The organism is Blastococcus sp. SYSU DS0828, from assembly GCF_054050975.1.
This window is the reverse complement of sequence record NZ_JBJHAK010000018.1, coordinates 1-54,974: the sequence shown is the minus strand read 5'-3', so window position 1 is coordinate 54,974 and position 54,974 is coordinate 1. Positions and strand designations below refer to the sequence as shown.

Below are 54,974 nucleotides of genomic sequence, written 5' to 3'. Positions count from 1 at the left end.
CCTGGTCGACGACGACGGCGTCGCGCGCCATCCGCTGGACGACGGTCAGGTTCTGCTCGACGAGCAGGATCGTCACCTCCTCGGCCGCGCGGGCCAGCACGTCGGCGACCTCGGCCACCAGCAACGGCGCCAGTCCCTTGGTCGGCTCGTCGATGAGCAGCAGCTGGTTGTCGTTGAGCAGCAGACGCGCGATGGCGACCATCTGCTGCTGACCGCCGGAGAGCGTCCCGGCGAGCTGCCGGCTGCGCTTCCGGAGCTCGGGGAAGAGCTCGTAGACCCGGTCGTGGTGGTGGTCGGAGTCGCGTCGCTCGGCCAGCGTCAGGTTCTCCGCCACCGTCAGGCCGGCGAAGACCTCCCGGTCCTCGGGGGCGTAACCGATCCCGCGGCGGACGATCTCGTGCGTCCGTCGCCCGTCGATCCGCTCGGTCCGGCCGTTCCCGCCGGTGAACTCGATGGTCCCCGAGGACGGGACCAGCCCGAGCACCGCTTTCACCGTCGTTGTCTTGCCCGCACCGTTGCGCCCGAGCAGGGCCGTCACCCCGCCGCGGCGGACGGTGAGGTCCACACCCTGCAGGATGTGGCTGCCCGACAGCCGGACGTGGACGCCGGACATACGGAGCAGCGGCGGCGCCTGCCCGCTCACAGCGACTCGCCCAGGTAGGCCTGCTGCACGGCCGGGTCGCTGGTCACGCGCTCCGGGGTGTCCAGCGCCAGGAGCTTGCCGTGGTGCATGACCGCGACCCTGTCGGCCAGGCCCAGCAGCACGTCCATGTGGTGCTCGACCATCAGCACCGTCTTGCCCTCCTCCCGGTGCACCGAGGCGATCACCTCGGTCAGCCCGGCGACGTCCTCGATGCTCACCCCGGCCATCGGCTCGTCGAGCAGGACGACAGCGGGGTCGGTGGCCAGCAGGATGGCCAGCTCGAGCTTGCGCTTGTCCCCGTGGGAGAGGGCTCCGGCGAGGTCCTCGCCGCGGCCGCCCAGCCCGACCCGCGCCAGCGAGCGCGTGGCGATCTCCTGCGCCGCATCGCCCGGCCGCACCAGCTGCCAGGGGCGCATGCTCCCGCCCAACCGGGCCTGCGCGGCCAGCCGGACGTTCTCGCGCACGCTCAGCCCGGCGAAGACCGATGACGCCTGGAACGTCCGCCCCAGACCCCGCCGGGCCCGGGCCGAGGGCGAGGCGCCGGTGATGTCCGCCCCCGAGAGGGTCACGGTGCCGCCGGTCACGGGGAGCAGCCCGGAGAGCAAGTTGAAGAGCGACGTCTTGCCCGCGCCGTTCGGGCCGATGACGGCGACGAACTCACCGGGGGCGACGTCGAAGGTGACGTCGTCGACGATCACCGCCCCGCCGATGGCGCAGCTGAGCCCGCGCACCTGCAGCACCGGCGCGCCCCCGGCGGGGTGGGCGGCCGGTGCCGCCGTGGCACTGGTGGACACCGGGTCCCCTCGCCGCGTCAGGAGGTGGCGACCGGAGGAGCGGTGTCCTCCGGAGCCAGCGTGTCGACCAGCACCGGGACGAACTCGCCGCCCTGCTGCTCGAGACGGGCCTGGAACATCGGCTGCAGGAGGGCGTGGTCCTCCGCGCGGATGGTCGTCTCACCCTTGACCCCGTCGAAGCTCCAGCCCTCGAGGGCGGAGATCATCCCGGCGACGTCGTCGGGGCTCTCCTCCACCGCGCGCACGATCATCTGGGCGGCGTTGCAGCCGTCGGGGGTGAAGATGTCCACTTCCCCACCGGCCGCCTCGACGCGCTCGGCCACGGCCTGGCTCATCTCGTTGTCGACCGCCTCGGCGAAGAAGTGCGACAGGAAGTTGAGGTCCGCGGCCTGCTCGCCGTAGGTGGGGTAGGAGGCGCGCAGGTCCAAGCCGGTGACGACGTTCGTCGCGTCGAACACGCCCTGCTGGCCCATGGCCTGCCACATCGCGGGCGCGGATTCCCCGGCCCAGGCGACGAAGGTCAGGTCGGCGCCGGCATCCCGGGCCTGCGCGGCGAAGGGGGTGAGGTCGGTCGCGCTGGCCGGGACGAGCAGCGGCGTCACGGTGGCGCCGGCCTCGTCGCCCAGGACGGCGGTCACCGCGGCGACGTTCGCCTGGCCGAAGGCGCTGTCCTGGGCGAAGACGAGCACCTCCTTGCCGGCCGCCTCGCCGATGAAGGACTGCGCCGTGCGCACGTCCTGGTAGGTCTGCCGGCCGGACCGGAAGGTGTTGTCGTTGACCCCGGTCACGGCGTCGGTCGCCGCCGGGCCGGAGATGAACAGGACGTCGTTCTGCTCCGCCAGCGGCGCGACCTGGACCGCGACGCCGGAGGACGCCGAGCCGGCCAGGATCTGCACCCCCTGGCCGATCAGGTCGGTGGCCTCGGCGACGGCCTTGGCCGGGTCTCCGGCATCGTCGCGCTGGATCACCTCCACCGGCCGGCCGCCCACCTCACCGGTGCCGTCGGTCAGGTGGTCCAGGCACGCCTCGAAGCCCTGGAGGTACTGCGCGCCGTACGAGGCGAGCGGCCCGGACGTCGACGTGATCACGCCCACCTGGACCGGGGCCCCGTCCTCGCCGGCGCCGCCTCCGCTGCCCGCCCCGCCACCAGGGGCACCGGGGCTGCCGCACGCGGCCGTGAGCGCGAGGACACCTGCGGCCGCCGCGGTGCAAGCGGTCCGGGAACGGGTGCGGGACATGGCGATCTCCTCGGTGTGCGGGTGCACGAGTGGTCTGCACCACACCGTAGGGACGAGCTGATCACGTGCCCATGTGGACCGGACCCATACCGTCGGGTTGCATTGTGGGGCAGCGCACCACCCTTGCGGGGTCCGGTGCCCAGAGGCCACCGGCCGGGCTCAGGCCGTACCGTCCCAGGAGTGACCTCTCCGCACACCGGCCGCTGGATCCGGCTCGACGGCACCACCAACATGCGGGACCTCGGGGGCCTGCCCACCGCCGACGGCGGGCGGACGGCGGCCGGGCGGATCCTGCGCAGCGACAACCTGCAGACCCTCAGCGACGCCGACGTCCGGCGGTTGGTGCACGAGATCGGCCTGCGCCAGGTGATCGACCTGCGGACCACCGCGGAGATCGTGCTCGAGGGGCGCGGCCCGCTGCGCGGCGTCCCCGAGGTCACCCACCGGCACTTCACCCTGCTGCCGGAGCGCGGGCACTACACCGACGTCTTCGCGGTGGAGGAGGAGGAGCCGCAGCTGGAGCTCGGGGCCGGGTGGGCCGAGTCGCTGCTGCCCCGGCAGGTCGCGGCCCACGACGAGGTGGAGCCGCCGGCGGTGCGGTCCTACCTGGGCTACCTCGGCCAGCGGTCGGAGAACGTCGTCGGGGCGCTGCGCGCGCTCACCTCCGCCCCGGACGGCGCGTCGGTGGTGCACTGCGCAGCCGGCAAGGACCGCACCGGCGTGGTCTGCGCCCTCGCGCTGGCGGTCGCCGGGGTGCCGCACGAGGAGATCGTGGCCGACTACGCGCTGACCGCGGAGGTCATCGACGCGCTGGTGGCGAAGCTGGCCACCTCGCCCACGTACGCCGAGGACATGGTCACGCGCGACGTGGCCAGCCACACGCCGCGGGCCGAGACGATGGACCGGCTGCTGACCCTGCTCGACGAACGGTTCGACGGTCCGGCGGGATGGCTGGACGCCCACGGGTTCGGTGCCGACGAGCAGGCGGCGCTGCGCGCCCGGCTGCGCGACTGACGGTCAGCGGACGGCGCGGGCCGACCGGCCCCGCCGCTCCTTCTCCCGGTACATCGCCGCGTCCGCCTCGCGGAGCAGGGCGTCGGCGGTGCGCGCCCGCTCCGCGCCGAGCACGGCGACCCCGACGCTGGTCCCCACCCGCACCGGGGTGCCGTCGAGGCGGAACGGTTCCTCGAAGCAGGCCGTGATGCGGTCGGCGAGGGTCCGCGCCTGGTCGGCGTGAGCCAGGGCCGGCAGCACGATGGCGAACTCGTCGCCGCTGAGCCGACCCACCGTGTCGCCGGGCCGGACGGCGGCGCGCAGCCGTGCCGACACCTGCCGCAAGAGCTCGTCCCCGGCCGCGTGACCGAGCGAGTCGTTGACGTCCTTGAACCGGTCGAGGTCGCAGAAGAGCACCCCGAGCTGGCCGTCGGGGCCCGTCCCGGCGAGCGTCGCCTCCAGCCGCTCCAGGAAGAGCACGCGGTTGGGCAGCCCGGTCAGCGCGTCGTGCGTGGCCTGGTGGCGCACGGTCTCCAGCAGCCGGGCCTTCTGCAGCGCGGTGGCCGCCTGGTCACCGACACCCCGCAGCCGGGCGAGCACGTCGCCACCGAGCTCCTCGGGCGCCGTCCCGGACTCCCAGCTCGCCGTCGCGACGCCGAGGAAGGTGGCGCCGGCCAGGAGCGGCACCGCGACGACGTCGGAGACGCCGATGTCGGTCATGAACCGGCGCAGCACCGGGCTGCTGGTGGCGAGGCTGAGGATCCGGGGTTCGCGGTCGGTGAGCATGCCGACCAGCTCCGGGGTGTCCTCCGGCCGCAGCGGCGTCCTCAGGAAGTGCTCCCGCCGGAGCGGCTGGCTCCGGGCGGAGCTGCGGCCCTGCAGCTGCCCCGTCGCCGGGTCCCAGAGCATCACCGAGGCACTGCTGCAGCCGATGACGCGCGGCAGGGCCTCCGCGACGACCTGGCTGACCGCCGTCGCGTCGCCGGCGCCGGCCAGCTCGTGGGCCAGCGCCAGCAGGGCGCCCGCCCGGTCGGCCTCCCGGCGCGCGTCCTCCAGGGCGATGAGCAGGTCCAGCGCCGCCGCCGCGTGCCCGGCGTAGGCGGCGAGCATCGCGTGCTCGTCGGCCATCTCGCCGTCACCGGAGGGGTAGATCGCGGCGAGCCGGCCGTGCCGGCGGCGGGCGGAGGCGACGTCGACGACCACGGCGGTGCGGCCCAGGTCGTCCCCGGACAGGATCCGCGCGGCCAGCTCCGGCAACTGGTCGTCGGGGATGCCGGCGCCGTGGACCAGGGGCGGACCGCCGTCCGGGTTGCCGACGACCAGCAGGTGCGCCGGGGCCAGCACGGCCTCACCGGCCCGCGCCACGATGCGGTGGAGGACGGTGTCGAGGTCGTCGCTGGCGACGAGGTCACCGGCCGCGGACTGCAGCGTGCGCAACTGCCCCCGCAGCGCCGTCAGCTCGGGGTCGGCCGCGGCCCCGTCGGGCCGCCGGCGGCGGAATCGCGACCGCCGCTCCCAGGTGAGGCGGTAGACGCAGGTGCCGGTGCCGTCGACGCAGCACTCGGTGTGCGTGAGGACGCCGGGAGGCAGACCGAAGATGGCCGGGATCATCACCGCCAGCCCGCGGGCGTACGCGCAGTCCAGCGCCGAGTGGGTGTAGCCGTCGGCCAGGTGCAGGGCGACCGTCGCCGACGTCGCGGTGGTCTCGCGGACCTCCATGCGGGAGACGGTGGTGAACTTGGCCGCCGCCCGCGGCAGCTGGCGGAACACCTGGCGGGGCGTGCCCAGGGCGCGCAGGACCAGGAGCAGGGAGTGTCCCAGGCCGCTGCGCATCGCGGCCGTGCCCACGTGGAACATCGTGTCGGGGTCGCCCAGCACATCCGTCGCCGCGGCGAACAGCCGGATCCGGGTGGCGTAGCTCCACCAGCGGGCCTGGTCGGCGACCTGGTCGGCGACCTCGCCGAGCCCGGCCCGGTCGAGCACCGCGGCGACGGCGTCGTCCCCACCCGCGCGGCGGACGTAGGCGAGCACCCCGGCCATCGTGATGCCCGGGGTCTCCCGCGCCTCGGCCGGCGGCACGGCGGTCGCGCCGCCGCTGCCAGGTGATCCTGTGCCCACGGTCCGGTGATCGGCGCGCCACCACCCCCGCTTGAGCGGAACCGACCGGATCGGGTGAGGAACCCGCAGGTCGGACCGCGCCCTGCGGGACGAGCCCCCGGACGCACGCGACCCCGGTCTCGAGAGAGACCGGGGTCGGGGTGTTCCGGGGCCGCGCGCGGCGCGCGGCCAGGGCTCAGCGGCCGAGGAAGTGGCTGCCGTTCGCCATCGTCAGGAGCTCGTCGCGCATCGCCGGGCTGCTGCTGCGGGCCAGCGCCTTGTTCAGCGCCCGCCGGGTACGCGCCACCTGCCGACGCTGCCGCCAGCTGGTCGTCACGCTGCTCATCGTTACTGCCTCTTTCGTCGGAGTGATCTGCCTGCAGCCGTAGTAACGCAGGCGTGCACCACTTTAGTCCGACGAAACGTCGGCGAACGTGAGACATGGCCGAAGGTTCCTCATCCTTTCGGGTGAGTCGCGCCACGTCGGAGCCCGAACGCACGACGGCGCCCACCCCGAGTGGGGTGGGCGCCGTCGTCGTAGCGGGGCGGGGGCTCAGCTCGGGCGCTGCACGTCACCCCGCCAGGCACCGGTCTCGGTGCCGCGGCTCTCGATGAACTCCTTGAACTTCTTCGCGTCGGCCTTGATCTGCCGGTCGTCGAAGCCGAGGACGGCACCGGCCTTCTCGACCAGCCCCTCGGGCTCCCAGTCGATCTGGATCATCACCCGGGTCTTGGCGTCGTCCAACCGGTGGAAGGTCACCACACCGGCGTGCTTGGCCTCACCGCTGGTGCTGGTCCAGGCCACGCGCTCCTCGGGGTGCTGCTCGGTGATCTCCGCGTCGAACTCGCGCTTCACGCCGTCGATGTTGGTGACCCAGTGGGTGTGGGTGTCGTCGATCTGCGTGATCTTCTCGACGCCGCCCATGAACTGCGGAAACGTCTCGAACTGCGTCCACTGGTCGTAGGCGATGCGGATCGGGACGTCGACGTCGACGGACTCCTGCACGCTGGCCACGTTCTCAGCTCCTCGTGTCGCTTGTTCGGTCGTGCGCCACCTACCCCGGGGGCGCCGGACCGACACGTGGAAGGAGCAGGTCAGCGCAGCGCGGCCGCGATGCTGCCGCGCACCGGCCGGTCCGTCACCAGCAGCATCTGCGCCAGGTGGTAGGCGTCGGGCTGCCCGGCCCAGGTGCCCTCGGCGACCTCCCCCGACGGCGTGAGCTCGTGGTGCCAGCTGCCGGTGGTGGGGTCGGCGAACCGCTCCTCACCGTGCGCACGCCAGCGGTCGGCCAGCGCCCGGTAGGCCGGCTCCCCGGTCACGCGGGCGAGCACCGCCGCCGCCGCCACCGCCTCGCACAGCACCCAGTGCATACGCGCACCGACCACGGGCCGGTCGTCCCAGTCGAGGGTGTACGGGAAGCCGTCCGCGCCGTCGGCCGCCCACCCGCGGGTCGCCGCGGCGTCGAACAGCGCGACGGCGTCGTCGAGCAGCCAGCGCGGCGGGTCGGGGAGGGCGGCGCGCAGGTGCACCGCGAGCCGCGCCCACTCGAACTGGTGCCCGATCGTGACCCCGTAGGGGCGGAACGGGTCGGCCGGGTGCGCCGCGTTGTGCTCGGGCAGCGGCTCCCAGTGGGACGTGAAGTGCTCGGGCAGCCGCCAGCCGCGCTCGCGGGCGAAACCGTGCACCACGCGCTCGACACTGCGCAGCGCCTGCCCGCGCAGCCGGGCGGCCAGGGCCGCGTCGTCGACCGCGTCGGCGGCGGCGAGCACCGCCTCGACGCCGTGCATGTTGGCGTTGGCACCGCGGTAGTCGTCCAGCCGCGACCAGGTGCGGTCCCACTCCTCCACCGCCAGGCCCGCGTCCTCGTCCCAGAACCGGTCCTGCCACACGTCGAGGGCGTCGTCGAGCAGCGCGCGCCCGCCCTCGATCCCGGCCGCGGTCGCCGTGGCACCGGCCAGGAGGACGAAGGCGTGCACGTAGGCGGCCTTCGTGCCGTCGGCGGCCGTCGCGCACCAGCCCCCGTGCACCGGGTCGTGGAGGGGCCCGCTGCGCAGCGCCTCGACGCCGTGCCCGGCCAGCTCGTCCGCCCCTGGCCGCCCCAGCAGGGTGGCCAGCCCGAAGACGTGGGTCATCCGCGCGACGATCCAGCCCTCCTGCGGCCGGTCCGCGAGCAGGTCACCGTCCGGGCCCAGGTACCCGAAGCCGTCCGGCAGCCGGGATCGGGCGGCGAAGTCCAGCAGCCGGTCGAGATCGATCACCCGGTCACGCTAGTGCGCGGCCCGCCGGTCGCCCACCACGGCGACGGCCAACCGGGCCGTCGCCACCCCGAGGACCGCGAGGCAGAGCACCCGGACGAACCCCGCGCCGATGTTCGCCCCGGCGTCACCCGTGGTCATCGCGTCGACGAGCACCATGACCACCGTCGCGGCGAGCACGACGAACCCGAGCCGCCGGCCGGCCGGGACTCCGGCCGCCAGGAGGACCCCGCCGGCGATCGCGCACACGTACCCGAGCACCTGGAGCAGCCACGGGGCCGTGCCCTGGTCCAGGTGCGGCCGCGAGCCGCCGATCCCGATCGAGACGCCGGTGAGCGCGACGAACAGCAGCAGGGCGACCAGCGCCTGGGCACGGCGGTCCACGACGGGCTCCCTCTCGAGCGACGAACCGGGCGGCTCGCCGTCAGTAGGCCAGCGCGCTCCCCGGATCATGCAGCAACGCGCCGACGTCGGCCAAGAACCGTGACCCGAGTTCGCCGTCGATGATCCGGTGGTCGAAGGAGAGCGCCAGCTGGGTGACCAGGCGGGGCTTCACCTTCCCCTTGTGCACCCACGGCATCTCCCGGACGGCGCCGAAGGCCAGGATCGCCGACTCCCCCGGGTTGAGGATCGGGGTACCGGTGTCCACGCCGAACACGCCGACGTTGGTGATCGTCATCGTCCCGCCGGTCATGTCCGCCGGTGCCGTGCGCCCGGCCCGGGCGGTCTCGGTGAGCTCGCCGAGGGCCGCGGCCAGCGCGGGCAGGGACAGCCGCCCGGCGTCCTTGATGTTGGGCACGATCAGCCCGCGCGGGGTCGCCGCGGCGATGCCGAGGTTCACCTGCCCGTGGACGACGATCTCCTGCGCCGCCTCGTCCCACGAGCTGTTGACCATCGGGTGCCGCCGGGCCGCGAGCAGCAGCGCCTTGGCCACGAACAGCAGCGGGCTCACCTTGACCTCGGCGAACTCCGGCCGTGCGGCCAGCCTGCTGCGCAGCTTCATCATCCGGGTGACGTCGACGGTGAGGAACTCGGTGACGTGCGGCGCGGTGAAGGCGCTGGCCACCATCGCGGCCGCGGTGGCCTTGCGGACCCCCTTGACCGGGATGCGCTGCTCCCCGCCGGTGGTCGCCACGGACGCCGGGGCCCCGGCGCCGTCGGAGCGCGCGGCGACGGCGGCGTCGACGTCGGCCCGGGTGATGCAGCCCCCCGCGCCGGAGCCGGAGATGGTCGCGAGGTCCACGCCGAGGTCCTTGGCGTACTTGCGCACCGGCGGCTTGGCCAGCGGGCGGGGCCCCCGCCGGCCGGGCGCGGAGCCCTGGGCCGGGGCGGCGTCCTCGCGTCGCGCCGCGGCCTCGGCCTGCCGGCCGACCTCCAGCCCGCCGTGGCGCACCGGCTTGCTGCGCATGTCGGGGGCGGTGGCCAGCAGCGGCGGGCCGTCGTCGGAGGGCAGCGGGGGACGGTCGGCCCCGCCGGAGCCGTAGTCCGCGCCGGGCAGCCCGGTCGCCCGGGCGGCGGCCGGGGCGCCTGACCGGCGCGGGCGGCGGCGCGCCTCGGTGGTGCGGGGCCCGTAGCCGACCAGGACGGCGGTCCGCCCACCGGGGGCCGCCCCGCCGATCAGCCCGGCGGCCGGCTCCTCGCCGGCCGCCGATCCCTCGTCGGCGGGCGCCGCCGCCGGGGCGCTCCCGGCGGCGTCTCCCCCACCCACCCCGCCGACGTCGATGGTGATGATCGGCGCACCGACGTCGACCATCGTGCCGGCCTCGTGGAGCAGCTCGACGACGGTGCCGGCCCACGGCGAGGGCAGCTCGACGGCGGCCTTCGCCGTCTCCACCTCGCACAACGGCTGGTTGACCGTGATGGTGTCGCCGACCTGCACCAGCCACTGCAGGATCTCGCCCTCGGTGAGCCCCTCACCGACGTCGGGGAGCTTGAACTGACGCTGCGCCATCTCAGAACTCCATCGCGCGGTCGACGGCGTCCAGCACCCGGTCGAGGTCGGGGAGGTACTCCTCCTCGAGCTTCGACGGCGGGTAGGGGGTGTCGAAGCCCCCGACCCGCAGCACCGGCGCCTCCAGGGAGTGGAAGCAGGCCTCGGTCACCCGCGCGGCGATCTCCGCGCCGAGACCGAGGGTGACCGGCGCCTCGTGCACGACGACGCAGCGACCGGTCCGCCGCACGCTCTCGAACACCGGCTCCAGGTCCAGCGGCGACACCGTGCGCAGGTCGACGACCTCCAGCGACCGCCCCTCCTCCTCGACGGCCTTCGCCGCCTGCAGCGCCGTCTTCACCATCGGGCCGTAGGCCAGCACGGTGACGTCGTCGCCGCCACGGACGACGCGGGAGGCGAACAGCGGGTCCGGGGTGGCGTCGGTGTCGACCTCCGCCTTCTCCCAGTACCGCCGCTTGGGCTCGAGGAAGACGATCGGGTCGGGATGGGCGATCGCCTGCTGGATGCCCCAGTAGGCGTCGACCGGGTTGCTGACCGCGACCACCTTGAGCCCCGCGGTGTGCGCGAAGTAGGCCTCGGGGCTCTCGCTGTGGTGCTCGACCGCCCCGATGCCGCCACCGAAGGGGATGCGGATGACGATCGGCATCGGCAGCCGGCCCTTCGAGCGGGCGTGCATCTTGGCGACCTGGGTGACGATCTGGTTGTAGGCGGGGAAGACGAAGCCGTCGAACTGGATCTCGCAGACCGGCCGGTAGCCGCGCATGGCCAGGCCGACCGCGGTGCCGAGGATCCCGGCCTCGGCGAGCGGCGTGTCGACGACGCGGGCCTCGCCGAAGTCCTTCTGCAGGCCGTCGGTGATGCGGAAGACCCCGCCGAGCTTGCCGATGTCCTCGCCCATGAGCACGACCTTGGCGTCGTCCTCCATGGCGCGGCGCAGGCCGAGGTTGAGCGCCTTGCCGATCGTGAGCGTCTCGGTGGCCATCAGTGCTCGCTCCCCTCGAAGCTCGCCTGGTACGCGATGAACTCCTCGCGCTGGGTGGCCAGCCACGGGGTCTGCTCGGCGTAGACGGAGTCGAACATCGCCGTCGGCTCGGGATCGGGCATGTCGACGGTGCCGCTGCGGATCCGCTCGGCCAGCTCGTCGGCCTCGCGCTCGACGGAGTCGAAGAACGCCGCGTCGGCCTTCTCCGAGCGGGACAGGTGCGCCTTCAGCCGCGCGATCGGGTCGCGCAGCTTCCACTCCTCCAGCTCGCTGGCCAGCCGGTAGCGGGTGGGGTCGTCGGAGGTGGTGTGCGCGCCCATGCGGTAGGTGAACGCCTCGATGAAGGTCGGGCCCTGCCCTTCGCGGGCGGCCTGCAGCGCCTGCCGGGTCACGGCCAGGACGGCGAGGACGTCGTTGCCGTCGACCCGGACGCCGGGGAAGCCGAAGCCGGCCGCGCGCTGGTACAGCGGCACCCGCGACTGCCGCTCCAGCGGGACGCTGATGGCGTACTGGTTGTTCTGGCAGAAGAAGACGACGGGGGCGGAGAAACTGGCCGCCCAGATCATCGCCTCGTTGACCTCCCCCTGGCTGGTGGCGCCGTCACCGAGGAAGGCCAGCGCCGCGCTCTCGGCACCGTCGCGCTGCAGGCCCATGGCGTAGCCGGTGGCGTGCAGGGTCTGCGCGCCGATGACCACGGTGTAGAGGTTGAAGCCGGTGGCCACGGGGTCCCAGCCGCCGTTGTCGACGCCCCGGAACAGGCTGATGACGTGCAGCGGGTCGACACCGCGGGTCCAGGCGACGCCGTGCTCGCGGTAGGTCGGGAACGCCATGTCGGTGGCGGCCAGCGCGCGGCCGGCGCCGATCTGCGCGGCCTCCTGACCGAGCAGCGAGGCCCAGATGCCGAGCTCGCCCTGCCGCTGCAGCGCGGTGGCCTCGACGTCCCACCGGCGCACCAGGGCGAGATCGCGGTAGAGGTCCCGCAGCTCCTCGTCGGTGATCTCCAGGGAGTAGCCGGGGTGCTCGACCCGGTCGCCCTCCGGTGTGAGCAGCTGGACCAGCTCGGACCGCTGCGGCAGGTGGGGCGCGGCGGCCCCCGGGACGGGGTCGACCATCTCCGTGGTCTCTGGCAACGCTGTCACCGGTCGCACTCCTCGCCGTCGGCCACCGCCGCCGGGGTCACCGGCGACGCGGTGGTGCTGGACGTTCCGGCCGCCGGATGTGGCGGCCCTCACACATCCTGGCACGACCTGCCCGCCGATGACCAGCCCTGATGCGCATCGATCTGCGCAGGCGCATTGAAGTAGATTGCGCAGAAAGCTCGCCCAGGGTGGCGTCCAGCTGTCAGACTGCGCAGCGTGCCCGAGATCGATGCCACCGATGCTCGGCTGCTGCTCGCGCTCACCGAGGACCCGCGGGCGAGCGTCATGGCGTTGTCGCAACGGCTGGGCCTGGCCCGGAACACGGTGCAGGCCCGGCTGGCCCGGCTGGAGAGCAACGGGGTACTCGGCCCGCTGGACCAGCGGGTCCGCCCGGAGGCGCTGGGCCACCGGCTGGCCGCCTACATGTCGGTGCAGGTGGCGCAGCGCGGGCTGGCCGAGGTCAGCGACGCACTGGCCGCCCTGCCGGAGGTCCTCGAGGTGACCGGCCTGTCGGGCGCCACGGACCTGCTGGTGCACGTGGTGGCGACCGACGCCGACCACTTGTGGCGGATCACCGAGGCGGTCCTGGCCATCCCCGGCGTCCAGCGGGTGGACACCGCGCTCGCCATGCGTCGGTTCCTGGAGCGGCGCGTGGGCCCGCTGCTGCGCCGCGCCGCCGGCCCCCCGCCCGGCTGATCCGCCCGTACCGGCGGCCCGCCGGTGTGCCGCCGGGACGTGCGGGTACCGGGCGGCACATGACGAAGAAGACCCCGTTCGGCGTGGCGGGCAAGGGCAAGCGCGGCATCAGCACGCTGGGCTGGGCGCTGCGGGGAGCGGCCGCCGGCGCGGCGGGCACCACCGCGCTGAACGCCGTCACGTACCTGGACATGGTGGTGCGCGGCCGCGGCAGCAGCTCCACCCCCGAGCAGACCGTCGAGAAGCTCGCGGAGACGGCGCACGTGCCCATCCCCGGCGACGACCAGACCCGGCAGAACCGCCTCCAGGGACTCGGCCCGATGACGGGCATCGTGGCCGGCGTCGGGGTGGGCGTGGTCGGCGGGCTGGCGCGGGCGTCGGGCCTGCTGTCGTCGAAGCCGGTCGGCACGCTGCTGACCGGGCTGGGCGCGATGGTCGCGGGGAACGGGCCGATGACGGTGCTCGGCGTCACCGATCCCCGCACGTGGTCGACGACGGACTGGCTCAGCGACCTGGTGCCGCACCTGGCGTACGGCCTCGTCGTCAAGAACACCATCGACGCCTTCGACCGCCCGTGACAGGGTCCGGTCGTGGAGGAGATCACGACCGAGGCAGAGCTGCGCGCCCTCCTCGGGGAGCCGGCCCCCGCCGCCGTGGCCAAGGAACGCACGGCGCTGCACGAGTTCGACCGGCAGTGGCTGGCCGCCTCCCCCTTCTGCCTGGTCGCGACCAGCGCGGCGGACGGCACGTGCGACGTCTCGCCGAAGGGTGACCCGCCCGGCTTCACGCTCGTCCTCGACGACCGGACCATCGCGATCCCCGAGCGGGCCGGCAACCGCCGCGCGGACGGCTTCCGCAACATCCTGGCCAACCCGCACGTCGGCCTGGTCTACCTGCTGCCGGGGCGGGGCGACACCCTCCGGATCAACGGACGGGCCCGCCTCGTCCGCGACGACGTGCTGCTCGGGCGCATGGTGGTGCAGGGGCACCGCCCGGTGCTGGCCATGGTCGTCGAGGTCGAGCAGGTGTTCCACCACTGCGCCAAGGCGTTCCTCCGCTCCGGGCTCTGGGAACCGGACACCTGGGGAGCCCACGACGTGCCGTCCCGGCCCCGAATCGCGCAGGCCCTCGAGCGCCGCGGCGAGCGGCTGGAGGACATCGAGCGCTACTACGGGGAGCAGTACACGGCGGGCCTCTACCCGACCGGCTGATCCCCCCGGGCATAGGAAGCTCTACCTACGAAATCTGGACCAGAACCGGAGGCATGGCTTCCTATGCCCGGTCAGCGCCAGCCGCGCTCGTCGACGCCCCCCGGCACCGGGGCGGCCGGGTCGTAGGGCGTGCGGGTGAAGACGAACGTGTCCAGGTCCAGGTGGTCGGCGGCGATGCGCAGCGTCTCCCCGGCGAAGTAGCCGTCCAGCCCGCGCCAGGTGCCGTCGGCCGCCGGGGCGAACCGGCTCGCCCGGCCGGACCGCCCGGGCAGCGGGCCCAGGTGCAGCAGGCCTCCGGCGACCGACCGGAGGACGTAGGGGGCAGGGCCCCAGAACCAGACGCCGAGGTCCTCCAGCGGCACCGGCGACGGCGCGGGTGCCCACGGCTCGACGATGCGCGGCTCGGCGGCACGCAGGTCGGCCAGGAGCCCGAACACCAGCGGATCGAGGCCGCTGGTGGTGTTGGCCAGCGACACCGCGCCCGCCTGCTCCTCCCGGTCGACGAACACCCCGGCGAGAAAGCCGGGCATCGAGCCGCCGTGCCCGACCAGCGTCCGCCCGTCCACGCGCAGCACCTGCACGCCCAGCCCGTAGGCCGACCAGCCCGGCGCGGAGGAGTCCACGCCGGCGGGCACCGTCATCTCCTCCAGCGTCGCCGGGTCGAGCACGTCGCCGGTGTCGCCGAGCAGGAACGCGGCGAACCGGCCCAGATCGGTCAGCGTCGCCCACAGCTGCCCCGCGGCGGCCATCACGCCCGCGTGGTGCTCCGGCTCGGGCAGGACGACGTCGGCCCACGGGTGCACCGCCCAGCCCTCGGCCGCCGGGGCGACCGGGCGCGGCGTGGTGCGGGTCATGCCCAGCGGGGCCAGCACCTCCCCGGCCACGGCGTCCTCCCAGGAGGTGCCGCGCAGCCGGGCGACGAGCTCCCCGAGCAGACCGAACCCCAGGTTGGAGTAGTGGAACCGCCGGGCCGCGCCGAGCACGACGTCGGTCCCGCCGAGGCCGAGCTCGTCGAGGGTGCCGCCGGGGGTGCGCTCCCACCAGCCGCCGGGGCTCTCGGCCGAGGCGCCGGCGAGGTGGGAGAGCAGCTGGCCGACCGTACGGTCGCCGAGCGGCGTCCCGGGCAGGTGCCGCTCCAGCGGGTCGTCCAGCCCCAGCCGGCCCTCGTCGCGCAGCCGCATGACCACGACCGCCGTCACCGTCTTGCTGATCGACCCGAGCCGGTACTGGACGTCGGTGTGCGGGCCGGGCACCTCGCCGCGGCCGGCCGACCAGGCCAGGCCGCCGTCGCGGACGACGCCCGCGACCAGGCCGGGGGCCCGGCCGTCGCGCTGGACCCGGGCGGTGCGGGCGAGCAGGAGTCGGGCGGTGCCGGGGAGGACGGGCTCGGGCATGCCGGCGACCGTATCGACCGGCACCCGGCGCGGGATCAGGCGGTCAGCGCGTCCCGCGTGGGCAGCGCACCGGAGCGGGTGGCCCACCGCTCGAACCAGACCGTGGCCAGCGGCGGCACCGACGCGGCGAGGGCGAGGACCGTGGTGGGCAGCGACCAGCGCAGCACCCGGGCCGTGACGAGCGCGACGAGGACGTAGACGACGAAGACCCCGCCGTGGATGGGCCCGAACACCTGCACGCCGACCTCGGAGGTCTGCAGCACCCACTTGACGAACATCCCGGCCAGCAGGCCGACCCAGGTGATCGCCTCGGCGATGGCGACGAGGCGGAAGGCGGTGGTGACGGTGCGCGGGTTCAACGGACGTCCTCGGGTCGGCGGGCTCTGCGGTCGTCAACGACCGGGCGGGGCGCGGGGTCCCCGCGCCGGGTGTGACGTACGCGGCACCGGCCGCGGTGGCAGGGTCGGCGTCGTGCGCGGACTGGCCCGGCGGGAGTTCTGCCTGGTGCTGCTGCGCCGGATGGCCGATCTCCGCCCCGATCTCACCGCCGCGGCGCTGCCGCGGCTGGGCGCGACCCGGGCGGAGGCGCACGCGGCGCACACCCGCTGGCAGGCGCTGCAGCACTCGCGCCGGGCACCCCGCGGGCTGGCACTGCGCTCCGCGGTCCTCGGCCCGCCCGAGGAGCTGGAGGACCGCCGCGTCGGCGACCTCGACATCCAGGTGCGGCGCTGGCCGCTGCCGCTGTGGCCGCACCTGTGGTGGGAGGTGGTCAGCGGGCCCGGTGGCGCGGTGCTCCACGAGCAGCTCGCCCGCGCGCCGGGCTCACCGGTGCCGGCGGCCCGCCCGCACCGGCTGCTGGTGTGGGAGCACGTGCTCGACGACGTCGTCGGACTGCCGGGTGCGCGCGGCCTCGACCCGGGGGTGCCGACCCGCGCGGAGGTGCGCCTCCCCGGCGGGGTGCGCGCGGTCTTCGTGTGGGGCCTGCTGCAGCAGGTCACCCGGCACGATCAGCCGGCGATGCGCCGGGCCCCGCTGTAGCCGCCCATCGAGTCGATGCTCGCCACCTTGACGACGTCGCCCGACGTGGGCGCATGCACCATCTGGCCGTCGCCGATGTAGATGCCCACGTGGCTGACCGGGCTGTAGAAGAACACGAGGTCACCCGGGCGCAGCTGGTCGCGGGAGACCGACTGGCCGGTGGCTGCCTGGTTCCGGCTGGCGCGCGGTAGCGAGATGCCGGCCGCCCGGTAGGCGTAGGAGGTGAGCCCCGAGCAGTCGAAGGCGCTGGGCCCCGTGGCCGCCCACACGTAGGGCTTCCCACGCTGGGCCATGGCGGTGTCCACGGCGATCTGCGCCGCCTCGCTGTCGGCCACCACGGGCGCGGACGGCGCCGGCGCAGTGGGCTCCCGGTCGTCGCGGCTGGCCCGCTGCGACTCGGTGCCGCGCTCCTCGGCGTGGTGGGCCTGGGCCACCGCCTGGCGCTCCTGGGCGCTGAGCTGGTCGAACTGCGCGCGGAACTCGTCGACCTGCGCCTGCAGGTCGGCCTGCTGCCCGGCGACGGCGTCGTAGGCGGCCTGCGCCTGGACCGCGGCCTCGTGCGCAGTGGCCTGGGCCTGCGCGGCGGCCACGTTGGACTCGGCGGCGCGGGCGAGGACGACACCCTGGTGGCCGGAGATCGTCTCCAGCGTGGCCACGCGGGTGACGAACTCGTCGGCCGAGCTGCTGGTGAGCAGCGCCTGGAAGGAGCCCAGCCCCTCACCGGTCCAGGCGCTGCGCGCGATGCCGCGGACCGCCTCCTGGGCGCGGGCGAGGTCGGCGGTGGCCTGCGCCAGCTGTGCGGCCGCGGCCTCCGCGGCCGCCTGCTGGCCCGTCAGCGCGTCGCGCGCCTCGTTGAACCGCTCGGTGACGACCTCGAGCTGGTGGCCGCGCTCGGCGACCAGCCGGGCGGCCTCGGCCGAGGTTGCGGGGGAGCCGGGATCCGCGGCCGCCGGGACCGTGGCGAGGAGGATGCCGACGGTGCCGGCCAGGGCCAGCCCCACCCGTCCGGCGGTGCGGCGGCGAGCGGGCGTGCGCAGGGGGGTCGCCATGGTGCGGCGGCTCTCCGATCTCATCCACGGCCGCCTGCCGGGGGCCCGGCCGGGCACGCGCGGGCACGCCGGGACGGAGGGGTCCGTCCCACCTGCGTGCCGCAGCGTTGCCTGGCCGGCACCCGCGCCTGTGCGGGTGCCCGGTTCGCTCGACGGCGCCCGGCGGAGGTCACTCGGTAGTGACAGAAAGCCCCGACGGACACACTCACCGTAGGCGGCGTGACCCGGTCGTGACAATGCCCCTAACGACATTCGTGTAGTTCTCCTGCGCGTCCTGTCACAGCCGTCCCAGCCACCTGCGCGTTCGCTCCGCAGGGGCGGTGGACGCCCCACCGGGGTCCGTTTCGGCACGGCTCCGCGGGACCACTATCGGTGGATGGACATCCGGAAGCCCCTCCTGCTGCTCGCGCTCGCCGGGTCGCTGGTCGCCTGCGGCGACAACACCGACATCCAGCGCGGGGAGACGAACTGCGACGCCAGCGGTGAGCAGGCGGACAACCCGCACGACGCCAGCTGCGAGGAGACCGGCTCCAACACCGGCACCGACTGAACCCGCCACGCGTGGGCTGGTTCTCCCGGGCCGTCGCCTGGCTGCGCGACCTGGCCCGGGGCGTACGCGCCCGGCTGCGGGGACGCGACCTCATGCTGATCGCCGCGGGGCTCACCTTCTACGCCGGCATCGCCGTCGTGCCGCTGCTGCTGCTGGCGTTCGGTCTGACCTCCTGGCTCACCTCCCCCGAGCGGGTGCACGCCCTCGGCGAGCGGCTGGCCGAGCTGCTGCCCGGCGCGCTCGACGCACCGACCGCCGTGACCCGCCTGGTCGACGCCGGCACGGGCCTGGACCCGCTCGGCGGGCTGCTGGCGCTGCTGCCCATGTCCTTCTACGGCGAGGGTCTCCGGCGCGCGCTGCTGCGCTTCGGCTCCCGGCACGAGGGGATGACCGGCTGGCGCGGCAGGCTGGCCGCTCTGCCGCTGCTGCTGATCACCCCGGTGCTGCTGTACCCGCTGCTGCTGGCGGCCGGGCAGATGGCCGACCTCGCCGACCGCGGCGGGGTGGCCGCCGTCGTCGGGCAGGTGGCCCTCGGCTACTACGCGGTACTGGCCGCCCTCACCCTGCCGCTGGCCTGGGGGTTCCGGGTCGTCGGGGGAGGTCGCGTGCGGTGGCCGGCGCTGATGGTGGGCGCGCTGTTCACCGCCGCCTGCCTGTCCGGCTTCCTGCAGGGCTTCGTGCTGTTCCTGGCGCTGCCGCTGGACCTGGGCGCGCCGTTCGGCGACATCGACGTCGTCGGTGGGGTCGCGGCGCTCGGCGTGTGGCTGTTCCTCCTGCACCTGGTGGTGCTGCTCGGCTGGCTGGCCACCCAGGAGCTCGACGAGCGGCTGAAGCGGCGGTCAGCGCCGCGGCGGGGACCGGTAGGGGGACCGGTCGAGCCAGGTCCCGGTCTCGCCTAGCGTCGGCTCGTCCGGGGGCGGGGATCCGCCGGTCCCGGTGTCCGGCTCCGCCACGACCGGCGGCGTGGACGGCGGGGGCGTGGACGGCGGGGACGTGGACGGCGGGGGCGTGGACGGCGGGGCCGCGGACGGCGGGGGCGCCGGCACCGGCTCGGGAGCGGGCGGGGGCGGGGGCGGCGGCACGTAGCGGGAGCCGTTGCTCACCAGGATCGAGACGACCTGCCCTCGCACCGCCCGGCCGCCGGCCGGCGGACTCGTGCCCACGAGCTCCCCATCGGCCAGGTCGCTGTCCACCCGCACCACGACGTCGAGGAAACCGGCGTCGCCGAGCACCTCCTGGCAGGCGAACGGATCACCGCAGGACGGCACCCGGATCGTGTTGCCCCGCACCACCGCGGGATCCGCGGGCGGGAAGTCGCTGCTGCCCCGGGCGCCGAGCACCGGCGCCATGGCGTCGTGCCAGATGGTGGCGCCCTTGCCGCCCCCGAAGCCGCCGACGTCCTCGGCCTCCTTGGGGTTGAACACCATCACGCTGGCGGCGATCTCCGGGGTGTACCCGACGAACGCCACCGAGACGTTGTCCTGGGTGGTGCCGGTCTTCCCCGCGATCTGGTGGCCCGGCACGTACGCCCGCCGGCCGGTCTGGCCGCCGTAGCCCGGCTCGACGTCCTTGCGCAGCATCTGGTTGAGCGTGTTCGCCACCCCGGACGGGATCGCCTCGGGGGTGCAGCGGTCGCCGTCCACGAGCGGCTCGCCGTCCGCACCCAGGACGGGCTCCCCGTTCCGGTCGAGCAGCCCGGTGACCGGGACGACGTCGCACCGGGTGCCCGAGGCCGCGAGCGTCGAGTAGGCGCTGGCCAGCCCCAGCGGGCTCGTCGCGTCGGGGCCGAAGGCGAACGAGCCGTTGTTCTCGTCGATCGTGCGCTGCGCCAGGCCCCGGGGGCCGTGGGCGTAGAGACCCATGCGCTCGGCCATGCGCACCGGCTCCTCGACGCTGCCGAGGGCGTCCTCGAGGGCCAGGAAGTAGGTGTTGGAGGACTGGTAGAGCGCGGTCGTGAGGTCCAGCGAGGCCCGGTAGCTCCCGGCGTTCCGAACCCGGTAGGGCCCGCCGTCGGCCTGGTAGACGCGCGAGTAGTACGGGTTGGGGGCGGTCAGCGTGTACTCGGTCGAGTAGCCGCGGGCCAGCGCGGCGGCCGCCACGAACACCTTGTACGTGGACCCGGCGCCCCGGCTGGGCAGCGCGTTGAGGTTGACCGACTCCTGCCGCTCGTCGTGCTCGTCGTGGCCGAAGATGCGGTTGACGCTCATCGCCAGCAGGTGGCCGGTGCCCGGCTCCACCGCGGTGAAGGTGGCCGCCAGCGAGCTCTCCAGCGGCTGGTTGGCCAGCACGGCGGCGTCGCCGGCGCGCTGCAGGTCGGCGTCCAGCGTGGTCTGGACGACGTAGCCGTTGCGCTCGAGATCGTCCTGGGTGAGCCCGAGCTCCTCGATCAGGTACCGCTGGACGAAGTCGCAGACGTAGGCGCCCACGGACGCCTCGACGCAGCCGCGGCGCGGTGCGGGAGCGGGAGCCAGGTCGAGCGGGGCGGCCTCGGCCTCGGCCTGCTGCTCCGGGCTGATGTAGCCCTGCTCGGCCATACGGGCCAGCACCTGGTTGCGCCGGACGGTCGCGCCCTCGGGGTCGGTGAACGGGTCGTGGTCGGACGGGCTCTGCACCAGGCCGGCCAACAGGGCCGCCTGGGGCAGGGTCAGCTCGGCGGCGTCGACGCCGAAGAAGGCCTGGGCCGCGGGCTGCACGCCGTAGGCATTGCGCCCGAAGTAGACGATGTTCAGGTAGCGGGTGAGCAGCTCGTCCTTGCTGTAGGTGGACTCCATCGCCAGCGCCAGCCGGGCCTCGCGCAGCTTGCGGCCGAAGGTCTTCTCGATGGCGGCGTCGCGGTCGGCCGGGGTCCGCGCGGACTGCAGCAGGGTCTGCTTCACCAGCTGCTGGGTCAGCGTGGACCCGCCTTCCTCCACCTCCCCGGCGGCGATGTTGGTGACCAGAGCACGCGCTGTGCCCTGCACGTCCAGACCGCCGTGGTCGTAGAAGCGCGCGTCCTCCACGGCCACCAGCGCCTGCCGCATCACCTCGGCGATCCGGTCGAACGTCACCGGGTCGCGGTTCTCCCGGTAGAACGAGGTGATCACCTCGCCGTTGGCCGCGAGCATCACGCTGTTGCGGGCCGGCACCTCGACGGAGAACTCCTCCGGCGGCTCGCCCAGCAGAGCCGAGGAGCTCTGCGCGGCCAGGGCCGGCCCGCCGACCCACGGCAGCAGCAACCCGGCCAGCAGTACCCCGGCCAGCAGGATGGCGCCCGCCAGCGTGAGCAGGGTGCGACCGGTCCCCGTGCGCGACTCCATGACCCTCCCCACGACAGAAAGCCCAGCTCAGCAGGGAAGATCACCGATGACAACCACCCGCGCGGGGGTACGGCCACCGGAACCGTCCCGTCCGTCACCGGGGACCCGCCCGCCCCACCGGCTCCTCCGGTCGCGGGCCGGGCCCGGTTCGTCGGCGCGGTGCCCACGGCGTTGGATGGGGGCATGCCTGATTCGATGCTGGCCGGCCGGCTGAACGTGCGCACCCGAGACTTCGTGGTCAAGGAGGTGCCCAAGCCGACGCCCGGCCCCGGCGAGGTGCTGATCCGGGTCGCCGCGGCCGGCATCTGCCTCTCCGACGTCCACCTCATCGAGGGGCAGCTGTCCCCGCTGTTCCTCGCCGGCGACGAGGTGACCCTCGGCCACGAGGTGGCCGGCACCGTCGCCGACCTGGGTGACGGGGTGAGCGGACTGGCCGAGGGCCAGCGGGTGCTGCTGCAGGCCGGGGAGGAGAAGGACGGCTGGGTGCACACCCGCGGCGTCGACTACGACGGCGGCTGGGCGCAGTACGCGCTGGCCACCGCGGACACGGTCGTGCCCATCCCCGGCGACCTCCCGTTCGAGCAGGCGTGCATCGTGCCCGACGCGGTGTCGACGCCGTGGGCCTCGATCGTGCGGACGGCGCAGGTGCGGGCCGCCCAGCCCGTCGGCGTCTGGGGCATCGGCGGCCTCGGCGCGCACGCGGTGCAGCTGCTGCGCCTGGCCGGGGCCGCCCCGATCGTCGCCGTCGACCCGGTGCCGGCCGCCCGGCAGCGGGCGCTGGACTTCGGCGCGGACCTCGCGCTGGACCCGGCCGAGGACATCGCCGCCCGCGTCCGCGAGCTGACCGGCGGCGCCGGGCTGGCGTTCGCCTTCGACTTCGCCGGGGTGGCGCCGGTGCGCGAGCAGGCCGTGCGCTGCCTGGAGCGCGACGGCGCCCTGGTGCTGGTGGGCCTCACCGACCAGCCGCTGGAGATCCGCAACGGCACCCAGTTCAGCTACTTCGGCCAGCGGATCCTGGGCCACTACGGCTCCGAGCCCGCCCACGTGGTCGAGCTGGTGAACCTGATCCGCCACCACCGGCTGGACCTGTCGCGGTCGATCTCCGGCACGCTGTCCCTCGCCGACGCCGCTGAGGGCGTGGAGCGGCTGGCGCACAAGCAGGGCGACCCCATCCGGCTGGTCATCACGCCCTGAGCACGGCTCAGCAGTCGGACGGACGAGTCCACCTGTCAGCGGCCGGGGAGCCGGCCCATGAGCTCGGGCACGTGCACCAGCCGGGTCCAGCCGCTCCGACGCACGTCCAGCCGGGTCACGGCGCGGCCAGACGTCCGGCGGTCCGGCTCAACCCAGGGGCGGAGACGGCTCGCGGATGACCACCTGCACCGCGCGGAACTGCTTGGGTGTCTCCAGCAGCACCACCTTGGTCGGCTCGCCCACCTCCAGGGCGGGCTCCCGACGCAGCGCGGCCAACGCGCGGAGCCGGGGGCCGGCGAGCACGTCGTCGACGAGCCCCCGGTCGCCCCCGGTGAACAACGCCGCCAGCCCGTCGGCGTGCGGCAGCAGGACCCGGGCGGCGGTCTCGACCGCGTGGTCGACGACGGCGTCGGTCTGGTGGGCGCGGCGGCGGGCGAACCGCTGCTGCGACCAGCCGCCGGCCGCCGTCCGGCCCTGAACCTGCCGCGCGTCGACCTTGGAGACGACCAGCTGGTCGCCGTCGAAGACGCCGACCGCCCACCGGCCGCGGCGCACCAGCAGCACCGCGGCGCGCCGGGGCCGACCGGCGGCGGCGGTGAAGCTGCCCAGCAGCGGCGGCTCGGGCACCCAGCCGAACGGGGCGCGCAGGACCACGCTCGTCGTGTCGGCGCAGGTGATCCGCAGCCCGTCGTCGGCCGGCTCCACCGCGGTGAAGGCGCCGTGCCGGGTGGCGACGCCGTCCAGCCAGCGACCCAGCCGCTCGGGCGCCACCCCCAGCCGCCGGCCGCCCCCGGCGGCGGGCCGCGGGCGGGTCACCGGGACCGCAGGGTGAGCAGCCGGTCGAGCACGTCGCCCACGCGCAGGCCGTCGTGCTCGTGCTCGTTGGTCACCCAGGTGCGCACGTTGCCGACCGCCTCGGCCGTCTCCAGCGACAGGCCGGCGTCGACGTACATGTCGTCGAAGTAGACGGCGGCGTCGACCGGCACCTCGTTGGCGGCCAGCCGCGCCGGGTCGTAGAGGGCGGGGAACTCCTCCAGCTCGGCCAGTGCGTGCACGGCCGGCGCGAACGGCCGCAGCGACGCGATCTCCTCGAACATCCACGGGTAGACCATCTCGCCGGTGAACGGCAGCGGGCGGCGGGCGCCGTCGAACTCCGGCCCCCGCTCGTCCTGCGCCGCCCATCCGACCGGGCCGGGCCCCTGCGCGTAGATGCTCTCGTGCAGCGCCGCGTAGAGCGGGTCGTCCCGGTAGGAGGTCCGCCGGGCCACCTGGTCGAGGAAGGTGTCGGACAGCTCGCCGTCGCCGTCGAACGCCTCCTCGAACAGCCAGTGCAGCTCCGTGGCGCCGTCCCGCATGCCCAGCGCCTGACCGACGGTCTGCAGGCGGCGCACGGTGAGCCGGTCGCCGTCGGGCAGGACCGCGGGTGCGGCGGCCAGCCGGTCGGCGACGGCGGCGACCTGCGCGACGTCGTCGGGAAACCGCTCGTAGAGCCGGCGGGTGCGCGCGGCGACGCGGGGATAGGTGCGCCGGTAGACCTCGCGGGCGTCGGCGCGCAGGCCCGGCAGCCCTCCGGTGACCAGGCAGCGGGTGAGGCCCTCGGGCGCGCGCGAGAGATAGGTCAGGGTGACGAAGCCGCCGTAGCTCTGGCCCAGGGTGGTCCACGGCCGGCCGCCGTAGAGGGTGGCCCGCACGTGCTCGGCATCGGCCACGATCGAGTCCGCCCGGAACGCCAGCAGGTGGCGGGCGGCCGCGCCGGCGTCGGGGAACCGGCCGATCGTCGCGCCGGTGATGCGCGAGCTGCGCCCGGTGCCGCGCTGGTCGAGGAGGACGACCCGGAAGTCGCGGAGCGCGCGCTCGATCCAGCCACCACGGGTCGGTCGCGGCGACTTGCCGCCCGGGCCGCCCTGCAGGAAGAGCAGGAGGGGCAGGTCGTCGGCGCGCCTGTCGGGGTGGACGAGCTCGCGGACGAACACCGAGATCGTCGCGCCGTCGTCGCCGCCCCACCGCAGCGGCACCGTCACCGCCCGGTCGCGCACGTGCGCGCCGGGGAGCGTGTACTCCGGCACGGAAAGCCCCGGTCAGCCGGCGAGCGCGGGCTCGGCGACGTGCTCGGCGGGGACGTGCAGCAGCCGCTGGAAGAGCGCGACGACGACGGCCGCGACCGCGGCCGCGACGATGGCCACCAGGAACGCCGTGTTCGCGCCCGCGACGTCGACGAGCTTGCCCGCCACGGACGCCCCGAGGGCCACGCCCAGGCCCAGCGCGGTCCCGATCCAGGTGAACGCCTCGGTGACCGCGGCGCGCGGCACCAGCAGTTCAGCGAGGGTGAAGGAGCTGATCAGCGACGGCGAGACCGCGACGCCGGCGACGATCACGAACGGGACCATCAGCCACACGTCCTGGATCAGCGTGAGCGGGACGACGAGCACCGTCAGCACCGCGAGGGCGACGACCAGCCGCCGCCGCAGCGGGACGCGCCAGTGGACCATGCCCCAGCCGATGCCGCTGGCCATCGAGCCGAGCGCCAGCCCCGCGATGAGGACGCCGGACATCGACATGGCGCCCCGCTCGTCGGCGAACGCCACCAGCGCGATCTCCAGGGTGCCGAGGATCGCCCCCACCGCCGCGCCGACCACGAAGAGCACGCGCAGGCCGGTGGTGCGGATCGCCGAGGGCCCCTGCCGGCTGGCGTGCCCGTGCGGTTCGGGCTCGGTGCGGCGCTGCGCGGCGAACAGCAGGCTGCCCACGGTGGCGAGGGTGAATGCCGTGACGACACCGGAGGTGGCGTGGCCCGTCGTCGAGAGGAACGTGACCAGCACCGGGCCGATGATGAAGACGAACTCGTCGACGACGGACTCCATCGCCAGCGCCGTGGGCAGCCGGTGGCTCCCGCGCAGCAGATGGGTCCAGCGGACACGGATCATCGAGGAGACCGGCGGGATGCAGGCACCGGCCAGCCCCGCGGAGGTGAAGACGATCCAGAGCGGCCAGGCCTCCCGCACGGAGAACAGGAAGACCAGGCCGGAGAGGACGAAGACGACCAGCACCGGCAGCAGCACCCGGCGCTGGCCGTGGGTGTCGGCCCAGCGGCCGAGCAGCGGACCGGCGATGGCCGTCGTCACCGCGCCCACCGCGGCGACCGCGCCGCCCAGGCCGTAGGAGCCGGTCTCCGACGCCACGAGCAGGACGCTGCCCAGCCCCACCATCGACAGCGGCAACCGGCCGATGAAGGCCGACAGGACCATGGGCAGGGCATGCGGGGTCCGGAGCACCTGCAGGTACGGATTCGCCACGGGCGGGGTGCCTCCGGGAGCGGGAAGGGGGCTACGCCACGCTAACCGACCGTGGCACACGGTGCCGCGAGGACGCCCCAGGACGCAGACGACCGGGCGCCTGCGCGCTGGGCGGGAACGACGAGGGCCCGGAACCGCGACGCTGCGGTTCCGGGCCCTGCCTCTGCCGGGCTTACGCCAGGCGGCTCTTGAGGATCTCCAGCTCGTCCCACATGGTGCTGGGGAGCTTGTCGCCGAACTTCTCGAACCACTCGGTGATCTGCGGGATCTCCTCGCGCCACTCCTCCGGCTTCACCGCGAGGGCCTGCTCGACCTGCTCGGTGGTCATGTCCAGGCCGGAGACGTCGAGGGAGTCCGCCGTCGGCACGTGGCCGACGGGGGTCTCGACGGCGGCCGCGGTGCCCTCGAGGCGCTCGATGACCCACTTGAGCACGCGGCTGTTCTCGCCGAAGCCCGGCCACAGGAAGCCGCCGTCGGCGTCCCGGCGGAACCAGTTGACGTAGAAGATCTTCGGCAGCTTGCTGGCGTCGTGCTGCTTGCCGGTCTCGACCCAGTGGCCGAAGTAGTCACCGGCGTTGTAGCCGATGAACGGCAGCATGGCGAACGGGTCGCGGCGGACGACGCCGACGGCGCCGGTCGCGGCGGCGGTGGTCTCCGAGGAGAGCGTCGCGCCCATGAACACGCCGTGGTTCCAGTCCCGGGCCTCGGTGACCAGCGGGATCGTGGTCTTGCGGCGGCCGCCGAAGAGGATCGCCGAGATCGGCACACCCTTGGGGTCCTCGTACTCCGGCGCCAGGATCGGGCACTGGGTGATCGGGGTGCAGAACCGCGAGTTGGGGTGCGACGAGAGCTCGCCGGACTCCGGCGTCCAGTCCCGGCCCTTCCAGTCGGTCAGGTGGGCCGGCGGCTCGTCGGTCATCCCCTCCCACCAGATGTCGCCGTCGTCGGTGAGGGCGACGTTGGTGAAGACCGAGTTGCCCTTGTCGATCGTGCGCATGGCGTTGGGGTTGGTGTCCCAGCCGGTGCCGGGCGCGACGCCGAAGAGGCCGAACTCGGGGTTGAGGGCGTAGAGGCGCCCGTCCTCGCCGAAGCGCATCCAGGCGATGTCGTCGCCCAGGGTCTCGACCTTCCAGCCGGGGATGGTCGGCTCGAGCATCGCCAGGTTGGTCTTCCCGCAGGCCGAGGGGAAGGCGGCGGCGATGTAGTAGGTCTTCTGCTGCGGGTTGGTGAGCTTGAGGATCAGCATGTGCTCGGCCAGCCAGCCCTCGTCGCGGGCCATGACCGAGGCGATCCGCAGCGAGTAGCACTTCTTGCCCAGCAGCGCGTTGCCGCCGTAGCCGGAGCCGTAGGACCAGATGGCCCGCTCCTCGGGGAAGTGCACGATGTACTTGGTGTCGCTGCACGGCCACGGGACGTCGGCCTGCCCCGGCTCCAGCGGGGCGCCGAGGGAGTGCATCGCCGGCACGAACGGCCGGTCGGAGCCCATCGCCTCGAGGATGCGGCTGCCGATGCGGGCCATCACCCGCATGGAGACGACGACGTACTCGGAGTCGGTGAGCTCGACGCCGAACATCGGGTTCTCGGCCTCGACCGGGCCCATGCAGAAGGGGATCACGTACATCGTCCGACCGCGCATGCACCCGCGGTACAGCTCGGTCATGATCGACTTCATCTCGTCCGGGGCCATCCAGTTGTTGGTGGGCCCCGCGTCGGCCTCGTCGACCGAGCAGATGAAGGTGCGGTCCTCGACGCGCGCGACGTCGCTGGGGTCGCTGGCGCACCAGAACGAGTTGGGCTTCTTCTCCAGCGGCGTGAAGGTGCCGGCGTCGACGAGCTTGCGGGTGAGCCGCTCCCACTCCTCGTCGGTGCCGTCGACCCAGACCACCTGGTCCGGCGTCGTCAGCTCCGCCATCTCGCGCACCCAGGCCAGCAGCCGGGCGTGCGTCGTGGGGGCGTTCTCCAGACCTGGGGTGGCCACGGTGGTCACGGCGTCTCCATCCTCTGCGTCGCCGGGGCGGACTCCCGCTCCGACGGTGGTGCCCTACGTGCCGCGGCCGCGGGACGGCCGTGCGGATCGGGTCAGCGTACAAGCGCAGACATGCGCCCGTAACGAGACAAATGTTACGTATAGGACGTCTACCGCTCAGCTCGGAACAGGCTGGTGGGAGGCGGTGTTCGCCACACTTCGTGAGCTCTCCCGCGCTTCTCTCGCCGCTCCGTCTCCGCGACGTGACGCTCCGCAATCGCCTCGCCGTGGCCCCGATGTGCCAGTACTCGGTGACCGACGGCCGGGTCGGCGACTACCACCTCGTGCACCTCGGGCGGTTCGCCCTGGGCGGCTTCGGGCTGGTGGTCGTGGAGGCCACCGCGGTGACCCCGGAGGGGCGGATCAGCCACGGCGACGTCGGCCTGTGGTCCGACGACCACGCACCCGGGCTGGCCCGGGTGGTCGACTTCCTGCACGCCGAGGGGACGGCGGCAGGCATCCAGCTGGCGCACGCCGGCGCCAAGGCCAGCAGCCGCCGGCCGTGGGAGGGCTCGGGGCCGGTGACCGAGGACGACGCCCGCCCGGGCGAGGCCCCGTGGCCGACCGTCTCGGCGTCCGCCGTGCCGGCCGGGGACGGATGGCCGGTGCCGCACGCGCTCTCCGAGGTGGAGCTGGCGGGGGTGCGGGACGCGTTCGCCGCCGCCGCCCGACGGGCCGACGCCGCCGGGTTCGACGTCGTGGAGGTGCACGCCGCGCACGGCTACCTGCTGCACCAGTTCCTCTCCCCGCTCACCAACCGGCGCGACGACTCGTACGGGGGCTCCCGCGAGGCGCGGATGCGGTTCCCGCTCGAGGTGGTGGACGCGGTGCGCGCCGCCTGGCCCGCCGGCAAGCCGCTGCTGGTGCGGGTCTCCGCCGTCGACGGCTCCGGCGACGGGCTCACGATCGAGGACACGGTCGCCTTCGCCCGGGAGCTGCGTGCCCGCGGGGTGGACGCCGTCGACGTCTCCGGCGGCGGCATCGGCGGGGGCTGGGAGCACCCGATCGGCTACGGCTACCAGGTGCCCTACGCCGCGGCGATCCGTGAGCAGGCCGACATTCCGACGATGGCCGTGGGGCTGGTCGTCGACGCCCGGCAGGCCGAGGCGATCGTCGCCGGCGGCGCCGCGGACCTGGTCGCGGTGGCGCGCGAGGCGCAGGACGACCCGAACTTCGCCGTGCACGCCGCCCGGGACCTCACCGACGGCTACGACGCCTACCCGGTGCAGGCAGGCCCCCGGCTCGCCTCGCGGGGGCGCCTGCTGGGCCGGCTCGGCCCGTGGACCGGCCCGGACCCGGTCCAGGTGACCGATCAGGCCCCGGCGGGTCGCCCGTAGCCCGGACCGGTCTCGGCGAGGAAGGCCGCCCAGTCGCCCGGGGCCGGGCGGCCGCCGAGTTCGGCATCGAGCTTGTCGAGGTACCAGTGCCAGCCCATCGCGAAGTCGGTGACGTCGAGGCCGGCGGCGAAGAACTGCACGAAGCGGAGGACGGTCCGATCGCCCTCCACGAACAGGTCCAGGTCGATGCGCCAGACGCCGAGGCCGTCCTGCTCCTGGGTCCACTGCACGACCAGCCGGCGCGGCGGGTCGCACTCGACGATCGCCATCGGCTCCCCGACCGGTTCGTCCTCGTGCGTCATCGTGAAGGTGCCCGTGCCACCGGGGCCGCGCTCGCCCTCGTAGGTGCCGATCCAGCGGGCCAGGCGGACGGGCTCGGTGAGCGCTGCCCAGACGTCCTCGATCGGGTCGGGCCAGCTGCGGCGGAACTCCAGCCGCTGCCGGCCGTCCGGCTCGGTGGTGACGACGCCGCGCCGGGTCTCCAGATCGGTGTCGCTGCCGCGTGGGGTCATGTCGGTCCTCCGTCCCTGCGCGCCCGCCGGCCGCGGGCGATCTCGGTGTCCAGGGCGTCCAGTCGGTGCGCCCACAGGTCGCGGTAGGGCTCCAGCCACTCGTCGAGCTCGCGCAGCGGCTTCGGGTCGAGCGCGTAGCGGCGCTCCCGCCCCTCGGCCCGCACCCGGACCAGCCCGCTCTCGCGGAGGACGCGCAGGTGCCGGCTGATCGCGGGGCGGCTGACCGGGAACGGCGCCGCCAGCTCCCCCGCCGTCCGCTCCCCGCCGGCCAGCAGCGCGATCAGCTCGCGCCGCGTCGGGTCCGCCAGCGCCTGGAGCGCCTCCACGCCCAATGAGTAACACATGTGTTACGTATCCGTCGAGGGGTTGGCGCACGGCGCCCCGGGAAAGGAGGCGTCCATGACCGTCACCGATCCCGACAACCCCGATCCGCTCAACGACCCCCGGACCCTGCAGGCCGATCCGGGCGCCTACGGCGAGGGCGCCGACCTCGCCTCGGCCGGGGACGACGCGACGTCGAGCGGCGAGGACGAGCTGCCCACCAGCCAGAACCTGGAGGACGAGGCGGGCGGCAGCGACGTCACCGGAGGCGCGTTCGGCGGGACCCCGCCGGCCTGACCGTGTGACGAACCGGTTCTTCCGGGGTAGGGCGGCCTCGTCCCACACACCTGAACCGAGGAGGACCGATGGCCACCGGTGAGACCGGCTTCGAGGACGTCTTCTACGACCTCGTCTCCGTCCAGTACCACTCGCTCAAGGCCGGGCACGACTACGGCCAGTACGTCCGGGACGCCGAGAACGCCGGCCTGGACGACGTCGCGGCGTTCTTCCGCGAGGTCATGGAGCAGGACTCCCAGCGCGCGAAGCGCTGCCACGAGTTCCTCGGCCGCCTGCAGGGCACCGAGCAGGGCGGCCCCGCCACCCAGTGACTCCGCTGTGGGTCAGCGAGACGATGGGCAGGTGCTCACGACCGCATTGACCCGCCGCTTCTCCCTCACCACGCCGGTCATCGGGGCCCCGATGGCCGGCGTGGCTGGTGGGGGGCTCGCTGCCGCGGTGTCCCGCGCCGGCGGGCTCGGGATGATCGGGATCAGCGCGAAGCACAGCGCCGACTTCCTCTCCGAGCAGTGCGCGATCCCGCGCGCCGACGGGCTGCCGTTCGGCGTCGGGCTGATGGCCTGGGCGCTCGCCGACCGGCCCGACCTGCTCGCGGCGACGGTCGCCGCGCGGCCGGCCCTGGTGTCGGTCTCCTTCGGCGACCCGGCCCCCTACGTGCCGGCGCTGCACGATGCCGGGATCGCCGTCTGCGCCCAGGTCAACACCGTCGCCGACGCGCGAGGCGCGCTCGACGCCGGCGTCGACGTTCTGGTCGCGCAGGGCACCGAGGCGGGCGGCCACACCGGGCACCGCGGCCTGCTCCCGCTGCTGCAGGAGGTACTCCCCCTCACCGATCGCCCGGTGGTCGCCGCCGGCGGCATCGCGACCGGCCGCGGGATGGCCGCCGCCCTTGCCGCCGGCGCGGCGGGCGTGTGGATCGGGACGGCTCTGCTGTCCTGCACGGAGGGGCTGAACTCCGCCGCCGCACGGGAGCGGGTGCGGCAGGCGACCGGCGAGGAGACCGTGCTGACCCGCGCCTTCGACGTCGCGGAGGGGCTCGCCTGGCCGGAGCGCTGGCCCGGGCGGGCGCTGGTCAACGACTTCTCCCGGGTCTGGCACGGCCGCGAGGAGGAACTGGTGCACGACGCCGAGGCCCGGCAGTCCGTGGTGGACGGCCGGCGCACCGGGGACCCGGCGACCGCGCCGGTCTACGCCGGGGAGGCCGTCGGCCTGGTCACCGCCGAGCGCTCGGCCACCGACGTCGTCCGTGAGCTGGACACCGGAGCCGAGCAGGCGCTGCGCGCGGTCGGTCAGCTACTGGGCTGAACGGCGCAGCCGTCGTCGGTGCAGCCCTCGGCGGCCGGCACGGTGACCAGCGGGTGGGCGTCGGCCCAGGCCCGCTCCAGCACCTGCAGCAGCAGCTCGGCCGGCTGGGCGCCCGCGGCCCCGTACTTCCGGTCGACGACGAAGAACGGCACGCCCGTGGCGCCCAGGGCCTGCGCGGTGGCGCCCTCCTGCCGGACGGCGGCGAGGTAGCGGCGGTCGGTCAGCGCCTCCCGGATCTCGGCCTCGTCCAGCCCGACCTGCACCCCGAACGGGACGAGCGAGTCGACGTCGAAGACCGGCCGGCCCTCCTCGAAGTAGGCGTGCAGCAGGAGCTCCTTGAGCTCGTTGCGCTTGCCGTGCTCGGCGGCCAGGTGCAGCAGCTCGTGGGCCAGCAGGGTGTTGCCGCTGACGGCGTCGGCGAGGTGGTACTCCAGCCCCTCACCGGCCGCGACCTGCTCGACCTGCGCCATGTTCTCGCGCATCTGCTCGACGGTCGTGCCGTACTTGCGCGCCAGCGCCGGGAGCGTGGGGTGCGTCTCGCCCTCGGGGACGCTCGGGTCGAGCTGGAAGGAGCGCCACACGACCTCGACCTGGTCGCGGTGCGGGAACTTCTCCAGCGCGGACTCCAGCCGGCGCTTCCCGATGTAGCACCACGGGCACACGACGTCGGACCAGACCTCTACCTGCATGCCTGGCCCAACGTCGTCGCCGCCTCGATCCTTCCGCCGGGTCAGCCGCCGGTGAAGGAGCGGATGCCGACGAGGTCGACGACGAAGACCAGCGTGGCGCCGGGCTTGATCACGCCGCCGGCGCCGCGGTCGCCGTAGGCCTTGTGCGGCGGGATGGTGAGCCGGCGGCGGCCGCCGACCTTCATGCCGACGATGCCCTCGTCCCAGCCCTGGATGACCATGCCGACGCCCACGCGGAACTCCAGCGGGTCGCCCCGGTCCCAGGAGGCGTCGAACTGCTCGCCACCCTCGTGGGTGACGCCGACGTAGTGGCAGCTCACCAGGTCGCCGGCCTTGGCCTCGGGGCCGTCGCCGACGACGAGGTCCTCGATCACCAGGTCGTCGGGCGCCGGCCCGGTGGGCGGCTCGACGTCCGGTCGGGTCAGCTCGGCCACGGTTCTCCCTCCCGCGCCGGGGCTGTCCCGGCGTCGTCACCCCCCATCCAAGCAGCGGCCGGGCCGGGCGGCTCTTCCGCGGCCGTCGGGGCGCCGACGTCGAGGGGGTGGGCGATCTCGTCGGCGGGGAGGCGCGCGGCCCAGATGGCGACGACGGCGAACACCGGCGGGGCGAGACCCGCCACCAGGAAGGCACCGGAGCGCCCGACCAGCTCGGCCAGCGGCGCCGCGAGCGCCATGGACAGCGGCATGAGGCTCAGCGAGACGAAGAAGTCGAGGCTGGAGACCCGCCCCAGCAGCTCGCCCGGCACCCGGCGCTGCAGCAGCGTGCCCCAGATGACCATGCCGGCCTGCGAGGTGCCGCCGACCACGGCCGCCGCCGCGAGCATGACGACGAGGTCGGTGGTGAAGCCGAACGCGACCAGCGGGATGCAGCCCAGCCCCCACAGCAGGGTCATCACCGTGAGGTAGCGGCGCGGCAGCCGCCACGAGGCGACCAGCAGCGAGCCCAGCGCCCCGCCGAAGCCGAAGGCGACCAGCACCCAGGCGTGCTGGCGGGCCCCGCCGCCGGCGTCGGCGATGGCGAACGGGACGAGCACCTCGAACGGGCCGATGAAGGCCAGCAGCATGAAGGCGGCGAACAGCAGCGTCGCGAGCAGCCACGGGGTGGCGACCATGTAGCGCACGCCCTCGCGGACGTCGGCGAGCAGGCCGGGCGGCGGGTCGCCGTCGGCCGCCGGCGGGCGACGCACCGGGGTGCTGGGCAGGGCCCACAGGAAGGCGGCGGCGAGGAAGGCGGTCGCGGCGGTGACCGCCAGCGCCGCGCCCGGGGACCACGCGGCGACGAGGAAGCCGGCCGCCGCGGGCCCGGCCGCCTGGCCCAGCACGGGGCGGACCGCGCCCTCCAGCCCGTTGACCGCGAGCAGGTCCTCCGCGGGTACGAGGGCGGGCACCAGCGCCGAGTAGGCGGGGTAGAACATCCCCAGGGCGACGCCGTCGACGAGCGAGACCAGCGCGAGCTGCCACAGCTCGAGCACGCCGGTGAGCGACAGCGCGGCCGCCACGGAGACCGCGCCGCCCTGCAGCAGCGCGACGACCAGCAGCAGCCGCCGCTGGGGTACCCGGTCGGCCAGCGCCCCGCCGAGCAGCGTCGTCACCAGCATGCCGCCGGAGCTGAGCGCGGCGACCAGGGACAACGCCCCCGGGCCACCGTCGAGGCCGAGGACCTGCCAGACCATGGCGATCGCCCACAGCCCCTGGGTGAGCAGCGACAGCGCCATCGCAGCCGCCAGCAACCGGTAGGAGGTGTGCCGGAGCGGCGCCAGGGCGCGCGGCAGCGTCACAGGTCACCTCCCGGGGTCGGGGCCCATCCTGGACGACGGGTGCGACGGATCCCCACCCGGTTTCCGGCCGGCGCGACGGACCGGTGCCCGAGGGGCGCCCGCGCCGCTACGGTCGGCGGGCATGATCGACCACCTGGGCCTGCAGTGCGCCGACGCCGAGGCGGCGGCCTCCTTCTACCAGCGCGTCTTCGCGACCTGCGGCGTCCGCGAGGCGATGCGCATCGACACCCCGCACGGGCCGGTGATCGGCCTGGCGGGGCCCGACGGGCAGCCGCAGCTGTGGACGAGCCCCGCCGAGGACACCGGCCACCGCCCGGTGCACCTGGCGCTGGCGGCACCCTCGCGCGCGGCCGTCGACGAGGTGTTCGCCGCGGCGCGGGCGGCGGGCGCGGAGATCCTGCACGAGCCGCGGGAGTGGCCCGAGTACCACCCGGGCTACTACGGCGTCTTCTTCCGGGATCCCGACGGCAACAACGTGGAGGCCGTGCACCACGGGTTCCCGGCACCCTGACCGTGCGGCGGGCCGCCCGGCGTGCTGGGCTGGGCACATGCCCGTCGAGCAGCCCCCGTGGTGGACCCGTGCCGTCGTCTACCAGGTCTACCCGCGCTCGTTCGCCGACTCCGACGGCGACGGCATCGGCGACCTCGGCGGGATCCTGCTGCACGTCGACCACCTGGCCGACCTCGGCGTCGACGTCCTGTGGCTCTCGCCGGTCTACCCCTCGCCGCAGGCCGACAACGGCTACGACATCAGCGACTACCAGGACATCGATCCGCTCTTCGGCACCCTGGAGCAGCTCGACGAGCTGATCGAGGCACTCCACGCCCGCGGCATCAAGCTGGTGATGGACCTGGTGGTCAACCACACCAGCGACCAGCACCCGTGGTTCGTCGAGTCCCGCTCGTCGAAGGACTCGCCCAAGCGCGACTGGTACTGGTGGCGGCCGCCGCGGCGCGGCATGGCACCGGGCGCCCCGGGCGCGGAGCCGACGAACTGGCAGTCGTTCTTCTCCGGCCCGACCTGGGAGCTCGACGAGGCCAGCGACGAGTACTACCTGCACCTGTTCGACCGCCGGCAGCCCGACCTCAACTGGGAGAACCCGGAGGTCCGGCAGGCGGTGTACGAGATGATGCGGTGGTGGCTCGACCGCGGGGTCGACGGCTTCCGCATGGACGTCATCAACATGATCAGCAAGGACGTCGGACCGGCCGGCGAGCTGCACGACGGGCCCCCGCTGCCCGGCTCGTCGCTGGGTGACGGCTCGGCGTCCTACCTGTGCGGGCCGCGGATCCACGAGTTCCTGCAGGAGATGCACCGGGAGGTATTCGCCGGGCGCTCCGAGAAGCTGCTGACCGTCGGCGAGATGCCCGGCGTGACCGTCGAGCAGGCCCGGCTGTTCACCGACCCGGCCCGCGGCGAGGTGGACATGGTCTTCCAGTTCGAGCACGTGGGGCTGGACCACGGGACGTCGAAGTGGGACGTCCACCCGCTGCGGATGCGCGACCTCAAGGCCTCGTTCGGCCGCTGGCAGGCCGGCCTGGCCGAGGTGGGGTGGAACTCCCTCTACTGGGACAACCACGACCAGCCGCGGGCGGTGTCCCGGTTCGGCGACGACTCACCGCAGTACCGCCGCGACTCGGCGACCTGCCTCGCCACCCTGCTGCACCTGCACCGGGGGACGCCGTACGTCTACCAGGGCCAGGAGATCGGGATGGCGAACTACCCGTTCACCTCGCTGGAGGAGTTCGCCGACGTCGAGTCGCTCAACCACCACGTGCACGCCGTCTCCGCCGGCCACGACCCGGCGGAGGTGCTGGCCGCGCTGCGGTGCATGAGCCGGGACAACGCCCGCACGCCGGTGCAGTGGGACGCCTCGCCGCACGCCGGCTTCACCACCGGGACGCCGTGGCTGGCGGTGAACCCCGACCACGTGGAGTGGAACGTGGCGGCACAGCGGGACGACGACACCTCGGTGCTCGCCCACTACCGGCGGCTCATCGCGCTGCGCCACACCGACGACGTCGTCGCCCTGGGCGACTTCACCATGCTGCTGCCCGACCACGACGAGGTGTACGCGTTCACCCGCTCGCTGGGCGGCGTCGAGCTGCTCGTCGTCTGCAACCTGTCGCGGACGCCGTACCGGTTGGCCGAGCTGCTGCCCGAGGCGCCGGCCGCCGAGCTGGTGCTGGGCAACATGGCCGACGACGACCCCGCCGAGCTGCGCCCCTGGGAGGCCCGCGTCCTGCGCCTGCCGTGAGCCACCAACCGCCCGGCGCTCCTTACGGTGTACGGGTCGATCCCCCGCGGACAGGTGGTCCATGGCACCCCGTACCGACGCTCCCGCCCGCTCGGCGCTGACCCGCCGGCGGGTGCTGCAGGCTGCCGTCGACCTCGCCGACCGCGAGGGCCTCGCCGCGCTGACCATGCGGCGGCTGGCCCAGGAGCTCGGGGTCGAGGCCATGTCGCTGTACCACCACGTCGCCAACAAGGAGGCCGTCCTCGACGGCGTCGTCGAGGTGGTGATCGGCGAGATCGTCGCCGCCGTGGACGGCGTCGGCCCGGACCCGGCGGAGGACTGGCGGGCGGCGCTGCGGGCCCGCGTCCTCACGGCCCGCCAGGTACTGCTGCGGCACACCTGGGCACCGCCGGTCATCGAGACGCGGACCGCCATGAACGCCGAGATCGTCGGCTACTACGACGGGCTGCTCGGCATCCTGCGGGCGGGCGGCTTCTCCTACGACCTGGCCCACCACGCCATGCACGCGCTCGGTTCCCGGGCCCTGGGCTTCACCCGCGAGCTGTTCACCCCGGCCGATCCGGAGACCGGTGGGCAGGAGGCGATGGCGATGCTCGAGCAGCTGGCCGACCGGTACCCGCACCTGGCCGGCATGCTCGCCGACACCGTCCACGAGGACGAGGGGGTCCTCGGCTGGTGCGACGACCAGGCCGAGTTCGAGTTCGCCCTGGATCTCCTCCTCGACGGGCTCGACCGGCGCGTCGGCCACAGCTGAGGTCGGTGGCCGACGGCCTGGACACGTCCGCGCCGGCTCGCTACCTTACGGCGTAAGGGATCCTTACACCGTAAGGGAGATGCCATGGGTGCCATCCGGATCGGCGCAGCGCTGCTCCTGCTGCTGACCGCGCTGTTCGTGCAGTCCTTCCGCGCGAAGTGGGGGCCCGTCCAACGCGCCGTCCGCAGGTTCAACCGCGACGTCACGAACCCCCGCCAGCTGGAGACGGCCGGGCAGCCCGGTGCGTACGCGTCGGTAGTGCACCACCGCGGCCGGGTGAGCGGTGCCGCCTACCGGACGCCGGCCGTCGCGGTGCCGACCGACGACGGCTTCCTGTTCGCCCTGCCCTACGGCCCGGGCGCCGACTGGGTGCGCAACGTGCTGGCGGCCGGCAGCGCCACCGTCGAGCACGAGGGCCGGTCGGTGCCGGTGCAGCGGCCGCGCCTGGTTCCGGCAGACGAGGGGAACCGGTTCTTCCCGCCCGGTGAGCAGCGGATGCACCGGCTCTTCGGCGTCGTCGACTTCCTCCGGGTATCGGAGGCCGGCCGGTGACGACGGCGCAGCTGCACGTCGAGCGGCGGGAGCTGGACCGCCGCGCGGGCCTCGTCGCCGGCACCGCACTCCTGCTGATGGCGGCGCTGGCGGCCGTCGGCTACGGCGCCGCCGTGGAGGGTCTGGTGACGCCCGGCGATCCGGGGCGGACCGCCACCGACGTCCTCGCCGCCGAAGGTCTGTTCCGCGCCGGCATCCTGTGCCTGATCGGGGTGGCCGTCCTCGACGTCGTCGTCGCCTGGGCGCTCCACCAGGTGTTCGCGCCGGTCGACGCCCGGCTGTCCCTGCTGGCCGCGGTCTGCCGGCTGGTGTACACCGCTGTGTTCCTCGTCGCGATCGGCCACCTGGCGGCGGCGGCGAACCTGCTCGCCACCGATGCCGTCCTCGGCGCAGCGGAGATCGACCGGTTCGACGCCATCTGGAACACCGGCCTGCTGCTGTTCGGCGTCCATCTGGTGCTCGTCGGGGTGCTGGCCCACCGGTGGCGCGCCGCACCGCGGGGGCTGGGCGTGCTCCTGGTCGTGGCCGGCCTGGGCTACGCGTTCGACAGCGCCGGGGCGGTGCTCTCGGCGGGGTCCTGGCCGACCGTCGCGCAGTTCACCTTCCTCGGCGAGGTCCTGCTGGCGCTGTGGCTCCTGTGGCGCGGCCGACGTGCGGCCCGGGCAGCAACCGGCCCCGGGCCAGGCGCACCGCTGGCACGATGACGGCGTGGACACGTTCGCGGAGATCGCCGGCGAGCGCCGCGAGCTGGCCGCCCTCCTGTCGGGGCTGACCGGTGAGCAGCAGGCGACGCCGAGCCTCTGCAGCGCGTGGACCGTGCACGACGTGGTCGCGCACCTGGTCGTGCCCCTGGAGGTGAGCACCCCGAAGTTCGTGCTGGCGATGCTCGCGTGCCGGGGGAACTTCGACCGGGCGAACGTCCGGGTGACCCGCGAGCAGGCGCGCCGGCCCTTCGGCGAGCTCGTCGAGGTGCTGCACCGGAAGGCCGGCTCGCGGTTCACCCCGCCCGGGGCAGGCCCCGAGGCGCCCCTCACCGACCTCCTCGTGCACGGCCTGGACATCCGCTGGCCGCTGGGCATCGCGCGCGACGTCCCCGAGGAGCGCCTGCGGACGTCCCTGACCTTGGTGGCCGACGGTGGCTTCGTCCGCAAGGGCACGCTGGACGGTCTGCGGTTCGAGGCGGACGACCTCGACTGGGCGCACGGCACCGGCCCCGCCGTCCGCGGGAACGCCGATGCGCTCCTGCTCGCGATGACCGGCCGCCCGGCCGCGCTCGACCACCTCGACGGCGACGGCGTACCGGTCCTGCGCGTCCGGCTGGGGCAACCGTCCGGGCGCCGGGACGGGGAGGAGCGCAGACCGTCCGAGCGATGACCGCAGGCCCTAGGCTGCCGGCGTCCCGGAGGAGAGGACCGCGCATGGCCTACGACGTCGCACTGGCAGACCGCGTCCGCGACGCGCTCCCCGCGGAGAAGGCCGTCCGCGAGGTGAAGATGTTCGGCGGCCTCGCGTTCATGGTCGGCGAGAAGATGGTGGCCTGCGTCTCGGCCGGCGGCGGCGACCTGCTGGTGCGCGTCTCCCGCGGCCGCGATGCCGATTGCCTCGAGGTGGCCGGGGCCCACCGGGCCGAGATGGGCGCCGGCCGGTCGATGGGCGAGGGGTGGATCGCCGTCGACGGGGCCGCCCTCGCCGCGGACGAGGACCTGCACTTCTGGATCGACGCCGTCCTGGAGCACAACGCCGAGCAGGCTGCAGCCCGCTGACCGGGCGGGCTCCCGCCCCACCCCACCCGCCTAAGCTCCTCACCTCGTGGGCCGGGTCGTCGAAGCAGTGCTCCCGGCGCGCATGGGGACGCCGTTCCGCTGGCTGGTCGGCTCCTCCTGGGTGACCAACCTCGGCGACGGCATCGCGCTGGCCGCCGGGCCGCTGCTGGTGGCGTCCCAGACCAGCGACCCCTTCCTCGTCGCGCTCGCCGCCCTGCTGCAGCGGCTGCCCTGGCTGCTGTTCGGCCTCTACGCCGGGGTGCTCGCCGACCGGGTGGACCGCCGCCTGCTGGTGATCGCCGTCGACGTGGCGCGCGCCGTCGTCCTCGGCGTGCTGACACTCGCCCTCGTCACCGGCCGAGCGGGCATCGCGGTGGTCCTCGCCGCGATGTTCCTGCTGGGCACCGCCGAGGTCTTCGCCGACACGACCTCCGGGACGCTGCTGCCGATGGTCGTCGACCGCGCCGACCTCGGCGTCGGCAACGCCCGGATGATGGCCGGTGCGCTGACCATGAACCAGATGGCCGGCCCTGCCCTGGGCGCGGTGCTGTTCGCGGCGGGCTCGGCCTGGCCGTTCCTGGTGCAGGGGCTGTGCGTGGCGCTCGGCGCGCTGCTGCTCGTGCGCATGGCGCTGCCCCCGCTCCCCCGCGCGCCGGGCGGGCGGCACGTCGGCCGGGAGATCGTCGAGGGGCTGCGCTGGACGTGGGGCAACGGCCCGGTGCGCACGCTGACGATCACGATCGTCACCTTCAACGTCACCTACGGCGCCGCGTGGTCGGTGCTGGTGCTCTACGCGACCGACCGGCTGGGGCTCGGCGCGATCGGGTTCGGGCTGCTGACCACGGTGACGGCGGTGGGGGGCCTGCTCGGCACCGCGTCCTACGACTGGCTGGCCCGGCGCGCCGACCTCGCCCTGCTCATGCGCGTCGGGCTGGTCATCGAGACCCTCACGCACCTGGGCCTGGCGCTGACCACGGTCCCGTGGGTCGCGGCGACGATCCTGTTCGTCTTCGGCGCGCACCTCTTCGTCTGGGGGACGACGTCACGGACCATCCGCATGCGGGCGGTGCCCACGGAGCTGCAGGGCCGGGTGGGCAGCCTCTACTACATCGGCGTGTTCGGCGGGATCGTCGCCGGCCAGGCGCTCGGCGGCGTCATCGCCAAGGTGTGGGGCATCACCGGGCCGTTCTGGTTCGCCTTCGTCGGCTCGGCGGTGATCCTCGCGCTCATCTGGCGCGAGCTGGCCCACGTCGCGCACGCCGACGAGGCCGCGCCCACGGGCTGACCACGAGCTCGGCCGCGGCAGCGCGTCCCCGCCCGCCGTGGTGCAATGCCAGGTCCGGGAGGACGACCTCCCGGCGACGGACGGGACGGTGATGCAGCACTCCAGCTCCCGGTCCGGCGACGGGTCCGGGCACCGCCGCTCCTGGTGGGGGGCGGCGCGCCGCACCTGGGCCCGGCACCCCCGGATCGGCCTCGCGGTGCGAGCCGCCGTCGCGGCCACGCTCGCCTGGTGGCTGGCCCTCCTGGTCCCCGGCCCCCTCTCGGACTACCCGTACTACGCCCCGCTCGGCGCGGTCATCGCCACCACCGCGTCCACCCTGGCCGGCTCGGTCCGCTCGTCGGTGCAGACGGTCGCCGCCATCGCGCTGGGTGCCGGGGTCGCCCTGGTCGGCGACGTGCTGATCGGCCAGCGGCTGGTCACCCTCGCCGTCGTCATCGCCGTCAGCGTCGTGCTCTCCGGGTGGGAGTGGCTGGGCAGCGCCAGCAGCTGGCTGTCCACGGCCGCGTTGTTCATCCTGCTCTTCGGCAACGAGAACACGACGGCGTACGTGCTCGGCTACCTCGGGCTCACCTTCATGGGGGCGCTCGTCGGCCTCGCCGTGACCGCCGCCTTCCCGCCGCTTCCCCTGGCACCGGCGGAACAGACGCTCGCGACCCTGCGGGACGCCCTCGCCGGGCAGCTGGACGACCTGGTCGACGGGTTGCGGCAGGACCACCCACCCACGCAGGACGAGTGGCGCGGCCGGATCCGCACGCTCGACCCGCTGCTGGCCCACATGCGCGACGCCGTCCGCCTGACCGACGAGGCCCGCCGGGGCAACCGCCGCGCGACCCGGTACCGGGAGGCGGCCGACCGTCAGTACCGGCAGGCCCGGGCGCTCGAGCGCCTGACGCTGCTCGTCGAGGACCTCACCCAGCTGATCGCCGAGACCGAGCTCGCCGATCTGGAGACGGTCCCGCTGGGGCCGCGGCTGCGACCTCCGGCATCCCGGGCCCTGGCCGCCCTGGCGGACGTGCTCCGCTCGGTCGGCGGCGCGACGGCCGACCCCGAGGCCGTCCGCCGGGCCGATGCCGCGCTTGCCGAGTTCACCACCGAGCTGCGCCGCGCCCGGGCCACCACCGACGACGACCTGCTCGACGCCGGAAACATCGCCGGGGCCGTCCGCCGGTCGCTGGAGTCCGTCCGCCCGGCGGGCGATGCTTGACCCTCGACCCGGTCGAGGCCCGAGGGTCCGGGGCGTGGAGGAACGCATGCGGGGGATCGGCCGGATGGCGCGCGACTCGGGCCTGACGGTGAGCGCCCTGCGGTTCTACGACGGCGCCGGCGTGCTCGTGCCGGCCCGCGTGGACCCGTGGAGCGGCTACCGCTGGTACAGCGACGAGCAGGTCGTCGTCGCCCGGCTCGTCGCCCGGCTGCGGCGGGTGGCCATGCCGCTCGCCGAGATCCGCCGGGTGGTCGAGCACCGGGACGACCCGGCCGTCGCCGATGTCGTCCTCGAGGCGCACCTGCGGCGCCTCGAGGACGGGCTGGCCGACGCCCGCCGCGAGCTCTTCCACGCCCGATCCCTACTGGCCCAGGAGAGCCTCATGACCAGCATCCGCAGCACGACCGCGACCTTCCTCGACGCCCTGCGGGGCGTGCGCTTCGCCGTCGGCCGCGACCCCGAACTCCCGGCGCTCACCGGCGTGCTCCTCGACGCCGACGCCGACGACGTCCGCCTGGTGGCCACCGACCGCTACCGCCTGGCGGTGCGAACCCTGGCCGACGCCGCCGTGGAGGGCCAGGCCGTCAGCGCCGTCCTCCCCGTGGCGCTGGTCGACGAGGCGCTGCTGACCCTGACGCCCGACGACGGCCCCCTGACCGTCTCGGTGGACGGCGCGGACGTCGTCCTCGCGGCCGGCGACAGGTCGGTGCGCGGGCGCCGCGTGGACGCCGACTTCCCCGACTACCGCCGGATCGTGCGGGCGTCGGGCAGCTCCCGGGTCGAGGTCGACGTCGCGCGGTTCCGCGAGCAGCTGGCCGCCGCCCCGATCCGGACGGTGCGCAGCCCGGAGGACGGCACCGAGCACGCCGCCACCGTGCTGAGCCTCGGCGACGTCGAGGTGGGCGTGAACCGCGAGTTCCTGCTCCAGGCCCTGGACGCCGAGGACGCCGGCCAGCTGGTGCTCGACCTCGACGGGCCGATCGCGCCGCTGGTCATGCGGGCACCGGGCCGGTCCGGCGACCTCAGCATGCTGATGCCGATCGCGCTGGACTGATCTAGCGCCGCTGTGCGCTGATCGGGGTCTCGGGCAGCTCATCACCCCGATCAGCGCACAGTCGCGGGGCCGGCTCAGCCCAGCGGCGAGCGGGGGAGCAGCCGGTCGCTGATGATCCGCTTCTGGATCTCGCTGGTGCCCTCGAAGATCGTGGTCAGCCGGGCGTCCCGCCAGTGCCGCTCCACCTGCCGCTCGGTGGTGTAGCCGTTCCCGCCGTGCAGCTGCATGGCCTGGTTGGTCACCCGCACCGACATCTCGGTGGCCTCCAGCTTCACCATCGACGCCTCCTTGTGCACCGGCAGCCCCAGGTCGAGCAGGTGGGCGACCTGGCGGTAGAAGGCGCGCGACTGCTCGATCTGCGCGGCCATCTCGGCGACGGCGAAGCGCAGCGCCTGGAAGTCGCCGATCGGGTGGCCGAACTGCTCGCGCTCCTGCAGGTAGCGGATGCAGTCCTCCAGCGCCGCGCGCGCCAGCCCCACGGCCCGGGCCGCGGTGTGCACGCGGGCGGTGTTGAGGAACTTCTGCGCCTCGGCGAATCCCGCCTGCTTCGCGGCGTCCCCCTCCTCGGCGCTCTCCTCCTGCGCGGCCTTCGCCTGGTCGATCACGTTCTCCCGGGGGATCCGGACGCCGTCGAAGGTGAGGTCCCAGGTGAGGAAGCCGTGGTAGCCGATCTTGTCGATCGGGGAGCCGGACAGGCCCTCGGGGAACTCCCCGCGCTCCTTCTCCAGCAGCAGGTTGATCAGCCCGGCCGAGCGCGACTCCCCCGGCTCCGGGTCGCGCTCGCGCACCAGGACCTGGATGAAGTCGGCGGCCTTGGCGTTGCCGCACCAGCGCTTGCGGCCGGTGACGACCCACTCGTCGCCGTCGAGCACCGCCCGGGTGGAGACGCCGGCGAGGTCGGAGCCGGCGTCGGGCTCCGAGAGCGCGATCGCGCCGATCCACTCCCCCCGGGCGCTACGGCCCAGCAGCTCGTGCCGCCGGTCGGCGTCGAGGACCGCCGTCCCCAGACCCTGGGAGCGGGCCAGGATGCTCGCCGTCGACATCCAGGCGCGGGCCAGCTCCTCGCTGACCATGCAGTACTCGAAGACGCCGAGGCCCAGTCCGCCCTGCTCCGCGGGCACGGTGATGCCGAAGTAGCCCAGCTCGGCCAGCCGCGCCAGCAGGGACGCCGGGATCTCGCCCTTCTGCGGGTCGAGCTCGTTCGCGACCGGCAGCACCTCCTCCATCGCGAACCGGCGCGCCTGCTCCTGCAGCGCCTCCCGCTCCGGGGTGTGCCACGGCGGCAGCAGCACCGGCGGCTGCGGCTCGCGGATCTCGTCGGTGCTGGTCATGGCGCGTCCTCCTCGTCGAGGGCGGTGATCACTCCACCTTGGCGGCTGCCTGTTCCCCCGGCACGCCGTCGTCACCCGCGAGGTGAGCAGCCTCACGGGTGGGTCACGTCGTGGCGGCGGTGTAGCGGGCCGCGAGAACGCGCAGCCGCTCGACGAGCTCCGGCGGCTCGAGCACCCGGAAGTCCAGGTCGAGCAGCGAGATGTACACGGCCATCGTCTCGAAGCTGTCCGCCCCCGTCACGAGCGTGCTGGTGCGCGCGTCGACCGGCTCGACGACGCCGACGGCCGGGTTGATGCGGGCACGCACCTCGGCGGCCGGCGCCAGCACGGTGATCCGGGCGTGGACGGCCCACCCCTCCGAGGCCACCGCCCGCATGACGTAGGCGCGCAGGTCCTCGGTGGGCAGGGGCTCCGGGGTGAACCGCCGGCCGGTGCGGGGGCCGAGGGCCAGGCGGTCGACCCGGAACACCCGCCAGCGGCCGCTCTCCGGCTCGCGACCCAGCAGGTACCACCGGCGCTCCCAGCTGACGAGCCGGTACGGCTCGACGAGCACGCGGACGCCGTCGTGCTCGAAGCGCAGCCACTCCACGTCCCGGATCGCCGCCGCCACCGCGGTGAGCACGGTCGGGTCGACCGGCGGATCCTCCTCGGGCGTGCCCGCGTCGTCGGCGATCTGGGTGGTGGCCGCCGTCAGGCTGCCGACCTGGCGGCGCAGTCGTGCGGGCAGCACCTGCTCGAGCTTCGCCAGTGCCCGCGCGCTGGTCTCCGCGACGCGCTCGATCGCGCTCGCCGACGCAGCCCGCAGGCCGAGCGCGAGGGCGACGGCCTCGTCGTCGTCGAGCAGCAGCGGCGGGAGCGATGCGCCGGCCCCCAGCCGGTAGCGCCCCAGCGAGCCGCGGGTGGCCTCCACGGGATAGCCGAGGGTGCGCAGTCGCTCCACGTCGTTGCGGACGGTCCGCGTCGTCACCCCCAGACGGTCCGCGAGCTCCGGCCCCGACCAGGCCGGCCGGGCCTGCAGCAGGGCGAGCAGGGCCAGCAGGCGGGCCGACGTCTCGAGCACCGGAGAATCCTCGCACCAACAGGAGCGAACCGTTCCTGTTGGCCTCCTAGGTTCGTCCCATGACCTCCACGACGGACACTCCGACCACCTCCTCCACCGGCATCCGGCCGTTCCGGGTCGAGATCCCGCAGGCCGACCTCGACGACCTCCTCGCCCGGCTGGGGCGCACCCGCTTCCCGGCACCCGCCCCGGGCGACGACTGGACCTACGGCGTCCCGAACAGCTACCTGGTCGACGTCGTCGAGCAGTGGCGCACCGCGTACGACTGGCGTGCGGCGGAGGCGCGGATGAACGAGTTCCCGCACTTCCTCACCGATATCGACGGCCAGACGATCCACTTCCTGCACGTTCCGTCGGTGGAGGCCGGCGCCACCCCGTTGCTGCTGCTGCACAGCTACCCGGGCTCCTTCGTCGACTTCCTCGAGCTCATCCGCCCGCTGACCGATCCGGTCGCCCACGGCGGTGCGGCCGAGGACGCCTTCTCCGTGGTGGTGCCCTCGATGCCGGGGTTCGCCTTCAGCACCCCGGTCACGGACCGCGGCTGGACCACGGCCCGCGTCGCCCGCACCTACGACTCCCTCATGCGACGGCTCGGCTACGACAGCTACGGCGCGCACGGCAGCGACACCGGGGCGATGGTCGCCCGCGAACTCGGCCTGCTCGAGCCGGCGGGCTTCCTCGGCGCCCACGTCCTGCAGCTGTTCTCGTTCCCCTCGGGCGACCCGGCCGAGTTCGAGAAGCTCGAGCCGAAGGACCACGCGGCGCTGGAGCACCTGCAGTGGTTCCAGTCGGTCGGCGGCTACAACGCGCTCAACGCCTCGCGCCCGCAGACCGTCGCCGCCGCGTTGTCGGACTCCCCCGTCGGGCAGCTCGCGTGGAACGAGCTCTTCCAGTCCTTCGGCAACGGCACGAGCCTCGTCACCACCGAGCAGATCCTCACCGAGGTCACCCTCGAGTGGCTCACGAACACCTCGGCGAGCGTCGGCCGGTACCACTACGAGGAGGCCCACGCGCAGCGCGAGCCGGCCGTCAACCACTCGCCCGTCGGCGTCGCGGTCTTCTCCGACGACTTCAAGAGCATCCGCGCCTTCGCCGAGCGGGACAACGACGCCATCGTCCACTGGAGCGAGTTCGAGGGCGGGGGGCACTACGCGGCGCTCGAACGGCCGGACGTCCTCGCCGGCGACATCCGGGCCTTCTTCGCCACGCTGGCGCGCACCGCCCGCTGACCGCCGGGCGGTCGGTGCGGCTAGTGCGTGCGGTCCCTCGCCAGCCGGATGAAGTGCTCGACCAGCGCGGCGTCGTCGACGGTGCCGGTGTTCACGGCCTTCGCCGGGTCCACGCCCTGGAACAGCCGCTTGAGCGGCACCTCCAGCCGCTTGCCGGTGCGGGTGTGCGGCACGCCGGGGACGGCGATGACCTCGTCGGGCACGTGGCGCGGGCTGGCCGTCGTCCGGATCTCCTCCCGGAGCCGCCCCACGAGCTCGTCGGTCAGCTCCTCCCCCGGGGCGAGCTGCACGAACAGCGGCATCCAGTAGCCGCCCTCGGGCAGCTCGACCCCGAGCACGACGCAGTCGACGACCTCGGGGAAGGCCTCGACGGCGGCGTAGATGTCCGCGGTGCCCATGCGCACCCCGCCGCGGTTGAGCGTGGAGTCCGACCGGCCGGTGATGATGCAGGTGCCGCGCTCGGTGATCTCCAGCCAGTCGCCGTGCCGCCACACCCCGGGCCACGGCTCGAAGTACGCCGCCCGGTACCGCGCGCCGTCCGGGTCGTTCCAGAAGTACAGCGGCATCGAGGGCATCGGCTCGGTGACCACCAGCTCCCCCAGCTCGCCGACCACCGGCTCGCCCTGCTCGTTCCACGACTCCACGGCCACACCCAGCATGGGCCGCTGCAGCTCGCCCACCGTGACCGGGAGCAGCGGTGAGCTCCCGATGAAACCGGTGGCGACGTCGGTGCCACCGGACGCGGAGACCAGCTGCAGGTCCGTGCCCACGGCGTCGTAGACCCAGCGGTAGGAGGCCTCGGGCAGGGGGGAGCCGGTGCAGCCGAGCACGCGCAGCGCGGAGAGGTCGTGGTCGTCGCCCGGGCGGACGCCGGCCTTCTGGCAGGCGCCCAGGTACCCGGGGCTGGTGCCCAGCAGGGTGATCCCGACCTTCGCGGCGAGGGCGAACTGCGCGTCCACGGTCGGGTAGGCGGGCGCCCCGTCGTGGAGCACCGCCGTGGCGCCCGACAGCAGCGAGGAGGCGACGACGTTCCACATCATCCAGGCGGTGGAGGTGTACCAGTAGAAGCGGGCGCCCGGCGCCAGGTCCTGGTGCAGCAGCCCCCACTTGAGGTGCTCCAGCACCACCCCGCCGTGACCGTGCACGATCCCCTTGGGGAGCCCGGTCGTGCCCGACGAGTAGACGATCCACAGCGGCGCGTCGAACGGCGTCGGCTCGAACGCCGGGTCCTGCCGGTCGGCGACGGCGTCGGCCCAGGGCAGGGCGCCGTCGGGCACCTCGTCGGGGAAGATCCGGGGGACGGCGATCGTCGTCCGCACCGTGGGCAGCGCCTCGCGCAGCTGCGCCACCACCTCACGCCGGTCGTGCGCTCGCCCGTTGAACCGGTACCCGTCGACGGCGACCAGCACGGTGGGCTCGATCTGGGCGAACCGGTCGAGGACGGCGCGGGTGCCGAAGTCGGGCGCGCAGGACGACCAGACGGCCCCGACCGCGGCCGCGCCGAGGAAGGCGACGATCGTCTCGGGGACGTTGGGCAGATAGCCGGCGACCCGGTCACCGGGACGGACGCCGAGGCGGCGCAGCGTGGCGGCGAAGGCCCCCACCTGGCCACGGAGTTCGGCCCACGGGATCTCGACGGGCTCGGTGTCCTCCGCGACGGCGATCAGCGCGGGCCGGTCGTCGGCGGCCTGGCGGAACACCTGCTCGGCGTAGTTGACCGCCGTCCCCGGGAACCAGACCGCGCCCGGCATCTCGCGGGAGGTGAGCACCTGGTCATCGGGGACGTCGAGCACGCCGGTCCAGCGGGCGAGGTCACCCCAGAACTGGTCGAGGTGCTCGATCGACCACCGCCACAGGGCGTCGTAGTCGACCGGGTCACCGAAGGAGAGGCCGCGGCGCTGCGCCACCCAGCCGGCGAAGGCGGCGCTCCGGGTGCCGGCGATCGACGCGGCGGTGGGCCGCCAGAGGATCTCGGGGATCTCGCTCACGCCCGCACCATGCCATCCTGGACGCCCGCCCACCACGCCCACCCGAGGAGGGCCCGTGCTGCCCGACCCCGCCGGCGAGCGGAACGTCCTCGGTGGGCCGCTGGAGCCCTGCGGCACGGACCCGGTCACCGGCTTCTACCGCGACGGGCACTGCCGCAGCGGCCCCGACGACCTCGGCCGGCACACGGTCTGCACCGTCGTCTCCACCGAGTTCCTGGCGGTGCAGCGGGAGCTGGGCAACGACCTCAGCACCCCGCGCCCGGAATACGGCTTCCCCGGGCTGCGGCCGGGCGATCGCTGGTGCGTGGTCGCCACCCGCTGGCTGCAGGCCTACCAGGCGGGTGCGGCGGCGGGGGTCGTGCTGGCCGCCACCAACGCCCGCGCCCTGGAGGTCGTGCCGCTGGAGGCGTTGCGCCGCTACGCCGTCGACGTCCCGGACGACGCCAGCGGTCTGGGCTGAACCGCCGGGCTCAGCCCCCGGACCCTCCACCGCCCAGCATCCAGCTGTGCTTGTTGACCGCGCCGCGCGCGTCCGGGCCGTCCGTCCGGTCGCGGTCGAGGCGGCCGTCGGGCAGCTCGTCGCGCCACTCCTCCTGCCGCGGCCCGCGCCGGACGTAGAGGGTTGCGGCGACCACCACCAGCACCGCCGCCGTGATCAGCAGCCACTCCACGGGACCTCCTCGTGCCGGACACCCGCCACCCTAGGCGCCGCGGTGGGGGCCGGCCTGGAATGAACCCTCGGCCGGCGGCGCTGCGGCCGAGCATGAGCGACCTCCTCGACACGCCCGTGACCACGCTGCAGGGCGCCGCCACGACGCTGCGGGAGCTGACCGCCGGCGGCCCGGCGCTGGTCGTCAACGTGGCCAGCCGCTGCGGCCTGACCCCGCAGTACACCGCGCTGGAGGCGCTGCACGAGGAGTACCGCGACCGCGGCTTCACCGTCGTGGGCGTGCCCTGCAACCAGTTCATGGGGCAGGAGCCCGGCACCGCCGAGGAGATCGAGCAGTTCTGCTCGGCCACCTACGGCGTCACCTTCCCGCTGACGGAGAAGGCCGAGGTGAACGGCCCGGGCGCGCACCCGCTCTTCCGGCAGCTCACCGCCGTGCCCGACGTGGACGGGCAGGACGGCGACGTCGCCTGGAACTTCGAGAAGTGGGTGCTCAGCGGCCAGGGCGAGGTGGTGGCCCGCTTCCGGCCGCGCACCGAGCCCGACGCCCCCGAGGTCCGGGCCGCCATCGAGTCGGTCCTGCCGGTCTGACGCCGGCCCCTCACCCCAGGCTCGTGGTCGCGACCCCGGCCGCACGGTGCTGGGGGCGCGGCCCCAGCACTGGGGCGGCGCGGTCGGGCGGGAGCGCCTAGGTTCGCGCCATGGCCGATCTGCGCTTCTGGTTCGACCCGGTCTGCCCGTTCGCCTGGATGACGAGCAAGTGGGTCCGGCAGGTGAGCGCGCAGCGGGAGTACGCCGTCGAGTGGCGGTTCATCTCGCTGCGGCTGCTCAACGCCCACGTCGACTACGCCAGCCACTTCCCGCCCGAGTACGAGGCCGGGCACACGTCGGGTCTGCGCCTGCTGCGGGTCGCCGCCCGCACCCGCGCCGAGCACGGCCCCGAGGCCGTCGGCCCGCTCTACGCGGCGCTCGGCGCACGCGTCTTCGAGCAGCCCGCGAACCCGGGCGACGAGGCGCGGCGCGGCACCCGGGAGTTCGCCGAGCCGGCGCTCGCCGAGGCGGGGCTGCCCACGGCGCTCGCCGATGCCGTGGACGACGACAGCTGGGACGCGCAGATCCAGGCGGAGACCGACGAGGCGCTCGGGCTCGCCGGCAAGGACGTCGGGACGCCGATCCTGCACTTCCGGCCCCCCGAGGGCGTGGCGTTCTTCGGGCCGGTCATCAGCCGGCTGCCCGCCGAGGACGAGGCCGTCGCGCTGTGGGACCACGTCGTGGGGCTCGCCTCGTTCCCCGGCTTCGCCGAGCTGAAGCGCAGCCTGCGCGAGCGCCCCCAGCTGCCGGCCTTCGGCGTGCAGGCCGGCGAGATCGGCCGGCAGGAGGACTGGCACGGCGGGAGCCGCCGGCAGAAGCGCTGAGCTGTCGCGGCCCCATGCGGGAGTGGCGGGATCGACCGAGCGAGCTAAGGTAAGCCTTATCTGACCACGCCGTCCGTCCCGGGAGCTGCTCGTGGCCACCACGGTCGACGTCCCGGCCCGGGACTCGGCACGACCTCCGGCACCGCCGGCGCGCGGCCGACGGCTGGGCACGCTGGCCCTGCTGCTGGTGCTGGTCGTCGCCGCCGCGCTGGCCAGCATCGCGGTCGGCACGCGCTCCATCGGCCTCGCCGACGTGTGGCGGTCGCTGCTCGACTCGGCGCTGGGTTCCGAGGAGGCGGTGATCGTCCGGCAGCTGCGGGTCCCCCGCACGGTGCTGGGGCTCATGGTCGGTGCGGCGCTGGGCGTGGCCGGGGCCCTGATGCAGGGACACACCCGCAACCCGCTGGGCGACCCCGGGCTGCTCGGCGTGACCGCCGGCGCCAGCCTCGCCGTCGTGCTGGCCATCGCCGCGCTGGGCATCCGGACGCCCGGTGGCTACGTCTGGTTCGCCTTCGCCGGCGCCCTGGTCGGCACGGTCCTGGTCTACGCGATCGGCTCGGCCGGGCGCGGCGGGGCCACACCGGTCACCCTGGCGCTCGCGGGGGCCGCGCTGTCGGCGCTGTTCTTCGCCCTGGTGCGCGCCGTCGTCGTCACCGACGAGCAGACCCTGGACAGCTTCCGGTTCTGGGTGGTCGGCTCGCTGGCCGGCCGCGGGGCCGACATCGCCTGGCAGGTGGGCCCGTTCATCGCGGCCGGGGTGGTGCTCGCCCTGGCCAACGCCCCGGCGCTGAACCTGCTCGGGCTCGGTGAGGACGTCGCCCGCGGCCTGGGCCAGCGCGTCTGGCAGGCGCGGACGATCGGCCTGGCCGCCATCACCCTGCTGGCCGGCGCCGCGACCGCCGCCTGCGGGCCGATCGCCTTCGTCGGCCTGGTCGTGCCGCACGTCGTCCGCGCGCTCACCGGCCCCGACCACCGGTGGCTGATCCCCTGCTCCGGCCTCCTGGGCGCCGCGCTGCTGCTGGCCGCCGACGTGATCGGCCGCGTCGTGGCCCGCCCGGGGGAGCTGCAGGTCGGCATCGTCCTGGCGCTCATCGGGGCGCCGTTCTTCGTCGCGCTCGTGCGACGTCGCCGGACGGTCACCCTGTGACCGCCACCGCCCCGGCCCGCCCGCGGCCCGCGCCGACCGCCCGCCCCCCGCTGCGCAGCGGCACGCCCGTGCGGGTGGGCCCGGTCTCGGCGATCGTCCGCTGGCGCGACGTCGTCGTGCCGGTGGCCGCGCTGGCCGCGCTGGTGCTGGTCTCGGCCCTGAGCATGGGGCGCGGCGACTACCCGATCGGCGTCGGCGAGGTGCTGCGGACGCTGGTCGGCCTGGGCGAGCAGACGCAGGAGTTCATCGTCCTGCAGCTGCGCGCCCCGCGGGTCGTCGTCGGCGCACTGGTCGGGCTGGCCCTCGGGGTCTCCGGCGCGCTCTTCCAGACCTTCGCCCGCAACCCGCTCGCCTCCCCCGACACCCTGGGCATCACCAGCGGCGCCTCGGTGGGGGCGGTGGCGGCCATCGTGCTGACCAGCGGCACCTCCACCGGCGAGGTGCTGGGCGGTCTCGGCGTTCCCCTGGCCGCGCTGCTGGGTGGCCTGGTCACCGGCGTGCTGCTGTTCGTGCTGGCCTGGCGGGCGGGGATCGACGGGTACCGGCTGGTCCTCATCGGCATCGCGCTGTGGTCGGTCGGCGCCGCGCTGGTCGACTGGCTGCTCACCCGCGCCGAGATCTACGACGCCGCGTCGGCGTACGTGTGGATCACCGGCTCGCTCAACGCCCGCACCTGGAACGACGCGCTGCCCCTCGCCGTCGCCGTCGCCGTGCTGCTCCCGCCGGCGCTCGCCGCCGGCCGGGCGCTGGGGGTCATGCAGTTCGGCGACGACACCGCGCGCGGGCTCGGCGTGCGGCTGGCCGGGGCGCAGACCGCGGTCGTGCTACTCGCGGTGGGCCTCGTCGGCTTCGCGGTCTCGGCCGCCGGGCCGATCACGTTCGTGGCCCTGGTCGTGCCGCAGATCGCGGTGCGGCTGACCCGCGGCTCGCGCCCGCCGCTGCTGACCTCGGGGCTGCTCGGCGCGCTGCTCGTGGTGGCCGCCGACCTGGTGACCCGGACGATGCTCCCCCAGGCCCTGCCGGTCGGCATCCTCACCGCCGCGATCGGCGCTCCCTACCTGCTCTGGCTCCTGGTCCGTGGAAGGCGGCGAGCGACAGCATGACGATCCACCCGGGTACCGAGCTCCTGCACCGGGCGGAGCCCGCCGCCCCACCGGCACCCGTGCGGCTGGCGGCGGAGGAGCTCCGGCTGGCCTACGACGACCAGGTCGTCGTGGACGGGCTCGACCTCGCGCTGACCGAGGGCTCCTTCACCGCGATCGTGGGTCCGAACGGCTGTGGCAAGTCCACGCTGCTGCGCGCGCTCGGCCGGCTGCTGCGCCCGGCGTCGGGCCAGGTGCTGCTGGACGGCCGGTCGATCGCCCGCACGCCGACCCGCGAGGTGGCGAAGGTGCTCGGCCTGCTGCCGCAGACGCCGGTGGCCCCCGAGGGGCTCAGCGTCGGCGACCTGGTGGCCCGCGGGCGGCACCCGCACCAGACGTGGCTGCGCCAGTGGTCGCGCGACGACGAGGCCCTGGTGGCCGAGGCGCTGTCCTGGACGGGCATGGCCGAGCTCGCCGACCGCCCGGTCGACGCGCTCTCCGGCGGCCAGCGGCAGCGGGCCTGGATCTCGATGGCGCTGGCGCAGGGCACCGACCTGCTGCTGCTCGACGAGCCCACCACCTACCTCGACCTCTCCCACCAGATCGACGTCCTGGACCTGGTGGGCCGGCTGCACGCCGAGCGGGGCCGGACGGTCGTGGTCGTGCTGCACGACCTCAACCTCGCCGCCCGGTACGCCCAGCGGCTGGTGGCGATGAAGGACGGTGCGCTCGTCGCCTCGGGCACCCCGCACGAGGTGCTCACCGAGCACCTCCTCGCCGAGGTGTTCGACCTCGAGGCCCGGGTGCTCCCCGACCCGGTGACGGGGACGCCGATGGTCGTGCCGGTGCGCCGCCTGCGGTGACCCGCCTTCCCTCCGGGACTTAGGGCAGGCTAACCTTCCCTCGATCGGGATGATCATGCATCCCCGCACCCGAGGGAGTCCCCTTGCACCGCACCTCTCGCCGCCTGCTCGGCGGCTTCCTGGCCCTGGGCACGGCCGTCGGCCTCAGCGCCTGCGGATCCGAGGACACGGACACCGACGCGGGCGCCGGTACGGAGCCGACCGCCTCCGGCGAGGCCTGGGAGTACACCGACGCCCTGGACAACACCGTCGAGCTGGACGAGACGCCGACCCGGATCGCCGGCCTCAACGACGTCATGGCCTCGCTGTGGAACTACGGCGTCGAGCCGGTGGCCACCTTCGGCCAGACCTCCGCGGCCGACGACGTCGCGTTCGAGGGGCGCGACCTCTCCGACGTCGAGATCGTGGGCGAGACCTACGGGCAGATCGACCTCGAGCAGCTGGCCGCGGCCGACCCCGACCTGATCATCACCTCGGTCTACCCGGTGGACTCGGCGGGGACGCTGGACCCGTCGTCGCCGCCGTACGGCATCGAGTCGCCCGAGCAGCTCGAGCAGCTCGAGCAGATCGCCCCCGTCGTCGCCATCGCCTACCGCGGGTCGGCCGCCGACGTCATGGAGGAGGTGGCCGACCTCGCCGAGAGCCTGGGCGCGGACTCCGGCACCATCGAGTCGGCCCGCGCCGAGTACGAGGAGGCCGCGGCGGCGCTCACCGAGGCCGGCGAGAAGGGCCTCAGCGTCCTGCCGGTCTACGCCACCCCCTCGGAGGGCTGGTGGATGGGCAAGGCCGAGGACGACCCGGCCCTGCGCCTCTACTCCGACCTCGGCGTCGACTTCGTCGACCTGGGCGAGGAGGGCTACTTCTGGAAGCCGGTGGGCTGGGAGCAGGTGCCCGACCACCCCAGCGACGTGCTCCTGTACTCGCTGCGCGGGGGGATGACCCCCGAGGAGATGGCCACCCAGCCGACCGCCGCCCGGCTGCCGGCCCTCCAGGCCGACCAGGCCTACCCGTGGAAGTACATCGGCATGGACTACGCCGCCCAGGCCGAGTACATGCAGGAGCTGGCCGACTGGCTGACCGAGGCCGAGGACGTCACGCCCTGACGCACCGCCCCGCTGCCGAGATCACGTGATCTCGGCGCAGCACGGCCCCGGGGGGGGGGGGGGGGGGGGGGGGGGGGGGGGGGGGGGGGGGGGGGGGGGGGGGGGGGGGGGGGGGGGGGGGGGGGGGGGGGGGGGGGGGGG

58 protein-coding genes (1 of these 58 running past the window's edge) are annotated in these 54,974 nt (G+C 74.4%); 30 read left to right on the top strand and 28 right to left on the bottom strand.

Annotated features, from left to right (window positions below):
• The 3 genes in view from ACI79Q_RS14560 to ACI79Q_RS14550 are tightly spaced (at most 17 nt apart) and all read right to left on the bottom strand, a layout consistent with a single transcriptional unit that may run on beyond the window.
• Window positions 1–643 carry the 5' portion of an ABC transporter ATP-binding protein gene (locus ACI79Q_RS14560; RefSeq protein ID WP_456590102.1) on the bottom strand. The gene continues 101 nt to the left of window position 1, outside the view, so only the first 643 of its 744 coding nucleotides appear in the window; its start codon is at window positions 641–643; the stop codon falls past the left edge of the window.
• On the bottom strand, window positions 640–1,437 hold the full coding sequence (locus ACI79Q_RS14555; protein WP_456590101.1) for an ABC transporter ATP-binding protein: 798 nt from the start codon (window positions 1,435–1,437) through the stop codon (window positions 640–642). The genes ACI79Q_RS14560 and ACI79Q_RS14555 overlap by 4 nt, the downstream gene beginning before the upstream one ends.
• Window positions 1,438–1,454: 17 nt before the next feature.
• On the bottom strand, window positions 1,455–2,675 hold the full coding sequence (locus ACI79Q_RS14550; RefSeq protein ID WP_456613226.1) for a substrate-binding domain-containing protein: 1,221 nt from the start codon (window positions 2,673–2,675) through the stop codon (window positions 1,455–1,457).
• A gap of 180 nt (window positions 2,676–2,855) precedes the next feature.
• Here ACI79Q_RS14550 and ACI79Q_RS14545 point away from each other — a divergent pair, with 180 nt between their 5' ends.
• Window positions 2,856–3,689 carry a tyrosine-protein phosphatase gene (locus tag ACI79Q_RS14545; protein WP_456599972.1) on the top strand — a complete coding sequence of 278 codons (834 nt, stop codon included), beginning with the start codon at window positions 2,856–2,858 and terminating at the stop codon, window positions 3,687–3,689.
• 3 nt (window positions 3,690–3,692) lie between these two features.
• On the opposite strand, the gene ACI79Q_RS14540 is transcribed toward ACI79Q_RS14545, so the two are convergent.
• From ACI79Q_RS14540 to pdhA, 8 genes are all read right to left on the bottom strand, one after another.
• Entirely contained in the window at window positions 3,693–5,786 is a 2,094-nt protein-coding gene (locus ACI79Q_RS14540; RefSeq protein WP_456614904.1) for a diguanylate cyclase domain-containing protein, read from the bottom strand.
• Between the two features lie 175 nt (window positions 5,787–5,961).
• Complete coding sequence (locus ACI79Q_RS14535; protein WP_456590097.1) at window positions 5,962–6,111, bottom strand: hypothetical protein; 150 nt, start codon at window positions 6,109–6,111, stop codon at window positions 5,962–5,964.
• A gap of 207 nt (window positions 6,112–6,318) precedes the next feature.
• A complete protein-coding gene (locus ACI79Q_RS14530; RefSeq protein WP_456599973.1) occupies window positions 6,319–6,780 on the bottom strand; it encodes an SRPBCC family protein in 462 nt (153 codons plus the stop codon).
• 80 nt (window positions 6,781–6,860) lie between these two features.
• Window positions 6,861–8,024: an AGE family epimerase/isomerase gene (locus tag ACI79Q_RS14525; RefSeq protein ID WP_456599974.1), complete on the bottom strand. Its 1,164-nt coding sequence runs from the start codon at window positions 8,022–8,024 to the stop codon at window positions 6,861–6,863.
• A 9-nt stretch (window positions 8,025–8,033) separates the two neighbouring features.
• Window positions 8,034–8,405, bottom strand: a complete 372-nt coding sequence (locus ACI79Q_RS14520; RefSeq protein ID WP_456599975.1) for a hypothetical protein — start codon at window positions 8,403–8,405, stop codon at window positions 8,034–8,036.
• A 40-nt stretch (window positions 8,406–8,445) separates the two neighbouring features.
• On the bottom strand, window positions 8,446–9,972 hold the full coding sequence (locus ACI79Q_RS14515; protein ID WP_456599976.1) for a dihydrolipoamide acetyltransferase family protein: 1,527 nt from the start codon (window positions 9,970–9,972) through the stop codon (window positions 8,446–8,448).
• Window position 9,973: 1 nt separating this feature from the next.
• Entirely contained in the window at window positions 9,974–10,954 is a 981-nt protein-coding gene (locus ACI79Q_RS14510) for an alpha-ketoacid dehydrogenase subunit beta (RefSeq protein ID WP_456599977.1), read from the bottom strand.
• Window positions 10,954–12,093 carry a pyruvate dehydrogenase (acetyl-transferring) E1 component subunit alpha gene (pdhA, locus tag ACI79Q_RS14505; protein ID WP_456599978.1) on the bottom strand — a complete coding sequence of 380 codons (1,140 nt, stop codon included), beginning with the start codon at window positions 12,091–12,093 and terminating at the stop codon, window positions 10,954–10,956. Before pdhA ends, ACI79Q_RS14510 begins: the two co-directional genes overlap by 1 nt.
• A 216-nt stretch (window positions 12,094–12,309) precedes the next feature.
• On the opposite strand from pdhA, the gene ACI79Q_RS14500 reads away from it, so the two are divergent.
• The 3 genes from ACI79Q_RS14500 to ACI79Q_RS14490 are packed head-to-tail and all read left to right on the top strand — an operon-like array spanning window position 12,310 to window position 14,000.
• Window positions 12,310–12,789 (top strand): Lrp/AsnC family transcriptional regulator, encoded by a 480-nt coding sequence (locus ACI79Q_RS14500; protein ID WP_456590090.1) that lies wholly within the window; start codon window positions 12,310–12,312, stop codon window positions 12,787–12,789.
• A gap of 59 nt (window positions 12,790–12,848) precedes the next feature.
• The gene (locus tag ACI79Q_RS14495; RefSeq protein WP_456614903.1) at window positions 12,849–13,367 is read left to right on the top strand and encodes a hypothetical protein; all 519 of its coding nucleotides are present in this window, start codon (window positions 12,849–12,851) and stop codon (window positions 13,365–13,367) included.
• A gap of 12 nt (window positions 13,368–13,379) precedes the next feature.
• Window positions 13,380–14,000 carry a pyridoxamine 5'-phosphate oxidase family protein gene (locus ACI79Q_RS14490; protein ID WP_456590088.1) on the top strand — a complete coding sequence of 207 codons (621 nt, stop codon included), beginning with the start codon at window positions 13,380–13,382 and terminating at the stop codon, window positions 13,998–14,000.
• A 71-nt stretch (window positions 14,001–14,071) separates the two neighbouring features.
• Here the strand turns inward: ACI79Q_RS14490 and ACI79Q_RS14485 are convergent, their stop codons facing one another.
• Complete coding sequence (locus ACI79Q_RS14485) at window positions 14,072–15,394, bottom strand: serine hydrolase domain-containing protein (protein ID WP_456614902.1); 1,323 nt, start codon at window positions 15,392–15,394, stop codon at window positions 14,072–14,074.
• Window positions 15,395–15,429: 35 nt separating this feature from the next.
• On the bottom strand, window positions 15,430–15,753 hold the full coding sequence (locus ACI79Q_RS14480; RefSeq protein ID WP_456613232.1) for a DUF3817 domain-containing protein: 324 nt from the start codon (window positions 15,751–15,753) through the stop codon (window positions 15,430–15,432).
• Window positions 15,754–15,865: 112 nt separating this feature from the next.
• Between ACI79Q_RS14480 and ACI79Q_RS14475 the strand changes: the two genes are divergently transcribed.
• Window positions 15,866–16,432: a hypothetical protein gene (locus tag ACI79Q_RS14475; RefSeq protein WP_456590085.1), complete on the top strand. Its 567-nt coding sequence runs from the start codon at window positions 15,866–15,868 to the stop codon at window positions 16,430–16,432.
• Here ACI79Q_RS14475 and ACI79Q_RS14470 read toward each other — a convergent pair.
• Window positions 16,402–17,481 carry a C40 family peptidase gene (locus ACI79Q_RS14470; RefSeq protein ID WP_456614901.1) on the bottom strand — a complete coding sequence of 360 codons (1,080 nt, stop codon included), beginning with the start codon at window positions 17,479–17,481 and terminating at the stop codon, window positions 16,402–16,404. The two genes, ACI79Q_RS14475 and ACI79Q_RS14470, sit on opposite strands and share 31 nt — an antisense overlap.
• A gap of 376 nt (window positions 17,482–17,857) precedes the next feature.
• Between ACI79Q_RS14470 and ACI79Q_RS14465 the strand changes: the two genes are divergently transcribed.
• Together ACI79Q_RS14465 and ACI79Q_RS14460 are read left to right on the top strand one after the other, a co-directional pair.
• On the top strand, window positions 17,858–18,031 hold the full coding sequence (locus tag ACI79Q_RS14465) for a hypothetical protein (protein ID WP_456590083.1): 174 nt from the start codon (window positions 17,858–17,860) through the stop codon (window positions 18,029–18,031).
• A gap of 11 nt (window positions 18,032–18,042) precedes the next feature.
• The gene (locus ACI79Q_RS14460; RefSeq protein WP_456613233.1) at window positions 18,043–18,930 is read left to right on the top strand and encodes a YhjD/YihY/BrkB family envelope integrity protein; all 888 of its coding nucleotides are present in this window, start codon (window positions 18,043–18,045) and stop codon (window positions 18,928–18,930) included.
• On the opposite strand, the gene ACI79Q_RS14455 is transcribed toward ACI79Q_RS14460, so the two are convergent.
• Window positions 18,871–21,327, bottom strand: a complete 2,457-nt coding sequence (locus ACI79Q_RS14455; protein ID WP_456614900.1) for a transglycosylase domain-containing protein — start codon at window positions 21,325–21,327, stop codon at window positions 18,871–18,873. The two genes, ACI79Q_RS14460 and ACI79Q_RS14455, sit on opposite strands and share 60 nt — an antisense overlap.
• 183 nt (window positions 21,328–21,510) lie before the next feature.
• On the opposite strand from ACI79Q_RS14455, the gene ACI79Q_RS14450 reads away from it, so the two are divergent.
• The gene (locus ACI79Q_RS14450; protein ID WP_456614899.1) at window positions 21,511–22,521 is read left to right on the top strand and encodes a zinc-binding dehydrogenase; all 1,011 of its coding nucleotides are present in this window, start codon (window positions 21,511–21,513) and stop codon (window positions 22,519–22,521) included.
• Window positions 22,522–22,668: 147 nt separating this feature from the next.
• On the opposite strand, the gene ACI79Q_RS14445 is transcribed toward ACI79Q_RS14450, so the two are convergent.
• The 4 genes from ACI79Q_RS14445 to ACI79Q_RS14430 all read right to left on the bottom strand — a co-directional run bounded on the left by ACI79Q_RS14445 (window position 22,669) and on the right by ACI79Q_RS14430 (window position 27,801).
• Entirely contained in the window at window positions 22,669–23,337 is a 669-nt protein-coding gene (locus tag ACI79Q_RS14445) for an acVLRF1 family peptidyl-tRNA hydrolase (protein WP_456590079.1), read from the bottom strand.
• The gene (locus tag ACI79Q_RS14440) at window positions 23,334–24,587 is read right to left on the bottom strand and encodes an alpha/beta fold hydrolase (protein WP_456590078.1); all 1,254 of its coding nucleotides are present in this window, start codon (window positions 24,585–24,587) and stop codon (window positions 23,334–23,336) included. Before ACI79Q_RS14440 ends, ACI79Q_RS14445 begins: the two co-directional genes overlap by 4 nt.
• Window positions 24,588–24,599: 12 nt before the next feature.
• Window positions 24,600–25,814 carry an MFS transporter gene (locus ACI79Q_RS14435; protein WP_456590077.1) on the bottom strand — a complete coding sequence of 405 codons (1,215 nt, stop codon included), beginning with the start codon at window positions 25,812–25,814 and terminating at the stop codon, window positions 24,600–24,602.
• A gap of 172 nt (window positions 25,815–25,986) precedes the next feature.
• Window positions 25,987–27,801 carry a phosphoenolpyruvate carboxykinase (GTP) gene (locus ACI79Q_RS14430; protein ID WP_456590076.1) on the bottom strand — a complete coding sequence of 605 codons (1,815 nt, stop codon included), beginning with the start codon at window positions 27,799–27,801 and terminating at the stop codon, window positions 25,987–25,989.
• 200 nt (window positions 27,802–28,001) lie between these two features.
• On the opposite strand from ACI79Q_RS14430, the gene ACI79Q_RS14425 reads away from it, so the two are divergent.
• On the top strand, window positions 28,002–29,177 hold the full coding sequence (locus tag ACI79Q_RS14425; protein ID WP_456614898.1) for an NADH:flavin oxidoreductase/NADH oxidase: 1,176 nt from the start codon (window positions 28,002–28,004) through the stop codon (window positions 29,175–29,177).
• On the opposite strand, the gene ACI79Q_RS14420 is transcribed toward ACI79Q_RS14425, so the two are convergent.
• Together ACI79Q_RS14420 and ACI79Q_RS14415 are read right to left on the bottom strand one after the other, a co-directional pair.
• On the bottom strand, window positions 29,153–29,689 hold the full coding sequence (locus ACI79Q_RS14420) for an SRPBCC family protein (RefSeq protein WP_456590074.1): 537 nt from the start codon (window positions 29,687–29,689) through the stop codon (window positions 29,153–29,155). The genes ACI79Q_RS14425 and ACI79Q_RS14420 overlap by 25 nt on opposite strands.
• A complete protein-coding gene (locus ACI79Q_RS14415; protein ID WP_456599985.1) occupies window positions 29,686–30,033 on the bottom strand; it encodes an ArsR/SmtB family transcription factor in 348 nt (115 codons plus the stop codon). Before ACI79Q_RS14415 ends, ACI79Q_RS14420 begins: the two co-directional genes overlap by 4 nt.
• A gap of 55 nt (window positions 30,034–30,088) precedes the next feature.
• On the opposite strand from ACI79Q_RS14415, the gene ACI79Q_RS14410 reads away from it, so the two are divergent.
• The 3 genes from ACI79Q_RS14410 to ACI79Q_RS14400 all read left to right on the top strand — a co-directional run bounded on the left by ACI79Q_RS14410 (window position 30,089) and on the right by ACI79Q_RS14400 (window position 31,612).
• Window positions 30,089–30,307, top strand: a complete 219-nt coding sequence (locus ACI79Q_RS14410; protein WP_456590072.1) for a hypothetical protein — start codon at window positions 30,089–30,091, stop codon at window positions 30,305–30,307.
• 68 nt (window positions 30,308–30,375) lie between these two features.
• Window positions 30,376–30,618 (top strand): acyl carrier protein, encoded by a 243-nt coding sequence (locus ACI79Q_RS14405; RefSeq protein ID WP_456590071.1) that lies wholly within the window; start codon window positions 30,376–30,378, stop codon window positions 30,616–30,618.
• A 31-nt stretch (window positions 30,619–30,649) separates the two neighbouring features.
• Window positions 30,650–31,612, top strand: coding sequence for an NAD(P)H-dependent flavin oxidoreductase (locus ACI79Q_RS14400; RefSeq protein WP_456614897.1), 963 nt, complete (start codon window positions 30,650–30,652; stop codon window positions 31,610–31,612).
• On the opposite strand, the gene ACI79Q_RS14395 is transcribed toward ACI79Q_RS14400, so the two are convergent.
• Genes ACI79Q_RS14395 through ACI79Q_RS14385 form a run of 3 tightly spaced genes read right to left on the bottom strand, consistent with a single transcriptional unit; the run spans window position 31,597 to window position 34,078 of the window.
• Window positions 31,597–32,301: a DsbA family oxidoreductase gene (locus ACI79Q_RS14395; protein WP_456590069.1), complete on the bottom strand. Its 705-nt coding sequence runs from the start codon at window positions 32,299–32,301 to the stop codon at window positions 31,597–31,599. The two genes, ACI79Q_RS14400 and ACI79Q_RS14395, sit on opposite strands and share 16 nt — an antisense overlap.
• Before the next feature lie 41 nt (window positions 32,302–32,342).
• Window positions 32,343–32,735: an FKBP-type peptidyl-prolyl cis-trans isomerase gene (locus tag ACI79Q_RS14390; RefSeq protein ID WP_456590068.1), complete on the bottom strand. Its 393-nt coding sequence runs from the start codon at window positions 32,733–32,735 to the stop codon at window positions 32,343–32,345.
• The gene (locus tag ACI79Q_RS14385) at window positions 32,723–34,078 is read right to left on the bottom strand and encodes an MFS transporter (protein ID WP_456614896.1); all 1,356 of its coding nucleotides are present in this window, start codon (window positions 34,076–34,078) and stop codon (window positions 32,723–32,725) included. Before ACI79Q_RS14385 ends, ACI79Q_RS14390 begins: the two co-directional genes overlap by 13 nt.
• 121 nt (window positions 34,079–34,199) lie before the next feature.
• On the opposite strand from ACI79Q_RS14385, the gene ACI79Q_RS14380 reads away from it, so the two are divergent.
• From ACI79Q_RS14380 to ACI79Q_RS14335, 10 genes are all read left to right on the top strand, one after another.
• The gene (locus ACI79Q_RS14380; RefSeq protein WP_456590066.1) at window positions 34,200–34,589 is read left to right on the top strand and encodes a VOC family protein; all 390 of its coding nucleotides are present in this window, start codon (window positions 34,200–34,202) and stop codon (window positions 34,587–34,589) included.
• Between the two features lie 37 nt (window positions 34,590–34,626).
• The gene (locus ACI79Q_RS14375) at window positions 34,627–36,336 is read left to right on the top strand and encodes a glycoside hydrolase family 13 protein (RefSeq protein ID WP_456590065.1); all 1,710 of its coding nucleotides are present in this window, start codon (window positions 34,627–34,629) and stop codon (window positions 36,334–36,336) included.
• Between the two features lie 61 nt (window positions 36,337–36,397).
• Entirely contained in the window at window positions 36,398–37,090 is a 693-nt protein-coding gene (locus ACI79Q_RS14370; protein WP_456599989.1) for a TetR/AcrR family transcriptional regulator C-terminal domain-containing protein, read from the top strand.
• Window positions 37,091–37,174: 84 nt separating this feature from the next.
• The gene (locus tag ACI79Q_RS14365; RefSeq protein WP_456599990.1) at window positions 37,175–37,642 is read left to right on the top strand and encodes a nitroreductase family deazaflavin-dependent oxidoreductase; all 468 of its coding nucleotides are present in this window, start codon (window positions 37,175–37,177) and stop codon (window positions 37,640–37,642) included.
• On the top strand, window positions 37,639–38,346 hold the full coding sequence (locus ACI79Q_RS14360; RefSeq protein WP_456599991.1) for a DUF4386 domain-containing protein: 708 nt from the start codon (window positions 37,639–37,641) through the stop codon (window positions 38,344–38,346). The genes ACI79Q_RS14365 and ACI79Q_RS14360 overlap by 4 nt, the downstream gene beginning before the upstream one ends.
• A 4-nt stretch (window positions 38,347–38,350) precedes the next feature.
• On the top strand, window positions 38,351–39,016 hold the full coding sequence (locus ACI79Q_RS14355; protein ID WP_456614895.1) for a maleylpyruvate isomerase family mycothiol-dependent enzyme: 666 nt from the start codon (window positions 38,351–38,353) through the stop codon (window positions 39,014–39,016).
• Between the two features lie 44 nt (window positions 39,017–39,060).
• Window positions 39,061–39,405 (top strand): TfoX/Sxy family protein, encoded by a 345-nt coding sequence (locus tag ACI79Q_RS14350; protein WP_456590060.1) that lies wholly within the window; start codon window positions 39,061–39,063, stop codon window positions 39,403–39,405.
• Between the two features lie 46 nt (window positions 39,406–39,451).
• Window positions 39,452–40,690 (top strand): MFS transporter, encoded by a 1,239-nt coding sequence (locus tag ACI79Q_RS14345; protein ID WP_456599993.1) that lies wholly within the window; start codon window positions 39,452–39,454, stop codon window positions 40,688–40,690.
• Window positions 40,691–40,781: 91 nt separating this feature from the next.
• Window positions 40,782–41,894 (top strand): FUSC family protein, encoded by a 1,113-nt coding sequence (locus ACI79Q_RS14340; RefSeq protein ID WP_456590058.1) that lies wholly within the window; start codon window positions 40,782–40,784, stop codon window positions 41,892–41,894.
• A gap of 34 nt (window positions 41,895–41,928) precedes the next feature.
• Window positions 41,929–42,948, top strand: a complete 1,020-nt coding sequence (locus ACI79Q_RS14335; RefSeq protein WP_456613243.1) for a DNA polymerase III subunit beta family protein — start codon at window positions 41,929–41,931, stop codon at window positions 42,946–42,948.
• A gap of 74 nt (window positions 42,949–43,022) precedes the next feature.
• On the opposite strand, the gene ACI79Q_RS14330 is transcribed toward ACI79Q_RS14335, so the two are convergent.
• Together ACI79Q_RS14330 and ACI79Q_RS14325 are read right to left on the bottom strand one after the other, a co-directional pair.
• Entirely contained in the window at window positions 43,023–44,279 is a 1,257-nt protein-coding gene (locus tag ACI79Q_RS14330; protein ID WP_456590056.1) for an acyl-CoA dehydrogenase family protein, read from the bottom strand.
• Window positions 44,280–44,382: 103 nt separating this feature from the next.
• Window positions 44,383–45,339 carry a helix-turn-helix transcriptional regulator gene (locus ACI79Q_RS14325; RefSeq protein ID WP_456599995.1) on the bottom strand — a complete coding sequence of 319 codons (957 nt, stop codon included), beginning with the start codon at window positions 45,337–45,339 and terminating at the stop codon, window positions 44,383–44,385.
• 59 nt (window positions 45,340–45,398) lie between these two features.
• Between ACI79Q_RS14325 and ACI79Q_RS14320 the strand changes: the two genes are divergently transcribed.
• Window positions 45,399–46,568: an epoxide hydrolase family protein gene (locus tag ACI79Q_RS14320; RefSeq protein ID WP_456590054.1), complete on the top strand. Its 1,170-nt coding sequence runs from the start codon at window positions 45,399–45,401 to the stop codon at window positions 46,566–46,568.
• Window positions 46,569–46,588: 20 nt separating this feature from the next.
• Here ACI79Q_RS14320 and ACI79Q_RS14315 read toward each other — a convergent pair whose 3' ends face one another.
• Window positions 46,589–48,556, bottom strand: a complete 1,968-nt coding sequence (locus ACI79Q_RS14315; protein WP_456599997.1) for an acetoacetate--CoA ligase — start codon at window positions 48,554–48,556, stop codon at window positions 46,589–46,591.
• 55 nt (window positions 48,557–48,611) lie between these two features.
• Between ACI79Q_RS14315 and ACI79Q_RS14310 the strand changes: the two genes are divergently transcribed.
• Complete coding sequence (locus tag ACI79Q_RS14310; protein ID WP_456597769.1) at window positions 48,612–49,016, top strand: DUF2237 family protein; 405 nt, start codon at window positions 48,612–48,614, stop codon at window positions 49,014–49,016.
• A 10-nt stretch (window positions 49,017–49,026) separates the two neighbouring features.
• Here ACI79Q_RS14310 and ACI79Q_RS14305 read toward each other — a convergent pair whose 3' ends face one another.
• Window positions 49,027–49,227 (bottom strand): hypothetical protein, encoded by a 201-nt coding sequence (locus tag ACI79Q_RS14305; protein WP_456590051.1) that lies wholly within the window; start codon window positions 49,225–49,227, stop codon window positions 49,027–49,029.
• Window positions 49,228–49,319: 92 nt separating this feature from the next.
• Between ACI79Q_RS14305 and ACI79Q_RS14300 the strand changes: the two genes are divergently transcribed.
• The 6 genes from ACI79Q_RS14300 (at window position 49,320) to ACI79Q_RS14275 (ending at window position 54,833) form a co-directional block, all read left to right on the top strand.
• Window positions 49,320–49,814, top strand: coding sequence for a glutathione peroxidase (locus ACI79Q_RS14300; protein ID WP_456590050.1), 495 nt, complete (start codon window positions 49,320–49,322; stop codon window positions 49,812–49,814).
• A 110-nt stretch (window positions 49,815–49,924) separates the two neighbouring features.
• Window positions 49,925–50,638 carry a mycothiol-dependent nitroreductase Rv2466c family protein gene (locus ACI79Q_RS14295; protein ID WP_456614894.1) on the top strand — a complete coding sequence of 238 codons (714 nt, stop codon included), beginning with the start codon at window positions 49,925–49,927 and terminating at the stop codon, window positions 50,636–50,638.
• A 91-nt stretch (window positions 50,639–50,729) separates the two neighbouring features.
• Window positions 50,730–51,785 (top strand): FecCD family ABC transporter permease, encoded by a 1,056-nt coding sequence (locus ACI79Q_RS14290; RefSeq protein WP_456597765.1) that lies wholly within the window; start codon window positions 50,730–50,732, stop codon window positions 51,783–51,785.
• Window positions 51,782–52,888 (top strand): FecCD family ABC transporter permease, encoded by a 1,107-nt coding sequence (locus ACI79Q_RS14285; RefSeq protein WP_456597764.1) that lies wholly within the window; start codon window positions 51,782–51,784, stop codon window positions 52,886–52,888. Before ACI79Q_RS14290 ends, ACI79Q_RS14285 begins: the two co-directional genes overlap by 4 nt.
• Window positions 52,885–53,730, top strand: coding sequence for an ABC transporter ATP-binding protein (locus tag ACI79Q_RS14280; protein ID WP_456590046.1), 846 nt, complete (start codon window positions 52,885–52,887; stop codon window positions 53,728–53,730). Before ACI79Q_RS14285 ends, ACI79Q_RS14280 begins: the two co-directional genes overlap by 4 nt.
• 83 nt (window positions 53,731–53,813) lie before the next feature.
• Complete coding sequence (locus ACI79Q_RS14275) at window positions 53,814–54,833, top strand: ABC transporter substrate-binding protein (RefSeq protein WP_456614893.1); 1,020 nt, start codon at window positions 53,814–53,816, stop codon at window positions 54,831–54,833.
• The last annotated feature ends 141 nt before the right edge of the window (window positions 54,834–54,974 follow it).

Excerpts from the sequence above, each read along its gene's own strand:
- ACI79Q_RS14550 (WP_456613226.1), bottom strand. The coding sequence starts at position 2,675 with ATGTCCCGCACCCGTTCCCGGACCGCTTGCACCGCGGCGGCCGCAGGT.
- ACI79Q_RS14535 (WP_456590097.1), bottom strand. The coding sequence starts at position 6,111 with ATGAGCAGCGTGACGACCAGCTGGCGGCAGCGTCGGCAGGTGGCGCGT.
- ACI79Q_RS14515 (WP_456599976.1), bottom strand. The coding sequence starts at position 9,972 with ATGGCGCAGCGTCAGTTCAAGCTCCCCGACGTCGGTGAGGGGCTCACC.
- ACI79Q_RS14510 (WP_456599977.1), bottom strand. The coding sequence starts at position 10,954 with ATGGCCACCGAGACGCTCACGATCGGCAAGGCGCTCAACCTCGGCCTG.
- ACI79Q_RS14495 (WP_456614903.1), top strand. The coding sequence starts at position 12,849 with ATGACGAAGAAGACCCCGTTCGGCGTGGCGGGCAAGGGCAAGCGCGGC.
- ACI79Q_RS14485 (WP_456614902.1), bottom strand. The coding sequence starts at position 15,394 with ATGCCCGAGCCCGTCCTCCCCGGCACCGCCCGACTCCTGCTCGCCCGC.
- ACI79Q_RS14470 (WP_456614901.1), bottom strand. The coding sequence starts at position 17,481 with ATGGCGACCCCCCTGCGCACGCCCGCTCGCCGCCGCACCGCCGGACGG.
- ACI79Q_RS14465 (WP_456590083.1), top strand. The coding sequence starts at position 17,858 with ATGGACATCCGGAAGCCCCTCCTGCTGCTCGCGCTCGCCGGGTCGCTG.
- ACI79Q_RS14455 (WP_456614900.1), bottom strand. The coding sequence starts at position 21,327 with ATGGAGTCGCGCACGGGGACCGGTCGCACCCTGCTCACGCTGGCGGGC.
- ACI79Q_RS14450 (WP_456614899.1), top strand. The coding sequence starts at position 21,511 with ATGCCTGATTCGATGCTGGCCGGCCGGCTGAACGTGCGCACCCGAGAC.
- ACI79Q_RS14420 (WP_456590074.1), bottom strand. The coding sequence starts at position 29,689 with ATGACCCCACGCGGCAGCGACACCGATCTGGAGACCCGGCGCGGCGTC.
- ACI79Q_RS14415 (WP_456599985.1), bottom strand. The coding sequence starts at position 30,033 with ATGTGTTACTCATTGGGCGTGGAGGCGCTCCAGGCGCTGGCGGACCCG.
- ACI79Q_RS14410 (WP_456590072.1), top strand. The coding sequence starts at position 30,089 with ATGACCGTCACCGATCCCGACAACCCCGATCCGCTCAACGACCCCCGG.
- ACI79Q_RS14405 (WP_456590071.1), top strand. The coding sequence starts at position 30,376 with ATGGCCACCGGTGAGACCGGCTTCGAGGACGTCTTCTACGACCTCGTC.
- ACI79Q_RS14395 (WP_456590069.1), bottom strand. The coding sequence starts at position 32,301 with ATGCAGGTAGAGGTCTGGTCCGACGTCGTGTGCCCGTGGTGCTACATC.
- ACI79Q_RS14380 (WP_456590066.1), top strand. The coding sequence starts at position 34,200 with ATGATCGACCACCTGGGCCTGCAGTGCGCCGACGCCGAGGCGGCGGCC.
- ACI79Q_RS14375 (WP_456590065.1), top strand. The coding sequence starts at position 34,627 with ATGCCCGTCGAGCAGCCCCCGTGGTGGACCCGTGCCGTCGTCTACCAG.
- ACI79Q_RS14370 (WP_456599989.1), top strand. The coding sequence starts at position 36,398 with ATGGCACCCCGTACCGACGCTCCCGCCCGCTCGGCGCTGACCCGCCGG.
- ACI79Q_RS14365 (WP_456599990.1), top strand. The coding sequence starts at position 37,175 with ATGGGTGCCATCCGGATCGGCGCAGCGCTGCTCCTGCTGCTGACCGCG.
- ACI79Q_RS14350 (WP_456590060.1), top strand. The coding sequence starts at position 39,061 with ATGGCCTACGACGTCGCACTGGCAGACCGCGTCCGCGACGCGCTCCCC.
- ACI79Q_RS14340 (WP_456590058.1), top strand. The coding sequence starts at position 40,782 with ATGCAGCACTCCAGCTCCCGGTCCGGCGACGGGTCCGGGCACCGCCGC.
- ACI79Q_RS14330 (WP_456590056.1), bottom strand. The coding sequence starts at position 44,279 with ATGACCAGCACCGACGAGATCCGCGAGCCGCAGCCGCCGGTGCTGCTG.
- ACI79Q_RS14320 (WP_456590054.1), top strand. The coding sequence starts at position 45,399 with ATGACCTCCACGACGGACACTCCGACCACCTCCTCCACCGGCATCCGG.
- ACI79Q_RS14300 (WP_456590050.1), top strand. The coding sequence starts at position 49,320 with ATGAGCGACCTCCTCGACACGCCCGTGACCACGCTGCAGGGCGCCGCC.
- ACI79Q_RS14295 (WP_456614894.1), top strand. The coding sequence starts at position 49,925 with ATGGCCGATCTGCGCTTCTGGTTCGACCCGGTCTGCCCGTTCGCCTGG.
- ACI79Q_RS14280 (WP_456590046.1), top strand. The coding sequence starts at position 52,885 with ATGACGATCCACCCGGGTACCGAGCTCCTGCACCGGGCGGAGCCCGCC.